Origin of the sequence: Mesorhizobium sp. M0998 (genome assembly GCF_040318885.1) — a bacterium.
Classification (GTDB): domain Bacteria; phylum Pseudomonadota; class Alphaproteobacteria; order Rhizobiales; family Rhizobiaceae; genus Mesorhizobium.
This window is the reverse complement of sequence record NZ_JAMYND010000023.1, coordinates 56,078-108,898: the sequence shown is the minus strand read 5'-3', so window position 1 is coordinate 108,898 and position 52,821 is coordinate 56,078. Positions and strand designations below refer to the sequence as shown.

54 protein-coding genes and 1 tRNA gene (1 of these 55 running past the window's edge) are annotated in these 52,821 nt (G+C 62.7%); 32 read left to right on the top strand and 23 right to left on the bottom strand.

Going from position 1 to position 52,821, the window contains the following annotated elements; genetic code table 11:
• The coding region (locus NKH59_RS21605; RefSeq protein ID WP_352683431.1) for a transposase at nucleotides 1-383 on the top strand (383 nt) is incomplete at its 5' end.
• A gap of 14 nt (nucleotides 384-397) precedes the next feature.
• Here NKH59_RS21605 and ligD read toward each other — a convergent pair.
• From ligD to NKH59_RS21590, 3 genes are all read right to left on the bottom strand, one after another.
• Entirely contained in the window at nucleotides 398-2,899 is a 2,502-nt protein-coding gene (gene ligD, locus NKH59_RS21600; RefSeq protein ID WP_353022988.1) for a DNA ligase D, read from the bottom strand.
• A 9-nt stretch (nucleotides 2,900-2,908) separates the two neighbouring features.
• Nucleotides 2,909-3,760 carry a non-homologous end joining protein Ku gene (gene ku, locus NKH59_RS21595; protein ID WP_352971660.1) on the bottom strand — a complete coding sequence of 284 codons (852 nt, stop codon included), beginning with the start codon at nucleotides 3,758-3,760 and terminating at the stop codon, nucleotides 2,909-2,911.
• 119 nt (nucleotides 3,761-3,879) lie between these two features.
• Nucleotides 3,880-4,386 carry a YciE/YciF ferroxidase family protein gene (locus tag NKH59_RS21590; protein WP_352473615.1) on the bottom strand — a complete coding sequence of 169 codons (507 nt, stop codon included), beginning with the start codon at nucleotides 4,384-4,386 and terminating at the stop codon, nucleotides 3,880-3,882.
• A 407-nt stretch (nucleotides 4,387-4,793) separates the two neighbouring features.
• Between NKH59_RS21590 and NKH59_RS21585 the strand changes: the two genes are divergently transcribed.
• The 3 genes from NKH59_RS21585 (at nucleotide 4,794) to NKH59_RS21575 (ending at nucleotide 7,391) form a co-directional block, all read left to right on the top strand.
• Nucleotides 4,794-4,940, top strand: a complete 147-nt coding sequence (locus NKH59_RS21585; RefSeq protein ID WP_023718851.1) for a hypothetical protein — start codon at nucleotides 4,794-4,796, stop codon at nucleotides 4,938-4,940.
• A 194-nt stretch (nucleotides 4,941-5,134) separates the two neighbouring features.
• Nucleotides 5,135-5,578, top strand: a complete 444-nt coding sequence (locus NKH59_RS21580; RefSeq protein WP_352473583.1) for a thiol-disulfide oxidoreductase DCC family protein — start codon at nucleotides 5,135-5,137, stop codon at nucleotides 5,576-5,578.
• A 61-nt stretch (nucleotides 5,579-5,639) separates the two neighbouring features.
• On the top strand, nucleotides 5,640-7,391 hold the full coding sequence (locus NKH59_RS21575; RefSeq protein ID WP_352684010.1) for a saccharopine dehydrogenase family protein: 1,752 nt from the start codon (nucleotides 5,640-5,642) through the stop codon (nucleotides 7,389-7,391).
• Here the strand turns inward: NKH59_RS21575 and NKH59_RS21570 are convergent.
• The 3 genes from NKH59_RS21570 to NKH59_RS21560 form a co-directional block, all read right to left on the bottom strand.
• The gene (locus NKH59_RS21570) at nucleotides 7,280-7,663 is read right to left on the bottom strand and encodes a DUF1850 domain-containing protein (protein WP_352451865.1); all 384 of its coding nucleotides are present in this window, start codon (nucleotides 7,661-7,663) and stop codon (nucleotides 7,280-7,282) included. The genes NKH59_RS21575 and NKH59_RS21570 overlap by 112 nt on opposite strands.
• On the bottom strand, nucleotides 7,660-9,756 hold the full coding sequence (locus NKH59_RS21565) for a TRAP transporter permease (protein ID WP_353022986.1): 2,097 nt from the start codon (nucleotides 9,754-9,756) through the stop codon (nucleotides 7,660-7,662). Before NKH59_RS21565 ends, NKH59_RS21570 begins: the two co-directional genes overlap by 4 nt.
• A gap of 158 nt (nucleotides 9,757-9,914) precedes the next feature.
• Nucleotides 9,915-10,874, bottom strand: coding sequence for a TAXI family TRAP transporter solute-binding subunit (locus tag NKH59_RS21560; protein WP_352473580.1), 960 nt, complete (start codon nucleotides 10,872-10,874; stop codon nucleotides 9,915-9,917).
• Nucleotides 10,875-11,127: 253 nt separating this feature from the next.
• Between NKH59_RS21560 and NKH59_RS21555 the strand changes: the two genes are divergently transcribed.
• Both NKH59_RS21555 and NKH59_RS21550 read left to right on the top strand, forming a co-directional pair.
• Complete coding sequence (locus NKH59_RS21555; RefSeq protein WP_023718846.1) at nucleotides 11,128-11,481, top strand: YciI family protein; 354 nt, start codon at nucleotides 11,128-11,130, stop codon at nucleotides 11,479-11,481.
• The gene (locus tag NKH59_RS21550) at nucleotides 11,481-12,737 is read left to right on the top strand and encodes an RNA polymerase sigma factor (protein ID WP_353022984.1); all 1,257 of its coding nucleotides are present in this window, start codon (nucleotides 11,481-11,483) and stop codon (nucleotides 12,735-12,737) included. The genes NKH59_RS21555 and NKH59_RS21550 overlap by 1 nt, the downstream gene beginning before the upstream one ends.
• 14 nt (nucleotides 12,738-12,751) lie before the next feature.
• Here NKH59_RS21550 and NKH59_RS21545 read toward each other — a convergent pair whose 3' ends face one another.
• The 7 genes from NKH59_RS21545 to hrcA all read right to left on the bottom strand — a co-directional run bounded on the left by NKH59_RS21545 (nucleotide 12,752) and on the right by hrcA (nucleotide 18,201).
• Nucleotides 12,752-13,231: a glutathione S-transferase family protein gene (locus tag NKH59_RS21545; RefSeq protein WP_353022994.1), complete on the bottom strand. Its 480-nt coding sequence runs from the start codon at nucleotides 13,229-13,231 to the stop codon at nucleotides 12,752-12,754.
• A 20-nt stretch (nucleotides 13,232-13,251) separates the two neighbouring features.
• Entirely contained in the window at nucleotides 13,252-13,374 is a 123-nt protein-coding gene (locus NKH59_RS21540) for a thioredoxin domain-containing protein (protein ID WP_353022982.1), read from the bottom strand.
• 173 nt (nucleotides 13,375-13,547) lie between these two features.
• Complete coding sequence (gene cysK / locus NKH59_RS21535) at nucleotides 13,548-14,528, bottom strand: cysteine synthase A (RefSeq protein WP_023718844.1); 981 nt, start codon at nucleotides 14,526-14,528, stop codon at nucleotides 13,548-13,550.
• Nucleotides 14,529-14,693: 165 nt separating this feature from the next.
• Nucleotides 14,694-15,311: a LysE family translocator gene (locus tag NKH59_RS21530; RefSeq protein WP_353022980.1), complete on the bottom strand. Its 618-nt coding sequence runs from the start codon at nucleotides 15,309-15,311 to the stop codon at nucleotides 14,694-14,696.
• 87 nt (nucleotides 15,312-15,398) lie between these two features.
• Nucleotides 15,399-16,754 carry a PQQ-dependent sugar dehydrogenase gene (locus NKH59_RS21525; RefSeq protein WP_353022978.1) on the bottom strand — a complete coding sequence of 452 codons (1,356 nt, stop codon included), beginning with the start codon at nucleotides 16,752-16,754 and terminating at the stop codon, nucleotides 15,399-15,401.
• 100 nt (nucleotides 16,755-16,854) lie between these two features.
• A complete protein-coding gene (locus tag NKH59_RS21520; protein ID WP_023678983.1) occupies nucleotides 16,855-17,052 on the bottom strand; it encodes a hypothetical protein in 198 nt (65 codons plus the stop codon).
• A 36-nt stretch (nucleotides 17,053-17,088) separates the two neighbouring features.
• Entirely contained in the window at nucleotides 17,089-18,201 is a 1,113-nt protein-coding gene (gene hrcA / locus NKH59_RS21515) for a heat-inducible transcriptional repressor HrcA (protein WP_502893799.1), read from the bottom strand.
• A 146-nt stretch (nucleotides 18,202-18,347) separates the two neighbouring features.
• Here hrcA and rph point away from each other — a divergent pair, with 146 nt between their 5' ends.
• The 5 genes from rph to NKH59_RS21490 are packed head-to-tail and all read left to right on the top strand — an operon-like array spanning nucleotide 18,348 to nucleotide 21,658.
• Nucleotides 18,348-19,064 carry a ribonuclease PH gene (rph, locus tag NKH59_RS21510; RefSeq protein WP_352473573.1) on the top strand — a complete coding sequence of 239 codons (717 nt, stop codon included), beginning with the start codon at nucleotides 18,348-18,350 and terminating at the stop codon, nucleotides 19,062-19,064.
• A 33-nt stretch (nucleotides 19,065-19,097) separates the two neighbouring features.
• Nucleotides 19,098-19,508, top strand: a complete 411-nt coding sequence (locus NKH59_RS21505) for a VOC family protein (RefSeq protein ID WP_352473571.1) — start codon at nucleotides 19,098-19,100, stop codon at nucleotides 19,506-19,508.
• A 14-nt stretch (nucleotides 19,509-19,522) separates the two neighbouring features.
• The gene (gene rdgB / locus NKH59_RS21500; protein WP_352614790.1) at nucleotides 19,523-20,170 is read left to right on the top strand and encodes an RdgB/HAM1 family non-canonical purine NTP pyrophosphatase; all 648 of its coding nucleotides are present in this window, start codon (nucleotides 19,523-19,525) and stop codon (nucleotides 20,168-20,170) included.
• Nucleotides 20,167-21,330, top strand: coding sequence for a radical SAM family heme chaperone HemW (hemW, locus tag NKH59_RS21495; RefSeq protein WP_352770195.1), 1,164 nt, complete (start codon nucleotides 20,167-20,169; stop codon nucleotides 21,328-21,330). The genes rdgB and hemW overlap by 4 nt, the downstream gene beginning before the upstream one ends.
• Nucleotides 21,331-21,334: 4 nt before the next feature.
• Nucleotides 21,335-21,658 carry a low molecular weight protein tyrosine phosphatase family protein gene (locus NKH59_RS21490; RefSeq protein ID WP_023678977.1) on the top strand — a complete coding sequence of 108 codons (324 nt, stop codon included), beginning with the start codon at nucleotides 21,335-21,337 and terminating at the stop codon, nucleotides 21,656-21,658.
• 263 nt (nucleotides 21,659-21,921) lie between these two features.
• On the opposite strand, the gene NKH59_RS21485 is transcribed toward NKH59_RS21490, so the two are convergent.
• Nucleotides 21,922-22,107 (bottom strand): hypothetical protein, encoded by a 186-nt coding sequence (locus tag NKH59_RS21485; RefSeq protein ID WP_352539786.1) that lies wholly within the window; start codon nucleotides 22,105-22,107, stop codon nucleotides 21,922-21,924.
• A 176-nt stretch (nucleotides 22,108-22,283) separates the two neighbouring features.
• On the opposite strand from NKH59_RS21485, the gene rsmI reads away from it, so the two are divergent.
• The 5 genes from rsmI to NKH59_RS21460 all read left to right on the top strand — a co-directional run bounded on the left by rsmI (nucleotide 22,284) and on the right by NKH59_RS21460 (nucleotide 25,328).
• Nucleotides 22,284-23,210, top strand: a complete 927-nt coding sequence (rsmI, locus tag NKH59_RS21480) for a 16S rRNA (cytidine(1402)-2'-O)-methyltransferase (protein ID WP_353022977.1) — start codon at nucleotides 22,284-22,286, stop codon at nucleotides 23,208-23,210.
• Entirely contained in the window at nucleotides 23,203-23,580 is a 378-nt protein-coding gene (locus tag NKH59_RS21475) for a YraN family protein (protein WP_352971673.1), read from the top strand. Before rsmI ends, NKH59_RS21475 begins: the two co-directional genes overlap by 8 nt.
• Nucleotides 23,581-23,771: 191 nt before the next feature.
• On the top strand, nucleotides 23,772-24,743 hold the full coding sequence (locus NKH59_RS21470) for a complex I NDUFA9 subunit family protein (RefSeq protein ID WP_353022976.1): 972 nt from the start codon (nucleotides 23,772-23,774) through the stop codon (nucleotides 24,741-24,743).
• Nucleotides 24,744-24,825: 82 nt separating this feature from the next.
• Nucleotides 24,826-25,062 carry a metallothionein gene (locus NKH59_RS21465; protein ID WP_352926009.1) on the top strand — a complete coding sequence of 79 codons (237 nt, stop codon included), beginning with the start codon at nucleotides 24,826-24,828 and terminating at the stop codon, nucleotides 25,060-25,062.
• Between the two features lie 140 nt (nucleotides 25,063-25,202).
• On the top strand, nucleotides 25,203-25,328 hold the full coding sequence (locus NKH59_RS21460; protein WP_353022995.1) for a PDDEXK family nuclease: 126 nt from the start codon (nucleotides 25,203-25,205) through the stop codon (nucleotides 25,326-25,328).
• Between the two features lie 56 nt (nucleotides 25,329-25,384).
• Here NKH59_RS21460 and NKH59_RS21455 read toward each other — a convergent pair whose 3' ends face one another.
• Entirely contained in the window at nucleotides 25,385-26,635 is a 1,251-nt protein-coding gene (locus NKH59_RS21455; RefSeq protein ID WP_353022992.1) for a flavin-containing monooxygenase, read from the bottom strand.
• A gap of 225 nt (nucleotides 26,636-26,860) precedes the next feature.
• Between NKH59_RS21455 and NKH59_RS21450 the strand changes: the two genes are divergently transcribed.
• Entirely contained in the window at nucleotides 26,861-27,574 is a 714-nt protein-coding gene (locus NKH59_RS21450; RefSeq protein WP_353022974.1) for a DNA helicase, read from the top strand.
• Nucleotides 27,575-27,670: 96 nt separating this feature from the next.
• On the opposite strand, the gene NKH59_RS21445 is transcribed toward NKH59_RS21450, so the two are convergent.
• Nucleotides 27,671-28,477, bottom strand: a complete 807-nt coding sequence (locus NKH59_RS21445) for an undecaprenyl-diphosphate phosphatase (RefSeq protein ID WP_353022972.1) — start codon at nucleotides 28,475-28,477, stop codon at nucleotides 27,671-27,673.
• A gap of 161 nt (nucleotides 28,478-28,638) precedes the next feature.
• Between NKH59_RS21445 and NKH59_RS21440 the strand changes: the two genes are divergently transcribed.
• The 14 genes from NKH59_RS21440 (at nucleotide 28,639) to NKH59_RS21375 (ending at nucleotide 46,524) form a co-directional block, all read left to right on the top strand.
• Nucleotides 28,639-29,331 (top strand): glutathione S-transferase family protein, encoded by a 693-nt coding sequence (locus tag NKH59_RS21440; RefSeq protein ID WP_023678968.1) that lies wholly within the window; start codon nucleotides 28,639-28,641, stop codon nucleotides 29,329-29,331.
• Nucleotides 29,312-30,472: a tRNA epoxyqueuosine(34) reductase QueG gene (gene queG / locus NKH59_RS21435; RefSeq protein ID WP_353022970.1), complete on the top strand. Its 1,161-nt coding sequence runs from the start codon at nucleotides 29,312-29,314 to the stop codon at nucleotides 30,470-30,472. Before NKH59_RS21440 ends, queG begins: the two co-directional genes overlap by 20 nt.
• Nucleotides 30,469-31,377, top strand: a complete 909-nt coding sequence (locus NKH59_RS21430) for an SDR family oxidoreductase (protein WP_352822460.1) — start codon at nucleotides 30,469-30,471, stop codon at nucleotides 31,375-31,377. Before queG ends, NKH59_RS21430 begins: the two co-directional genes overlap by 4 nt.
• Nucleotides 31,378-31,433: 56 nt before the next feature.
• The gene (mepA, locus tag NKH59_RS21425) at nucleotides 31,434-32,528 is read left to right on the top strand and encodes a penicillin-insensitive murein endopeptidase (RefSeq protein WP_502895684.1); all 1,095 of its coding nucleotides are present in this window, start codon (nucleotides 31,434-31,436) and stop codon (nucleotides 32,526-32,528) included.
• Between the two features lie 121 nt (nucleotides 32,529-32,649).
• The gene (locus NKH59_RS21420) at nucleotides 32,650-33,675 is read left to right on the top strand and encodes a glucokinase (RefSeq protein WP_352473558.1); all 1,026 of its coding nucleotides are present in this window, start codon (nucleotides 32,650-32,652) and stop codon (nucleotides 33,673-33,675) included.
• A gap of 118 nt (nucleotides 33,676-33,793) precedes the next feature.
• The gene (locus NKH59_RS21415; protein ID WP_353022969.1) at nucleotides 33,794-35,653 is read left to right on the top strand and encodes an ABC transporter ATP-binding protein; all 1,860 of its coding nucleotides are present in this window, start codon (nucleotides 33,794-33,796) and stop codon (nucleotides 35,651-35,653) included.
• Nucleotides 35,650-36,483, top strand: coding sequence for a 4-hydroxy-tetrahydrodipicolinate reductase (gene dapB, locus NKH59_RS21410; protein ID WP_352817860.1), 834 nt, complete (start codon nucleotides 35,650-35,652; stop codon nucleotides 36,481-36,483). Before NKH59_RS21415 ends, dapB begins: the two co-directional genes overlap by 4 nt.
• Nucleotides 36,484-36,542: 59 nt before the next feature.
• On the top strand, nucleotides 36,543-37,163 hold the full coding sequence (locus NKH59_RS21405; RefSeq protein ID WP_352473555.1) for a 2,3-bisphosphoglycerate-dependent phosphoglycerate mutase: 621 nt from the start codon (nucleotides 36,543-36,545) through the stop codon (nucleotides 37,161-37,163).
• Nucleotides 37,164-37,236: 73 nt separating this feature from the next.
• Nucleotides 37,237-37,321 (top strand) — tRNA-Leu (locus tag NKH59_RS21400).
• 98 nt (nucleotides 37,322-37,419) lie between these two features.
• Nucleotides 37,420-39,186: a site-specific integrase gene (locus tag NKH59_RS21395; RefSeq protein WP_353022967.1), complete on the top strand. Its 1,767-nt coding sequence runs from the start codon at nucleotides 37,420-37,422 to the stop codon at nucleotides 39,184-39,186.
• Between the two features lie 113 nt (nucleotides 39,187-39,299).
• A complete protein-coding gene (gene hsdR, locus NKH59_RS21390; protein WP_353022965.1) occupies nucleotides 39,300-42,797 on the top strand; it encodes a type I restriction-modification system endonuclease in 3,498 nt (1,165 codons plus the stop codon).
• A complete protein-coding gene (locus NKH59_RS21385; RefSeq protein WP_353022963.1) occupies nucleotides 42,797-44,263 on the top strand; it encodes a class I SAM-dependent DNA methyltransferase in 1,467 nt (488 codons plus the stop codon). The genes hsdR and NKH59_RS21385 overlap by 1 nt, the downstream gene beginning before the upstream one ends.
• Complete coding sequence (locus NKH59_RS21380; RefSeq protein WP_353022961.1) at nucleotides 44,260-45,594, top strand: restriction endonuclease subunit S; 1,335 nt, start codon at nucleotides 44,260-44,262, stop codon at nucleotides 45,592-45,594. Before NKH59_RS21385 ends, NKH59_RS21380 begins: the two co-directional genes overlap by 4 nt.
• Before the next feature lie 9 nt (nucleotides 45,595-45,603).
• A complete protein-coding gene (locus NKH59_RS21375; protein WP_353022960.1) occupies nucleotides 45,604-46,524 on the top strand; it encodes a restriction endonuclease in 921 nt (306 codons plus the stop codon).
• 160 nt (nucleotides 46,525-46,684) lie between these two features.
• On the opposite strand, the gene NKH59_RS21370 is transcribed toward NKH59_RS21375, so the two are convergent.
• Nucleotides 46,685-48,082: a ParB/RepB/Spo0J family partition protein gene (locus tag NKH59_RS21370; protein WP_353022959.1), complete on the bottom strand. Its 1,398-nt coding sequence runs from the start codon at nucleotides 48,080-48,082 to the stop codon at nucleotides 46,685-46,687.
• Nucleotides 48,083-48,324: 242 nt separating this feature from the next.
• Nucleotides 48,325-48,963: a recombinase family protein gene (locus NKH59_RS21365; protein WP_353022957.1), complete on the bottom strand. Its 639-nt coding sequence runs from the start codon at nucleotides 48,961-48,963 to the stop codon at nucleotides 48,325-48,327.
• 194 nt (nucleotides 48,964-49,157) lie between these two features.
• Here NKH59_RS21365 and NKH59_RS21360 point away from each other — a divergent pair, with 194 nt between their 5' ends.
• Nucleotides 49,158-49,901 (top strand): hypothetical protein, encoded by a 744-nt coding sequence (locus NKH59_RS21360; RefSeq protein ID WP_353022955.1) that lies wholly within the window; start codon nucleotides 49,158-49,160, stop codon nucleotides 49,899-49,901.
• A 140-nt stretch (nucleotides 49,902-50,041) separates the two neighbouring features.
• Here the strand turns inward: NKH59_RS21360 and NKH59_RS21355 are convergent, their stop codons facing one another.
• The 5 genes from NKH59_RS21355 to NKH59_RS21335 form a co-directional block, all read right to left on the bottom strand.
• Nucleotides 50,042-50,830 (bottom strand): DUF4145 domain-containing protein, encoded by a 789-nt coding sequence (locus NKH59_RS21355; RefSeq protein ID WP_353022954.1) that lies wholly within the window; start codon nucleotides 50,828-50,830, stop codon nucleotides 50,042-50,044.
• 344 nt (nucleotides 50,831-51,174) lie between these two features.
• Entirely contained in the window at nucleotides 51,175-51,546 is a 372-nt protein-coding gene (locus tag NKH59_RS21350; protein ID WP_352473554.1) for a DUF4087 domain-containing protein, read from the bottom strand.
• 78 nt (nucleotides 51,547-51,624) lie between these two features.
• Nucleotides 51,625-52,125: a hypothetical protein gene (locus tag NKH59_RS21345; RefSeq protein WP_352614725.1), complete on the bottom strand. Its 501-nt coding sequence runs from the start codon at nucleotides 52,123-52,125 to the stop codon at nucleotides 51,625-51,627.
• A gap of 115 nt (nucleotides 52,126-52,240) precedes the next feature.
• Nucleotides 52,241-52,648 (bottom strand): lysozyme inhibitor LprI family protein, encoded by a 408-nt coding sequence (locus tag NKH59_RS21340; RefSeq protein ID WP_352473552.1) that lies wholly within the window; start codon nucleotides 52,646-52,648, stop codon nucleotides 52,241-52,243.
• A 100-nt stretch (nucleotides 52,649-52,748) separates the two neighbouring features.
• Nucleotides 52,749-52,821: the 3' end of a lysozyme inhibitor LprI family protein gene (locus NKH59_RS21335; protein ID WP_353022953.1), read on the bottom strand. The gene runs 2,222 nt beyond the window's last position; the window shows 73 of its 2,295 coding nt (coding positions 2,223-2,295); the start codon falls outside the window, past its right edge; it ends in the stop codon at nucleotides 52,749-52,751.

Sequence of the window (52,821 nt, the reverse complement as noted above, 5' to 3'; positions counted from 1 at the left end):
CCCGTCGCTTCGCTATCCTCGTCTCGATCCCGGGCGTCTCGGCAATCACCGCCTTCGCGCTTCTCATCGAAATGCCCGAACTCGGCACGCTCGGTCAGGGTCAGGCTGCTTCCCTCGCAGGCCTCGCTCCCGTCGCACGACAGTCCGGCAACTGGATCGGCCGCGCCTTCATCCGCGGCGGGCGAGCCAATGTCCGACAGGCACTCTACATGCCCGCCCTCGTCGCCATGCGCTTCAATCCCGATCTAAAGGCAAAATACCACCAGCTCACGGCCGACGGCAAAGCCTCAAAACTCGCCATCACAGCCATCATGCGAAAGCTCATCATCCTCGCAAACGCACTACTCAGGGACAATCGGACCTGGACACCATCTCTCCCTTGACCAACACGGATACTCTAGCCGCGCTTGAGCGGCTTGGCCTGCTTGAAAAAATCCTCCCAGGGATCGGCTTGCCCAAGCCGCTTCAGCGTCGTCTTGTCGCCGATCGGAAAGGCGTTCGGCGGCAATCCGGCCTCGATTTCCGCCCAGGTCACCGGCATTGATACCGTGGCGCCTTTTTTGGCGCGGGACGAATAGGGCGCGACCGTGGTCGCGCCACGGCCATTGCGCAGATAATCGACGAATATCCTGCCGGTGCGCGCCTTCTTAGACAGCGTCGCCGTGTAGCGGTCGGGTGCGGCTTGCTCGAGCGCTCGGGCGAACTCATGGGCGAAGCCTTTGACCTCGTCCCAGTCCGCCGACGGCTTCAGCGGGACGAGGACATGATAGCCCTTGCCGCCCGAGGTCTTGACGAAATTAGGCAGGGACAGTTCGTCGAGCCGGCTGCGGATATCGAGCGCCGCGGCACGCACCGCCTTCACGTCGACACCCTCGTCGGGATCGAGATCGAAGATGATCTGGTCTGGTTTTTCCAGCTCGTCCGTGGTCGAGCCCCAGATGTGGATCTCGACGACGCCGAGTTGAACGAGGGCCACGACACCGTCGAAATCGCGGATGAACAATATCTCCTCGCCGTCGGTGGGGTCCTTCATCACGGCGATCTTGTCGTGCATGCCGGCCGAGGCATGCTTCTGGAAGAACCGTTGGCCGCCAACACCGTCCGGCGCCCGCACGAGGCTGAGCGGCCGGTTGATGACGAATTGCTTCATGCGCGGCCAGACCAGCGCGTAGTGATCGACCAGATCCTGCTTCGATACGTTCTCCTGCGGCCACAGAAGCTTGTCGGGGCGGGACAGCGTAACCGAGGTTTTCGCCGTGGCCGCGGGTTTGGCGGGCTTTGGCGTCGACTCTGCCGGAGCTGAGCGTGCTTTCGGTTTCTCCTGCACGACTTCCTCCGCCGGCTTGTCCTCGCGCAATCCCTGGAACGACGCGTGGCGTATTATACGGTCCGACGTCCAACTGCGAAACTCCACTTCGCCAACAAGTTCGGGCTTGACCCAGACCAGCCCCTTGCCCCTTGGCACCGCCCTGTCGAAGGGCGAGGTTGTCGTCTTCAGCGCATCAAGCCTCCTCTTCAGCTCGTTGGTGCTTTTGGCCGTGAAGCCGGTGCCGACGCGGCCGGCATAGCGCAGCTTGCCGCCCTCGTGATAGCCGACCAGCAGCGAGCGCAGGCCCCGCCCGGTCTTGTCCGACGGCATGTAGCCGCCGATGACGAATTCCTGGCGCGCCGTACATTTCGACTTCACCCAGGACGGGACACGGCCGCTGCGATAGGGCGCATCGGCGCGCTTGGAGACGACGCCTTCGAGCCCCAGCCGGCAAGCATGCTCCAGCATGATCTTGCCGGGCTCGGCAAAGTGGTCGCTGAAGCGCACGGCCTGATCCTCGGCCTGTCCGGCGAGCAAAGTGCGCAGCCTTTCCTTGCGCTCGACCAGCGGCTCTGAACGGATATCCTCACCGTTGAGACGCAACAGGTCGAAAACGTAGTAGATGAAACGATCCGTACGGCCCGCCGACAGATCTTGCTGCAGCAGCGAGAATGACGACACGCCATTATGCGCCAGCACGACGATTTCGCCGTCGATGATAGCATCGGTGCATTTCAGGCCGCCAAGTGCCGCGACAATTGCGCCACCGAATTTGTCGGTCCAGTCGAGGCCGGCGCGTGTCAAAAGCCGCACCTCGGTGCCGGCAAGCTGCGCCTGCATGCGATAGCCGTCGAACTTCACCTCATGTAGCCAGTCCTTGCCGGGCGGGGCGTCCCGCTCCAGCGTTGCGAGCGCCGGTTCGATGAATTCCAGCCGCCTTGCCGCGACGGCCTTCGCTTTGCTGGCGGCCGGCCGGTCGGACTGCCAGACGCTTGGCTTCTTGCCGTCGGCGGTCTTGCCTTCGCCGACCTCTTCGATGGTCAGGCCGGATTTCACCGATTGCGGCGCCTCCTGCAAAATGTCCTCGCCCGGACGCGCGGCGGCATCGTCGGATTTGATCAGCAACCAGTTGTCACGCTTTTCGCCCGGACGCGGCTTCAGCCGCACCAGATGCCAGGCGCCATGCAATTTGTGGCCATACAGTTCGAAACTGATATGGCCTTTCTTCATCGCCCTTGCCGGGTCGCCATCGGGGACCCAAGTTCCCTCGTCCCAGACAATGACCGAGCCGCCGCCATATTGGTCCTTCGGGATGGTGCCTTCAAACGGCGCATAGTCGATCGGGTGGTCCTCGACGTGCACGGCGAGCCGCTTTTCGTGCGGGTCGAGGCTCGGGCCTCGCGTCACGGCCCAGCTCCACAGCACGCCACCATGCTCGAGACGAAGGTCGTAGTGGAGCCTGGTGGCGGCATGCTTGTGGATGACGAAGATGCCACCCGCCACGGCTTTCTTGCCGCGCGAAACCTTGCCGGCTGGTTCGGCCGTCTTCTTGAAATTGCGCTTGGCGTGATACTGCTCGAGGCTGGCCATGGGCGGATCCTAAGCAGATTTGCGCCGGGCGGCTTTGGACTTGGCGCCTTTTCCCGGGCGTCCGGTCCTTGCCGGCGCACCGGCTTCCGACGAAAGGCTCTTCTTCAGCGCATCGAAGAGGTTGACGACGTTGGAGGGCCGTGGTTCCGCCTTGGCCTTCGGTGCCTTCTTGCCGGCCTTCTTGGCGCGGACCAGCTCGATCAGGGCATTTTCGTATTTGTCCTCGAATTCGGAAGGATCGAACGCCGCCTGTTTCTCATCGACGATGTGTTCGGCCAGCCTGATCATCTCGGCGTCGGTCTTCACCGTCTTGATGTCGCCGAACACTATCTCGGGCCTGCGAACCGTATCGCCATAGCGCAAGGTCGTCAGCAGCAGACCCTTGCCCAACGGCTCGATGACCACCGGACGTTCGCGGCGATAGAGCACAATGCGGGCTAGCCCCGCCGTCTTCTTGGCGGCCATGGCGTCGCGGATGACGGCGAAGGCCTCTTCCGAGACCTCGTCCGCAGGCGTCACATAATAGGGCGCGTCGAGATAGATCTGTTGGATCGAGGATTTTTCGATGAAACCATCGAGGCTCATCGTGTGCGAGGATTCGATCTGCACGGCTTCGATCTCCTCCTCCTCGATTTGGACGAAGTCGCCGTCGCCGATTTCGTAGCCCTTGATCTCGTCGCCTTCATCGAGCGGCTTGCCGCTTGCCGAATCGACATAGACGCGCTTGACGGTATTGCCGGTCTTGCGGTTGAGCACGCGGAATGAGACTTTCTCCGCCTGGGTGACGACATTGGTCAGTTCGACGGCGCAAGTGACCAGCGAAAGCTTGAGATACCCTCTCCAGGCCGGGCGCGGCGCCATGACAAACTCCCTGCACGACAATGTTCAACCGAGAACGGGCAAAGTCCGTTCCGGTTCCGGCGGCGCAAAAGGCAAGTCCGGGCTTTCAACCCAGCCTTGCCTTGTTCTCGCTCACTGCGCTACTCGGCGGCTTGCAGGTTGACCTTGCTTTCCGCTATCTCGGTAAGCTTGCGGTCGGTTGCCTGCTCCTCCTTGAGGTTGTTGGCCAACACATTGGCGCAGTCGCTGCGGCCCAGTTGCTTGGCCCAAGCAATCAGGGTGCCGTAACGGGTCATCTCATAATGCTCGACCGCCTGGGCGGAGGCGATCAGCGCAGCGTCGAGGACCTCCTTGTCGGCGATGTCGCCGCTGACGTCGTCGGCTTCTTCGAGAATGCCGTCGATGGCTGGGCAGTCGACCTGCTTGGCCTTCACGCCGTGCAGTTCGAACACCTGCTCGACACGCTGGATATGACCCTTGGTCTGAGCGAGATGTTTCTCAAAGCCGGCTTTCAGCTGCGGATCACTCGCCTTGTCGATCATCTTCGGCAGCGATTTCTCGATCTGTTTTTCAGCGTAATAGATGTCGCGCAGCGTGTGCACGAAGAGGTCGTCGAGGGTTTTGATATCCTTCGAAAAGAAACCCATGGCCTTTGCCTTTCCATTGCTCTTGCGGTTTCGGATTTTTTGGCTGCGGCCCACCCGAGCACCACAGCCTGCGGAGCCGGTTCGTCCCGGCACTGGGAAATCAACGTGCGGCTGACGGGCCGGTTCCTGGTTTTCCGGCCGCGTGCACGGAAATTTCGCGGTCCGGCAAAACCTGAAACAAAACCGCGCCTCTGCGACATTCAGGCGAAACATATGTGATGCAAAAGTCACACTGGACGAAATGCCGACGAACTGCATGGAAACACCGCGAATCAGCCGCATTCCAGCCATGAACAAAGGCATTTTCGACCAGAGATTAACATCGCGTTCACCGACTATTCACGCCTGGACGCTATGATCCCCGCAATTCGGAAGGGACATCCGAAGCGGGACAGGGACCGAGTAAAATGAGCTTCTGGAATCAAATCGCCGGCTATGCCGCCGCCATCCGCGAATTCGTCGCTCCGACCTATCGGCCTGAGCGCTATTATATGCGCGGCCCAGGCCCCGCCTGCGCGCGCCGTGGCAACACGCTTGGGATCAGCGTGCACTGATGATGACCACGGAAAGCCGTCACGACAGCCGGATCTGCCGGCCCGACGCCGACAACCGGTCAACGACCTATCGCGCCGAGCGCCCTGCGCTGACCGACAGACGGCGTGCGACAACGCCAAGGCCCTGACATTCCGGGCTTTGATCCAGCCGCCGGCAGGCCTAGTTTCATCTGACACCAGCTGTCAGGCGCCACGTGACCGTCAAGCCGAACCATTCTCCTGAACCGCCGGAATTCGATGCAAGTCGCCCGTTGATCGTGTTCGACGGCGTCTGCGTGTTGTGCTCGGGCTTTGTGCGCATGGTGGTGAAGCTCGACCGCAAGGGCCACTTCCATTTCGTAACGGCGCAGTCACCGTTCGGCGAGGTGCTGTTCAAGAAATACGGGCTGCGGACGGATCGCTACGAGACCAATCTCGTCATCGTCGATGGCGCGGCTTTCACCCGCCTGGACAGTTTCGTTGCCGTCATGGCCGAACTCGGCTGGCCGTGTCGGTCGGCGCGGATCCTGCTGCTGTTGCCGCGCCCGCTTCGCGACTGGCTCTACGGCCGCATCGCAAAGAACCGCTACGCCCTGTTCGGCAAGAAAGACAATTGCGAAATCCCTTCCGCCGAGGTGAGGGCAAGATTGATCGGCTAGATTCGTTGCCGTGGCCGGGAGCGGGCGGGGCATTTTGGGGGAACTGTTGGGGGAACTGCGGATGAAGGTTCTTGTCGTCGGCGGCTATGGCACCTTTGGCGGTCGCACTGTCGAGCTTTTGGAGGGCGAGCCGCATCTGATCCTCTTTGTCGCCGGGCGCTCGCTCGCCAAGGCTGACGCGTATTGCAAGAAGCGCGCCCCGACAGCAGCCCAGCTGGTGCCGGCACTGTTCGACCGTGACGGCGATCTCGCCGCGCAACTCGCTGCATTAGAGCCTGATATTGTAGTCGACGCGAGCGGTCCGTTCCAGGCCTATGGCGAGGGACGCTATCGCCTGATCGAGGGCTGCATCGCCCGGCGCATCAACTATCTCGATCTAGCCGACGGCTCGGATTTCGTCGCCGGTGTCTCTGCGTTCGACGAGGCGGCGCGAAACGCCGGCGTCTTCGTGCTGTCCGGCGTGTCGAGCTTTCCGGTGCTGACGGCGGCAGTGGTGCGTCGCCTGTCTTCGGACCTGACGCGGGTCGACGGCATTCGCGGCGGCATCGCGCCGTCGCCCTTTGCCGGAGTCGGCGAGAACGTCATTCGGGCTATCGCCGGTTACGCCGGTCAGCCGGTGCGGCTTGTTCGTAATGGCCGTCCCGAACAAGGCCATCCGTTCACAGAGCAATTGCGCTACTCCGTCGCGCCGCCGGGCCGGCTGCCGCTTCGAAACACGCTGTTCTCGCTGGTCGACGTTCCGGACCTGCGCGCTCTGGCCAAGCTTTGGCCGGAGGCGAAGACCATCTGGATGGGCGCCGGGCCGGTTCCCGAGACGCTGCACCGCGCCCTGATCGGCCTCGCCTGGCTTGTACGCGCCGGATTGATCGGTTCGCTTTCGCCACTGGCGCCGCTGATGCATCAGGCAACGAACCGGCTGCGCTGGGGCGAGCATCGCGGCGGCATGTTCGTCGAGGTGGAGGGATCGGACCGGGCGGGCGCCATCGTCAAGCGCTCGTGGCATCTCGTGGCCGAGGGCAATGATGGGCCGCTGATCCCGTCGATGGCGGTCGAAGCGCTGGTCCGCAAAGCGCTGGCCGGACATCAGCCCGCGCCGGGCGCACGGGCGGCGATGCGCGATTTGGAGCTCCGGGATTATGAAGCCCTGTTCGCCGGGCGGACAATCTACACCGGCTTCAGGAACGGGGCGGCGGACGAGGACAAGCCGCTTTATGCCGAGCTGCTCGGTGCCGCCTGGCAAGGCCTTCCCGAGGCAATTCGGTCAATGCATGACCGTACGATCACGGCCGCAGGCCGCGCGCGCGTCGAACGCGGGCGCAATGTTCTTGGCCGGCTAATGGCCTGGACGGTCGGCTTCCCCGGGGCAAGCGAGGACATCCCGGTTCATGTCCGCTTCGACACCGACAAGGACGGCGAGACCTGGACCCGGACATTCGGCAAGCACAGTTTTTCGAGCCTACAGTCCGCAGGCCGGGGTCGATCGCAGCGCTTGCTGTGCGAACGCTTCGGCCCGCTGACCTTCGCGATGGCGCTGGTTGCAGCAGACGGCCGGCTGGCGCTGGTCTTGCGCCGCTGGAGTTTTTTTGGCCTGCCGCTTCCGATGTGGCTCGGTCCACGCTCGACTTCCTACGAAACGGTGAAGGATGGCCGCTTCCGCTTCCATGTTGAGATCTCGCATCCGCTTGCCGGCATGATCGTCCGCTACCGCGGCTGGCTGGAGCCCTCCGGCCCGCACGGCTCCAGCGAGATCGTGCCGCCTGCCAGCTTGGCCAATTCGCGACAGTCCTGCGCCGTGCACAGCGTCCAGCCCTGACCCGTTGCGCCCGAGGCGGCGAGCGCGAGGCGCCGCTGTGGCCCGACCTTGGGCGCATAGACCCACCAGCCGTTTCTCAGCACCGAGCCTTGCGGCGGCTCCATCCCGGCGCCCGATCCCTTGATGCGGGCCTCGACCAATTGCAGGCCGGACGGCAGCACCTTCCAGTCTTCCTGCCACTGGGTCTTCTCCACCGAATGCACCCAGGAGAGCGTGAAGGCAGCGACCGCGAGCGTCACCGTCTTGCCGGCCGCGACGATGCAGAGGCTCATGCTGAATTAGCCAGCGAAGCCTGCCGCGCGCGCCAGCAGTGCCAGCCGATCCAGGCAAGGGATAGCGCCCAGCCCGCCTCGTCGGTGAGCGGCAGCGCCGCAACCAGCAGCACGCCGGCGGCGAAGGCGACGAGGCGTTCCCACCAGGCCATGCGCCGGGCGAGAAATCCGACGGCCGCGGCGCCCCACAGGACGATACCCATGCAGGCTTTGATGACGATATAGGCGACCTCGACGGGATAGCCGAACTGGGCGGCGATCGGGCCGGGGTCCTGCAGCATCAGCGCCGGGGTATAGACCGCCATGAACGGCACAACGAAGCCGGCAATGGCAAGCTTGGTGGCCTGGACGCCGATCTTGAGGCCGCTTTCCTTGGCCATGGGTGCGGCGGCGAAGGCGGCCAGCGCCACAGGCGGGGTGAGATCGGCCATGATGCCGAAATAGAAGACGAACATATGGCTGACCACCAACGGCACGCCGAGCGACAGCAGCGCTGGCCCGGCCAGCGACGAAGTGATGATGTAGTTGGGAATGGTCGGTATGCCCATGCCGAGCACCAGGCAGGTGAGCATGGTCAAAAGCAGCGACAGGAACAGATTGTTCTCGCCGATCGAGATGATCCAGCCGATGAAGGTCGAGGCGATGCCGGTAAGCGTCAACGTACCGATGACGATGCCGACAATGGCGCAGGCAATGCCGACCGGCAGCGCGTTCTTTGCTCCTTCGGCAAGGGAATCCACGCATATGCGCAGCGTCTCGCGCCCGCCCTTGAAGGTGAGGCAGGCGGCGACCAGCACTGCGATGACCAGGCTGAGGATGTTGACGCCGAATTTCATGAAGGAAGCCGCGGCAAGTCCGAGCGCCAGCCAGAAGACGATGCGGAAGGCGATAGGCCCGATCGATGCTGCCAGCGGCGTGCCGAGGATAAGCACAATGGTCAACGCCAGACCCATGGTGCCGGCGAACACCGGTGTGTAGCCGGCAAACAGCAGGTAGATCAGTGCTGCGAGAGGCAGTACCAGCGGCCAATGTTGTCTCACCGCATCCCACGGATTGGGCAGGTCGGCATTGGCCATGCCGTGCAGGCCGGCCTTGCCGGCTTCCAGGTGCACCTGCCAGAAACAGGCGCCGAAATAGAGCAGCGCCGGAATGATCGCCGCCTTGACCACAGCGGCATAGGGGATGTTCAGGGTCTCGGCCATGATAAAGGCAACCGCTCCCATCACCGGCGGCATGATCTGACCGCCCATCGACGAGGTCGCCTCGACGGCGCCGGCGAAAGCCGAGCGGAAACCGAAGCGCTTCATCAGCGGGATGGTGAACTGGCCGCTGGCCACCACATTGGCGACGCCGGAGCCGGAAATGGTGCCCATCAGCGCCGAGGACAGCACGCAGACTTGCGCCGGGCCGCCGCGCCATGAGCCGACCAGGCCAAGCGCAAAATCGTTGAACAGCGCGATCATGCCGGCGCGCTCAAGAAAGGCGGCGAAAACGACGAAGATGAAGATGTAGGCGGCCGAGACATAGATCGGCGTGCCGTAGATGCCTTCGGTACCGTAGGCGAAGGTGTCAACGAGCTGGGCGAAATCATAGCCGCGATGGATGAACGGCGGTGGCAGATGATTGCCGGCGAATGCGTAGGCGAGAAAGATGAAGGCAATGACGGCAAGCGGCAGCCCCATCAACCGCCGCGCCGCCTCGAAGACCAGCACGACCAGCACCGCGCCGACGATCAGGTCAGGCGTGGTGAGAAAGCCGGAGCGGCGGATGAGGTCGGCATAGAACACCCAATTGTACAGACCGGTGGCGAAACCAAGCAGGCCGAGCGTCCAGAACACTGCTTTCGCCGGGACGCTTTTGGCGCGCAGATTGGCGATTAGGGCAAAGCCGAGCAGCAGCAGGAAGCCGACATGCATGGCGCGTATGACCTGGCTCGGTAGGCTGCCGTAGGCGGCGATGTAGATTTGGAAGATGGAGAAGGCGATGGCGATAAAAAAAGCCGCCTTGCCAGCGATGCCTTCGCCGAAGCCAGGCGGCAATCCTTCGACAGGAGCTTCCGCTGTGGGGGAAAGAACGGTCGGGGTTGCGGTCATTAGCGGGGTTCCTGGCGGGGCGCTCCCCTCCCCGAGGGAGGTGCGAGCGAAGCTAGGCGGGTGGGGTCGGTGCGGCAGTGTACGGCCTCAACCGACCCTACCGGTCCATTCGCCTTCGGCAGCTGTTCACCTTTTCCTCAAGGGGGAGGGATGGCTCCTTACTTCACCAATCCCTTTTCCTTGTAATACCTCTCGGCGCCTGGATGCAGCGGCACTGGCATGCCGTCGAGCGCCTTGGCCGGGTCGATCGCCTTGGCGGCGGCGTGGGCAGCGGTGAGCTGGTCGAGATGCTCGAACAGCAGTTTTGTCATCTGGTAGGCGGTCTCGTCGGAGACATCGGCGCTGGTGATCAGGAAATTGCCGACGGCGGCGGTCGCAACATCCTCGGTCTGGCCCTCGTAGGTGCCCTTGGGGATGACCACGGAAAGATAGGGCAAGCCGATCTTGGCGACGTCCTCCGCCGGCACGGCAACGATGTTTACCGGCAATGAGGTGGCGAGGTCACGGATCGACGCGACCCCAAGGCCAGCCGACTGAAGCGTGGCGTCGAGCTGTCGGTTCTTGATCAGCTCCACCGATTCGGCGAAGGGCAGATATTCGATCCGCCCGAGGTCTTCGTATTTCAGCCCGGCAGCGGCAAATATCGTGCGGGCGTTGAGCTCGGTGCCTGAGGCCGGCGCGCCGACCGAAAGGCTCTTGCCCTTGAGATCGGCGAGCGTCTTGATGCCGGATTCCTTGCTGGCGACGATCTGGATGTAGTTGGGATAGATGGCGGCAATGCCGCGCAGCTTGTCGAGCTTGCCTGGGAAGCCTGCTTCAGTATTGCCTTCGGCGGCCAGCTTGACGGAATCGCCGAGCGCAAAGGCGATCTCGCCCTTGCCCTGCTGAAGCAGGTTGAGGTTTTCGACCGACGCTTTCGTCGCCTGCACCTGAGTACGCGCGCCTTCGATGCCCTTGCCGTAGATTTCCGACAGCGCGACGCCGAGCGGATAGTAGACGCCGGACGTGCCGCCGGTCAGCACGTTGATGAATTCCTGTGCCTTGACCGATACCGCGCCAAGGCCAAGCGACAGCGCCAGCACGCCGGCTGCAACAAATTTCGTTCTGAAATTGAGCATGCGATTTCCTCCCTGAAAATTCGCCGCCGTGCCCTCCTCGGCGGCACGAAGCGAGTTTAGACAGCGGGCGGGAAATGCCAACCCGCAATAGCAGCGATTAGACGAACGGCTAAGCAGTGCCGCAACACGTTGGCGCTTGCGCGAGGTCGCATCGCGGCAGAAAGATTTTTCCAGCGCTTGTCGAAATCCGGCAGGGCCGCGCGACATAAGTCCGGCTCGCAACGATGCGGCCTTCGAGAAACGGGAGAAGACCATGCGATACATGCTTTTGATCTATGGAAACGAAGCCGGGATGGCAGCCGCGCCAGCAGATGCGGTGACACAGATGTCGAGCGCGTACGTCGCCTACACCGAAGCGCTGAAGAAATCCGGCGCCTGGCTCGCCGGCGACCGGCTGAAGCCGACGCAATCCGCTACCTCGGTGCGGATGGCCAATGGCAAGACCAACGTGCTCGACGGCCCCTATGCCGACACCAAGGAGCAGCTTGCCGGCTTCTATATGATCGAAGCGGAGGACGTCGACGCCGCCATCGCCTGGGCGGCGCGCTGCCCGGGCGCCAGCACCGGCACGGTAGAGGTGCGGCCGATCTGGGAACTCACCATGTGATGCCGGAATTGCCCGATACTGCGCGGGCGGCGGCGGAAGCGGCCGCCCGGCAAAGCTACGGCAAGCTGGTCGCTTATCTCGCCGCACGCACGCGCGACGTGGCCGCTGCCGAGGACGCATTGGCCGATGCCTTTGCAGCGGCGCTCGAGCGTTGGCCACAGGCGGGCGTGCCCGACAAGCCGGAAGCCTGGCTGCTGGCGGTGGCACGCAAGCGCCGCGTCGACGCGATCAGACGGCGGCTGACACGCGAGGCGGGCCGCGACCACCTCAGACTGATCGCCGAGGAGATGGAGGCGCGCATGGCCGAGGAAGACCTGCCGGACGAGCGGCTCAGGCTCATGTTTGCCTGCGCCCATCCCGCGATTGAGGCCGGCGTGCGAGCACCGCTGATCCTGCAGACGGTCCTGGGCTTCGACGCAGCGACCATCGCCTCGGCTTTTCTTGTCTCGCCAGCCACGATGAGCCAGCGCCTGGTGCGCGCCAAGACGCGAATTCGCGAGACAGGCATTCCGTTCCGCGTGCCGGAGCGGGCCGAGCTCGGCGAGCGGCTGGGCACCGTTCTGGAAGCGATCTACGCGGCGTTTGCCGAAGGTTGGTCCGACCCGGCCGGCACCGAAACGCGGCGCCGCAATCTCGCGACCGAAGGCATCTGGCTCGGCCGTTTGATCGCCTCGCTGATGCCGGATGAGCCGGAAGCACTCGGCCTGCTGGCGCTGATGCTGTTCGCCGAGGCGCGGCGTGCAGCCCGGCGCAATGCGGCGGGTGACTATGTGCCGCTGGCCGAGCAGGATCTTGCATTGTGGGACGATACCCTGATCGATGAAGCGGAGGCGCTGCTCGGGCGCGCGGCCGCCGAGGGTGTTGTCGGCCGCTACCAGCTCGAGGCCGCCGTGCAATCCGCCCATACGACACGGCGGCTGACCGGTTGTACCGACTGGGTCGCGATCAAGGAGCTCTACGACGCGCTGTCGGTGATTGCCGGCTCGCCGGTGGTGTCGATCAACCGTGCGGTGGCGATTGCCGAGGCCGAAGGTGCTTCGGCAGGATTGGGCGCGCTTGACCAACTCAGCGGCGACAAGCGGCTGTATGACTATCAACCTTACTGGGCCGCCCGCGCGGGCCTGCTGGCCAGACTCGGTAAAGTTCCGCAAGCGAGCGAGGCCTATGACCGGGCTATCGGCCTCGAACGCGATCCGGCCGTGCGCCGGTTCCTGCAGGAACGACGGGCAGGGCTCGGCCATGCGGAAAGACACTGAGACAGGCGGAGTGCTTAGGCCGGCCACATGTCGTGGGAAGCATTCAGCCTCTTCATTACCCGATGTTCCCGCAAATTGGCCCACAGGCGTTCGACGTTCGGCCAAGCGGTTGGAACCGTCGCGACCTCCGGATGCCAGGCCACCAACATGACGAGATAGATGTCAGCCAGCGAGAGCCGGTCGCCGGCCAGCCAGTCACGGCCCCCGAGGGCGGCATCGAGAATGGCGAAGCTGCGATCCAATTCCGAGACCGCCGCCTGTTTGACGGCGTCCACGCCGCCAGCGTCGGCCGTGTAGCGATCAGCGTAGAAGAACCGCAGGTTGGCTGGATAAATGACGGAGGACATGAAAAACATCCACCGCAGGAAGTCGGCACGGTCAGGTGTGTTCGCGGCCGGCGCTAGAGCTGCGTCCGGGTGGCGTTCGGCCAACAGGACGCAGATCGCCGCCGATTCGGTCATCGAGCGTCCGTCCGGCAAGACCAGCACCGGCACCTGGTTCAAGGGGCTGATGTCTAAAAGGCCTGGTCGAGTCGGCCCTTCGGAACGTCGATCCGGTCGAAAGGCACACCCGCCAAAGCGAGCGCCGCCTCGACGACAAAGCCGCCGGCATTGGCACGCGTATAGAGCTTGTACATGAAGTCCTCCTCCAGGCAGCGACGATTTGATACGGAAGTGACCCGCCGCTCAAAGCGAACGACGCCCGCCACAGGTGGTTTTTCAGCGGTCCACGCCGGAGCGTTGATACAGAACGTTTGATGCCGGAGGGAATCGCGAAGGATCGCTACGAACCGGTCAAAAACGCTCGTGTCTAAGCGCCCAATCCCTCGAACAGGATCGTCGAGAGATAGCGCTCGGCGAAGGAGGGGATGACGACGACGAGGTTCTTGCCCTTGTTCTCGGGCCGCGAGCCGACGACGATCGCCGCTTGCAGGGCGGCACCCGACGAGATGCCGACCGGCACACCTTCGAGCCGAGCGACGAGCCGTGCATTGGCAACCGAATCCTCGTTCGAGACCTTGACGATCTCGTCATAGATCGTCGTGTCGAGGATTTTTGGCGCGAAGCCGGCGCCAATGCCCTGGATCTTGTGCGGGCCTGGCTGGCCGCCCGACAGCACCGGCGAGGCTTCCGGTTCGACGGCGACGACATGCACCGAGGGCTTGCGCTTCTTCAGCACCTGGCCGACGCCGGTGATGGTGCCGCCGGTCCCGATGCCGGCAACGAAGATATCGACTTCGCCATGGGTGTCGTTCCAGATTTCCTCGGCCGTGGTGCGGCGATGGATTTCCGGATTGGCCGGGTTTTCGAATTGCTGCGGAATGACAGCGTCGGGCAGCGTTGCCGCCAGCTCGTCGGCCTTGGCGATGGCGCCCTTCATGCCTTTCGGCCCTTCGGTCAGCACCAGTTCGGCACCGAGCAGCGCCAGCATCTTGCGGCGTTCGACGGACATGGTTTCCGGCATGGTCAGGATCAGCTTGTAGCCCTTGGCAGCGGCGGCAAAGGCGAGCGCGATGCCGGTATTGCCCGAGGTCGGCTCGATCAGGGTGGTCTTGCCGGGCGTAATCCTGCCGGAAGCCTCCAATGCCTCGATCATCGACACGCCGATGCGGTCCTTGACCGAGGCGATCGGGTTGAAGAATTCGAGCTTGGCCAGCAGATTGGCGACGACACCCTTCTCCCTGGCGAATTTATCAAGCCGCACCAGCGGCGTGTCACCGATCGTCTCGGTGATCGAATTGTAGATGCGGCCGCGGCCGGGCACGTGTGTGGGGGTGGCGGGCTTGTTCATTGATTTCCTCCCAGAGGTAAAGCGGCAAGAGTCGCGCGGGCATAGGATAGAGCCATCCACCGCGCAAGATAGGCTGTCGATCGAAAAATATCCGAGTGAAGTTCGTGCTGAGTACCCCCGCCTTTGCAAGGCGTGGCAATCGTTGGGCGGATTGGCGAAAGAGATCTATTGGCGGGCGGCAATTGCCGCCGCCGCGCCGACCATAAAGCCGGCGGCGGTGCGGTTGAGTGCCCTCAGCGCCCGCGGCGACTTCAGGAACCAGCGCGCCTTGGCCGCCAGCGCCAGATAGGGCACCAGCACGACGAGCAGGACGACGATGGTGAGCGCGACGAGGATGCCGTAATCGGCCAGCGTGATCGTCTTCAGATCGACGATGGTCGGGGTGATGGCAAGATAGAAGATCATCGTCTTCGGATTGCCGAGCGTGACGGCAAGGCCGGCTACAAAGCTGGATGCCAAGCCGCCCTTGCCTTTCTTCGCCTCCACCGTTTCGGGCGTGATGCCGCTCGTCCAGAAACGCCAGCCAAGAAAGGCGAGGTAGGCGACGCCCAGCCATTTGATGGCCAGGAAGACCATGCCGAAAGTCTGTGCGACGAAAGCCAGGCCGAGCACCACGGCAGTGAGATAGGTCAGGTCGCCGAGCATCAGCCCGAACGACATGGCCAGCGACGAGCGGAAGCCGGAACCCAGAGCACGCGCAACAAGCGCGGTGACGCCTGGGCCGGGGATGGCCGCGGCGATGCCGAGGGCAGCACTATAGGCGAGGAACCGGGTGAGTGTCATGATTGGCGCTTGTCGCACAATGTTGAAGTTGGGTGAATTCCCTCGGGCCGGATTCGATTGCGCCAGCGCAGCAGGCGACACCGCCGTTCAGGAGCGGCCGTCTTCGTAGGTAACGCGCCAGATGGTGCCGTTACCGTCCTCGGTGACGATCAGGGAGCCGTCCTTGGCCATCGCGACACCGACCGGGCGGCCCCAGACGGCGTCGTTCGAGATGACGAAGCCGGTCATGAAGTCCTCATATTCGCCTGTCGGCTTGCCATCCCTGAATTTGAGCCTCACCACCTTGTAACCGGTCCTGGCGCCACGGTTCCACGAACCATGCATGGCGACGAAGGCGTCACCCTGATAATCCGCCGGGAAGTTCTTGCCGTCGTAGAAGGCTATATTCATCGGCGCCGAATGCGCCTGCATCAATACATCGGGGACAGTGGCCTTGCCGGCGAGGTCTGGCCGCTCGCCCTGATGGCGCGGATCCTCGTTATTGCCGATGTAGTACCAAGGCCAACCATAGAATCCGCCGTCCTTGACCGCCGTTGCAAATTCGAACGGCACATTGTCGCCGAGTTCGTCGCGCTCATTGACGACGCACCACAATGCGCCGGTGGCGGGCTGCACGGTCATGCCCGTACAGTTGCGCAGGCCGGTGGCGACAGTTCGCGGATTTTTCCCATCCGGGTCAAAGGCGAGCACATCGGCACGGCCGTCCTCGGAGCCCCAGGCCGCCCCGAGCGGCTTTGATTTGGCCCAGGCGTCGAGGCCGCTATCCGGCTCCTTGCCTATATCCTCGGCGACGTTCGAGGCGGAGCCAACCGACAAATAAAGCGTTTTGCTGTCCTGCGAGAAGGCGATGTCGCGGGTCGTGTGACCACCCGACGGGATTTTGGCGACAATGGTTTCTGGTTTGCCGGATGTCTTCAGGTCGCCATCGCGATAGGGGAAGCGGACGATGCTGTCGCTGTTCGCGACATAAACCCATTGCGGTTTGTCTCCTGGCGGATAGAAGGCGATGCCGTAGGGATAATTGAGCCCCTTGGCGAAGATCGCTTTCTCGATGGGCCTGGCGCTGCCCTCGGCGAGACGATAGACGCGTATTTGGTCGGCATGGCTGTTGGCAACAAACAGGTCGCCATTCGGAGCGACGCGCACGACACGTGGATTGACGATGCCGGATGCGATCATTTCAGCCGAAAAGCCCGACGGCAATTCTGGCTTGGCGCTTTCGGGCCGTTCCGCCACGCCGGCGCCGTTCGAAGCGGATTGGGCGGGGTCGGCTGCCGGCATGTCTCGCGGCCCAATCAGGCGTCGGACGCCAGGCCTGTCGGCGTGCCAATCGCCAAACGCGGCTTCGCCTTTGAGCACATTCTGGTCCGCCTGCTGGGCGGCTGCCGGTGTCGCAACAAGGAGGGCAGCGGCCAAGGCCGCAAAGCCGCCAGATCGGATCATCAACGTCCTCCGGGATTCGCCTCGAACAGGGGCAAACGGCATCAGGTATTGATCGTTCCAAGCGGCCGTCCAGCACACGAGGATTTGAAGCCGAACCCGTTCAGTTGCCAGAGGCGTAAAAGTCGTCGTCGAGGCGCTTTTCCAGCGCGACCAGATCGGCCGGCAGCGGTAAACCCATCGCCCGCATCTCTTGCAGCTTCTCGCGCAACTGCTCTTGTACCTCGTGCTGATCCTCTGGCTGGTTGATCATTTCTTCGAGCAGCAGACTGATCTGGGCCTTGAACGATTCCAGCGCCATTCTTTTCTCCTCCTTGCGGCAGGCCCGCGGCGGCTCCTAGCTCAGCATGCGCGAAATCAGCTGCGCCGTATAGTCGACCATCGGTACTATGCGCGCATAATTCAGCCGCGTCGGCCCGATGACGCCGAGCGCACCGACGACACGCGCGTCCTTGTCGCGATAGGGTGCCACCACCAGCGAGGAGCCAGACAGCGAAAACAGCTTGTTTTCCGAACCGATGAATATGCGCACGCCTGGGCCTGCCTCGGCGAGGTCGAGAAGCTGGATCAGCCCATCCTGCGTCTCCAGATCCTCAAACAGATGCCGCAGCAATTCTATGTCGGCCTGGGCAGTGACGTTTTCCAGGAGATTGGCGCGACCGCGCACGATAAGCCGCCCAGGCACGCCGCTTTCAGCGCCTGCCCAGACCGCCAGGCCCTTCTCGACCAGATCCTGCGACAGCGTGTCGAGGGCCGCCCTGGTCTCTTCCTTGATGCGGGCGATCTCGACCCGCGCCTCGGCCAGGGTGCGACCGCGGATATGGGCGTTGAGGAAGTTAGAGGCTTCGTGCAATTGCGAGATGGTGATGCCGGCGGGCAGATCGATGACGCGATTTTCGACGTCGCCGTTCTGCGAGACCAGCACGGCCAGCGCCTTGGTCGGCTCGAGCTGGATGAATTCGATGTGCTTAAGCGCCGCCTCATTCTTGGCGGCGAGCACGAGGCCGGCGCCGCGCGACATGCCGGACAGCATCTGGCTGGCCTCGGTCAGCATATGCTCCAGAGTTGCGCCCGAGCCGGAGGCGCGCACCTGGGCCTCGATGGTGCGGCGCTCCTCGTCGGAGAGGTCACCAAGTTCCATGAAAGCATCGACGAAGAAGCGCAGGCCTGCCTGGGTCGGCAGCCGGCCAGCCGAAATGTGCGGCGCATAGATCAGGCCGAGATGCTCAAGGTCGCTCATCACGTTGCGGATGGTGGCCGGCGACAGCGACGACGGCAGGATGCGCGACAAGCTGCGCGAACCGACCGGCTCGCCATCCCTCAAATAGGAATCGACGATGCGCCGGAAGATGTCGCGCGAACGCATGTCGAGCGATTGAAGCGCGGGCGATTGCAGCGCGTGCGACGGGAGCACGTGCGACTGCAAACCGGGATCGACTGCCTTTGTCATTTCGAGCCAAAAACCTCCGCCCCGAAGATATAGACTTCCGCGGTGTCGGCGCAACCGGTCCATTTTCCTTTGCGCCTCACGCCCCGTGCGGCTACAAGCCGGCCAAGATTCCCCGGCCAAGATTCCGAAGAAAGAAAGAAGCCTGAATGCGCCCTTCCAAACGCCAATTCGACGAAATGCGCCCCATCTCCTTCGAGCGCGGCGTCTCCAAGCATGCGGAAGGCTCGTGCCTGGTGAAGTTCGGCGACACGCATGTGCTGTGTACGGCCAGCCTGGAGGAAAAGGTGCCGGGCTGGATGCGCAACTCCGGCAAGGGCTGGGTGACGGCGGAATACGGCATGCTGCCGCGTTCGACCGGCGAGCGCATGCGCCGCGAGGCTTCGTCCGGCAAACAAGGCGGCCGCACGCTGGAAATCCAGCGGCTGATCGGCCGCTCCCTGCGCGCCGTGGTCAATCTGCAGGCGCTCGGCGAGCAGCAGATCACCGTCGACTGCGACGTGATCCAGGCCGACGGCGGCACGCGCACCGCTTCGATCACCGGCGGCTGGGTGGCGCTCTACGATTGCCTGCGCTGGATGGAAGCCCGCCAGATGGCGAGCCTGAGCAAGGTGCTGAAGGATCACGTTGCGGCAATCTCCTGCGGAATCCATGATGGCCAGCCGGTCATCGACCTCGACTACATCGAGGATTCCTCGGCCGGCACCGACGCCAATTTCGTCATGACCGGCAAGGGCGGCATCGTCGAGATCCAAGGCACGGCCGAGGGCGAGCCGTTCTCGGAAGAGCAGTTCGCGGCGCTGATGGGGCTCGCCAAGAAAGGCATTCAGCGCCTGGTCAGCTTGCAGCAAATGGCGGTGGCTTAGCTGCGGTCCAATATTGATGAGATTGGCGATCCTGTGACTCCTTCCGCAATCCTGGAATCAGCACTCTACGTGACCGACCTTGCTGCCGCGGAACGGTTCTATTCGGGCGTGCTCGGGCTCGATCTGCTCGGTAAGGTCGATGGCAGGCATCTCTTCTTCCGCTGCGGCGACGGCGTGCTGCTTATCTTCAATGCCGAGGCCACCAAAGTGCCGCCGCGGGCCGACGCCAAGCTGCCCGTGCCGCCGCATGGCGCGGTCGGCCAGGGCCATCTTTGCTTCGCCGCAAGCGCGGATGAAATCCCACGCTGGAAAGCGCATCTTGAGGCGAAGAAAATCGCCATCGAAAGCGAGTTCGAGTGGCCGCAAGGCGGCCGCTCGATCTATATTCGCGATCCCTCCGGCAATTCGATCGAATTCGCCGAGCCACGAATTTGGGGCATCTGATGCATTCGCCAACTATTCATTCGCTTGATGGGCATAAGATCATCGTCGCAAGCCACAACGCCGGCAAATTGCGAGAATTCGCCGATCTGATGGCGCCATTCGGCATTGAAGCGAAGTCCGCAAAGGAATACGGCCTGCCGGAACCGGACGAGACCGGCACCACTTTCGAGGAGAACGCCCTCATAAAAGCCTTGGCCGCCGCCAAGGCCACTGGATTGCCGGCGCTGTCGGACGATTCCGGCCTGTGTGTCGATGCGCTCGACGGCGCACCCGGCGTCTACACCGCCAACTGGGCTGAGACGCCGGACGGCTCCCGCGACTTCGGCATGGCCATGCAGCGCACGGAAGTGGCCTTGCAAGAAGTTGGCGCGATCACGCCTGCCCAGCGCAAGGGCCGCTTTGTCGCGGTCATCTGCCTGGCCTTCCCCGATGGCCAGGCGGAATATTTTCGCGGTGAGGTCGAGGGCACGCTGGTATGGCCGCCGCGCGGCGAGCTCGGCTTCGGCTACGATCCGGTGTTCTTGCCCGATGGGTTCGAGAAGACCTTCGGCGAGATGAGCGCGAAGGACAAGCATGGCTGGAAGCCCGGCCAGCCAACCGCATTGTCGCACCGTGCCCGCGCCTTCCAGAAATTCGCGCAAGCCCGATTGGCCGCCGTATGACCATGCTGCTCGACCGCAGGCCTGGTTTCGGCGTCTACGTCCACTGGCCGTTCTGCGCGGCCAAATGCCCGTATTGCGACTTCAACAGCCATGTCCGCCACCAGCCGGTCGACCAGGAGCGTTTTGCCCGCGCCTTCGAGACCGAGCTGGCGACGATGCGCGGCCGCACCGGGCCGCGCGAGGTGACCAGTATCTTTCTTGGCGGCGGCACGCCATCGCTGATGAAACCGCAGACCGTGGCGGCGGTGCTGGATGCAGTGGCGAAGAACTGGACGGTGCCTGATGGCATCGAGGTGACACTGGAGGCCAATCCCTCCTCCGTCGAGGCCGAGCGCTTTCGCGGCTATCGCGCGGCCGGCGTCAACCGGGTATCGCTTGGCGTGCAGGCGCTGCACGACAAGGATCTGCGCTTCCTCGGCCGTTTGCACAATGTCGATGAGGCCCTGCATGCGATCGGCCTGGCGCGCGAGATATTCCCACGGCTGTCGTTCGACCTGATCTACGCGCGGCCCGGTCAGACGCCGGAAGCGTGGCAGGCGGAGCTCGAGCAGGCGATCGGCCACGCCGCAGACCATCTGTCGCTCTATCAGCTGACCATCGAGGAAGGCACGCCGTTCCATGCGCTGCATGCGGCAAGGAAGTTCATCATTCCAGACAATGAGCTTGCCGCCGATCTCTACGCGTTGACACAGGAGATCACCGCCGCGCGCGGACTGCCGGCCTACGAGATTTCCAACCATGCCAGGCCCGGCGCCGAAAGCCGGCACAATCTCACCTACTGGCGTTATGGCGAATATGTCGGCGTCGGTCCCGGCGCGCATGGCCGGTTCGTCGAAAATGGCCGGCGCGTGGTGACGATCGCCGAGAAAATGCCGGAGACTTGGGCCAATCTGGTCGAGGCCAAGGGCCATGGCGTTACCGGCGGCGAGATCCTGACGCGGTCGGAAGAGGCCGACGAGTTCCTGCTGATGGGGCTGAGGCTGGCGGAAGGCATCGACCTTTCCCGCTACGAGGCATTTTCAGGGCGCGGCCTGTCGACGGCACGGCTGTCGGTACTGCAGGACGAAGGCCTGGTGGCGCCGATCGGCAATGCGCGCCTGCGCGCCACGCCGGCCGGCATGATCGTGCTCGATGCGGTCGTGGCGGATTTGGCCAGATAGCACGTTGAAGAACGTTCTCTTCATCTGCAGCCAGAATCGCTTGCGCAGCCCGACGGCGGAGCAGGTGTTTTCCAAGCGGCGGGACATCGAGGTCGCTTCGGCCGGCACTAATCACGATGCCGACATTCCGTTGACGCATGAACTCGTCGCCTGGGCCGACATCATCTTCGTGATGGAAAAAACGCACCGCGCCAAACTGCAGCAGAAATTCAAGACAAGCCTGAAAAAGGCTCGGGTAATCTGCCTCGATATTCCCGACGACTATGCATTCATGGACCCGGCTCTGGTGGGCCTGCTGGAGGCGCGTGTCTCGAAGTATCTGGGTTGAACGATACATCGCGGAGCATGCGCAACCGCGCTTCGAGAACTGTCTCGACCGATCGCTAAGGTTTGCGGGGTCAAGCCTCGTGCTTGTGGCGGTGTTTGGCGCGATCTTTTTCGCTGGTCTCTCCGGAACGGACCGGCTTGATCTCGCTTTTGTCGCGTGAGGCATGGTGCTGGTCGTCTGTGGAATGTGACGCTGCGCCATCGCGGGCGCTTTTTGTTTCGAGGCGGGTGATGAAAATGTCGAAGCGATTGGGCATCGTCCGGTCAGTGCTCCATCGTGCGGTCGGTTTCGTTTGCGGGCTTGCTCTCTGCCGATCGCTGGCGTGCAAGCGGCTTCTTGGCTCTGCCATCTGCGGCTTCGGCAGGCCGGCTCTTGTCGCATGGTGCGGCGAAGCGTTTGCGGCCGGCATAGTAGGGTTCGAAAACGTCCTGTATCGTCAGGCTGTCCATCCTGCTCCTCCCGAGATCAGGGGTAAAATTCGCCGGCAACGGTTTCGTTCCCTACTGTGGCGAAGGCATGGCGGCTGGTTCACGTCGGCATCCCTTTTGGAACCAGGGCCTTTGCAACCCAGGCTTTTGCAACCAAGCGTGAGCCGTGCCAAACAGGGTCGAACGGAGTTGTGCAGGTGACCGGCGAATCGGCCAAACGCAGTTACGTGGTCGGGCAGACCGAAATCGCCGCCCGGCCGCTCGAGCCGGCGCTCTACCTGGTGGCGACGCCTATCGGCAATCTCGCCGACATCACGCTGCGCGCGCTGGAAACGCTCGCCGCCGCCGATATCGTCGCTTGCGAGGACACACGTGTCAGCCGCGTGCTGCTCGACCGCTACGGCATCCGCCGCCGCACCACCGCCTACCACGAGCACAATGCCGGCGAGGCCGGACCGAAGCTGATCGCGGCGCTCGAGGCCGGCCAAAGCGGAGCGCTGAACTCGGATGCCGGCACGCCGCTCATCTCCGACCCCGGCTACCGGCTGGTCGGTGAGGCGCTGGAACGTGGCATTCGTGTCGTGCCGATCCCCGGCCCATCAGCAGCACTTGCCGCCTTGACGGCATCCGGCCTGCCCTCGGACGCGTTTCTGTTTGCCGGCTTCCTGCCGGTGAAGTCCGGGCAGCGGCTGACGCGGCTGGAAGCGCTGAAGGCGGCGCCAGCAACGTTGATCTTATTCGAATCGCCGCGCCGGCTGGCCGAGACGCTCAGTGCCATGGTCGAGGTGCTGGGCGGTGCCCGCAAAGCGGCGATCGGCCGCGAGCTGACCAAGACTTTCGAGGAGATGCGGACCGGCACCCTGCAATCGCTCGCCAGCCATTATGCGGGAGCCGATACGCCCAAGGGTGAAATCGTCATCTGCGTCGGCCCGGCCGATGCGGTCGCTGATGAGCCAGAAGACATCGACCGGCTGCTGCTTTCGCTCGCCGCCGAGATGCCGGCCTCCAAGGCAGCGGCGGAAGCCGCCAAGATGACGGGTGGCCAGAAGCAGGCGCTCTATCGTCGGCTGCTCGACCTCAAGAATGCCGGAAGAGACGGGACCGGCGGAGGCGGCGATGGCTGAACGGCCGAGCGCCAGCCGGCAAAAGGCCTACCGGCGCGGCCATCACGGCGAATGGCTGGCGGCGGCGGCGCTGATGCTGAAAGGCTACCGAATTCTTGCACGCCGCCACCGCACCAGGTTCGGCGAGATCGACCTGATCGCACGGCGTGGCGATCTGGTGCTGATTGTCGAGGTCAAGGCGCGCCGCACTCTGATGGAGGCAATGGAAGCCGTCGGTCGCGAATCGGAGCACCGCATCGAAGGCGCCGCCGATTTCTGGCTGTCGCGCCAATCCGACTACGGAAAATTATCGGTGCGCTTCGACATGGTGGCGGTGCTGCCGTGGCGCTGGCCGGTGCATGTCAAGAATGTGTTTTACGGGCGAAACTAGGCCATTCTCGAAGTGGGGCCGTTTTGCTGCGCCTGCGGTTCAGATCATGGTTGCCGATCTGTCAAGCATCCGCCCAGCGCTGACTGGAACAAAAGCGTTCCTGCGTTGTTCCCCAATCGTCCTGATGTTCGACGGGCTGGTTCAAATGCCGGCCTGGGCAGTCCTCGTGGCAGCTATGCGAGGACAAAGGGATGGCGAGGCAAATGGATCCTGACGATCTCAACCCGGTACGGATCGTCACCGTGTTCGGCGGAACTGGCTTTCTCGGGCGCAGGATCGTGAAGCGGCTCCTGGAAAGAGGTTTCACGGTGCGCGCTGCATCTCGCCATCCGGCTCGCGTGGCCCTGGTCTTTTCCTCGATTACAAGGATGCCCGAGGCAGTCGAGGCGGATATATTGGATGCGTCCTCGATCAGGTCGGCCATTACCGGATCACAGGCGGTCGTGAATGCTGTCAGTCTTTACGTCGAGCACGGCGTCCAGACCTTTGAACGCGTGCATGTGAAAGCCGCGGCCGATCTCGCTGCCGCGTCGCGCGACCGCGCGATCGACCAGTTCGTCCTGATTTCAGGGATCGGCTCCGACCCTCAATCGGATTCGAATTACATAAGGGCGCGTGGGCGCGGAGAGGGTGCCGTGGAAAGCGCATTTCCCGGCGCTTTCATTGTGCGTCCCGCCGTCATGACAGGACCTGACGACGCTTTCCTCACGACCATTGTGAGGATGATACGCCTCCTGCCGGTCTATCCGCTGTTCGGCGATGGTGGCACACGGCTTCAGCCGGTCTATGTGGCGGACGTCGCCGAAGCAGTGAGCCGGCTGATCGACGGGCGAACCCACACGGGTTCATCCATATTCGAATTCGGTGGCCCGCGCATCTATACCTATAAGGAACTGCTTCGGGAGATCGCCCGACAGCTCGATACGCACGTCAAGCTGATGCCGGTGCCGTTTGCGGTATGGAACGCCTTGGCTGGCGTCGCGGAACTCCTCCCGGCTGCCCCCATAACGCGCAACCAGATCGATCTTATGCGTCAGGACAATGTGGCAGCAATCGACGCGCCTGGCCTGAAGGAACTCGACATCGAGCCGCGGGATATCGACGAGGTGATCCGTGCGATCGAACAGCGCCGTGGCGTAGGCTCGCGCTCGTCTCCGCCTTAGGACGGCCCCCTGATCCTGGCGGGAACCTATCGCCGCGCGACAGGTTGGTCGAGCTTGAAGCCGTGAAAGAAGGAAACGAACTATGGCCAGATGCGATCAATGCGGGAATGACTACGACAAGGCTTTCAAAGTGACGATGGCCGAGGAGACCTACACGTTCGACAGCTTCGAATGCGCGGTCCAGAAACTTGCTCCGATATGTCCGCATTGCGGATGCCGGATCATCGGACATGGCGTCGAACAGGATGACATCATCTACTGCTGCGCACATTGCGCCGCGGAGGAAGGTGCGAACGCGCTGACCGATCGCGCGCCTTGATGCACCTTCTTTGGCGTCTCCAGGGCGACCATTCCGAACGACTGCGCCGGGTCATCCCATATAGCCAGTGCTGTCAGCACGACGACGACCAGCCGAGGTCAAGACGCCGAGGTCAAGGCCGCCGCACGTTGACGGAGGCAATGGATGCAGTCGGCCGCGAATTGGAGCACCGTATCGAAGGTGCCGGCGATTTCTGGCTGTCGCACCAATCGGACTACGGAAAATTGTCGGTGCGCTTCGACAAAAGGCAGCGTGCGTCGTCTTGATCGCGCCAGAGCTGTCATGTTCTTGCACGTTCAAGAACCCGCGTTCGACGGCTCGTTTAGACGTCGTTCCGTGGCAAGTCGGCTCCCGCTTGGACGAGTCGCTCCACGACGGCGGCCGCCTCCTCTGGAATGGCCGGTATGGTGCCCGACTTCCGCGTCGATCCGAAATCGAGGCCGGCGAAAAAGAGACCTGGAACAACGCCGACGCCATCCTCGTGGACGGGCTGGCCGGCTGCATCGAGCGCGCCGGGAAGCCGAACCCATGAGAAATCGCCGGTGAAGCCGGTGCACCAGATCACTGATCTGATGCCGCTCGCCGTCCAGTCGAGGGAGCGGATCGGAGGATCGGGCAAGCGCGGTTCAATCGTCTCGGCTGGATCATCCTCGGCCAGTGGCGCTTCGAGGCCGGCGCGCTCGATGTACTCGTCAACCAGGCGCTTGGCATTCGCGGAGACCTCGTCGGCAAATCGCATATGGTCGTCGAGCTCGTCGCCGAAGACGAGGTTGCCGTTCTCCACACCCCTGAAGCGGCCGAGCAGCACCACGCCCTGTGCACTCAGCGATTGCAGGCTGATCGTATGGGTCGCGCCGACCAGCGCGCGGGCCTGCAACTTGCCGGAGGGGAGGACGAGTTCCTTGCGCGGAACGTCGAGAAAACCGGACAGCGTCAGCCATTTAAGTATGTTGCCCCCGCGATAGCGCCGCACCCAACGGCCGTTGCGGCTGGTCGCCAAAAAGACCGCACGTCCGGCCAGCGCCAGATCCTCGGCGATCTGGCCGCCCGACTGACCGCTGCCGACCACCAGCACCGCGCCACTCTCGAACTCGGCCGGGTTGCGATAAGCCGAGGAATCGACTTGGCGAATTGCGGTTGGCAAATCCGCCGACCCTGCTGGCCGGACCTGCCGATTCTGGTCGCCGGTGGCGATCACCACGTTGCGCGCCAGAAATGCCCCGTCCGTCGTGATGATGCGAAAGATCCCGTCGTCTCTCGTCAGCTCTTGCACCGGAGTTTGGGTGCTTACCGGCAGGCGGTGCCGCTCGGCATAGCCTTCGAGATACGCGACAAATTCGTGGTGGGTTATCGCGCCCCACGGCTCGGGCCCCTCGTAGGAATCACCGGGTAAGATGGAGCGAATGGTCGGCGAATTGAGTCGAAACGAGTTCCAGCGCTGCGTTCGCCACGTCTCGCCGATCCGGCCTCGATCGAGCACACGGTGGTCGCGGCCCTGCCGTTTCAAGAAGTAGCTGACGCCGAGTCCCGCCGGACCGGCGCCAATAACGAGGGCGTCAAGAACTTCGCTCATGCATTCCCCTGCCAACCATACGTCCACAAGATCGTGTGGCTCGGCTTCGGGCAAGAATAGAGTTCCCGCTGGGATTGCGCTATCTTCCGATTCGGGTGCGGCCCACGCCTCCTCCCTCCGCTCGGGAAAGTATAATTCATACGGGGCTACCTAGTCATCAAACCGACTGTTCGAGCACCAAGCATAAGGAGGGATTGCCAAAACTGCTCGCAATAGGAGGTTGGAATGAAGCTGTCGGCGCCAATTTACCATCTGAAGCGCAGGGCCAGGCTCTTATCCCGCGAAGAAAAAATCCCACTTCATGAAGCGCTTAACCGCATAGCCCTTCAGGAAGGCTACAATGATTGGAGCCTCCTTGCCGCGAAACTGTCCGCTGCAAGGCCGGCCGGCAAGCTGATTGCGCGATTGAAGCCCGGTGACCTGGTGCTACTCGGCGCGCGGCCGGGGCAAGGCAAAACCCTAATGAGCCTCGAACTCGCCGTGGAGGCCATGAAATCCGGCAATCGAGCCATGTTCTTCACGCTGGAATACACCAAAAAAGACGTTGTTGAGCGCTTCGAAGCAATCGGGGCGGAGTACGCGCAGTTCGATAGGCTGTTCGAATTCGACTGCTCCGACGCCATAAGTGCCGATTACATCGTCAACACGTCCGCGTCAGCGCCTCGCGGCACCCTGATGGTCGTAGACTATCTGCAATTGCTCGACCAGAAGCGCAAAAATCCCGAATTGGCCGTGCAGGTCCGCGCGCTGAGGGTATTTGCGCGGGATCGAGGGCTGATCATCGTCTTTATTTCTCAGATCGATCGATCATATGATCCATTGAAGAAGCCGTGCCCGGATATTCGAGATGTCCGGTTACCGAACCCTCTGGATTTGCAGCTGTTTGACAAGACTTGCTTCTTGAACAAGGGGGAAATCCAGTTCCAGCCAGCGAACTAGGCAGGCCCCAATCCGGGGCTCCTGTCGTGCCGCATCGATTGCGTTCCGACAGGGGCTTAGAATCACCGCCAATCTCAGTCTTATAGCTGCACCGGCTCATCTCCAGATGGCCAGCCCCGCCAGGCCGACGATGCCGACGACCAGCCGCCACCAGCCGAACAGCGCGTAGCCATGGCGCGAGACGTAGTCGAGCAGGAAGCGCACGACGATTAGCGCGGTGACGAAGGCGGCGACGAAACCGACGGCGATGATGGGCAGGTCGGCGCTGCTCAGCACATTGCGGTTCTTGAACAGGTCGAAGGCGAAGGCGCCGACCATCGTCGGGATGGCAAGGAAGAAGGAGAATTCCGCCGCCGCCCGTTTGTCGACGCCGAGCAGCAGCGCGCCGACGATGGTCGAACCCGAGCGCGACGTGCCGGGGATCAGCGACAGGCACTGAAACAGCCCGATCTGCAGATAAAGCCTGGTCGGAAACCGCTCGACATCGTGGTAATAGGGCTTCGGCTTCATGCGATCGACCAGCAGCAGGATGACACCGCCGATGATCAGCATGATGCAGATCAGCCGCGGCGATTCGAACAGCACCGTCTTGATGAAATCGTGCGTCAGCGCGCCGATAATGGCCGCCGGCAGGAATGCGATGAGGATGCCAAGGACGAAATGCCGCGTCAGCCGATCGTAGGGCAGCTCGAGCAGCATCTTCCAGAGACGGCGGAAATAGACGCTGAGAATCGCCAATATGGCGCCGAGCTGGATCAGGATCTCGAAGGCCTTGCCGGTCGAATGAAAGCCGAGGAAATGGCCGGCAAGCAGGATATGACCGGTTGAAGACACCGGAATAAACTCGGTCAGGCCCTCGAGCATGCCGAGCAGCAGCGCTTCGACGACGGTCTGGCTTTCCATGGCAACCTCGGCGTTGGAGTGAGGGCGTGAGAAAAGGGCTTGCTTGTCACGGCGCGGAACTCCCCCTATAGGTCGCAGCACCCTGACAGCCCCTGAATCGGGCGGCCAAGACTTACCGGCGCAGCCGGCGATTTGCCAGTGCGCTCTATTATCGCGGGACCATGCTGACGCTTTTCCACCATCCGATGTTCGCCAGCTGCCGCTTCGTCCGCCTCGCCTTTGGCGAGTATGGCGAGGAACTGGCGCTGATCGAAGAGAAGCCGTGGACGCGGCGCAAGGAGTTCCTGGCGCTGAACCCGGCCGGCACGCTGCCGATCCTGCTCGCCGAAGGCGACGTGCCGATCGTTGGCGCAGTGGTCATTGCCGAATATCTCGACGAGACGCGCGGGGTACTCAAGCGCGACAAGCGGCTGTTCGCCGAGGATCCGATGGAGCGCGCCGAAATCCGACGGCTGACCGATTGGTACCTCAACAAGGCGGAAAGCGAGGTTACCCGGCACCTGGTGCGCGAGCGCGTCCTGAAGCCGGTCATGCCGGAAACGGCAGGCGGCGGCTCGCCCGATTCGGCGGCGATCCGCGCCGCCCGCGCCAATATCCGCCAGCACATGAAATACACCAACTGGCTGGCCGGCACCCGTCATTGGCTGGCCGGCAACAAGGTCACCTATGCCGATCTCGCGGCGGCGGCGGCACTGTCGGTGCTCGACTATCTCGGCGAGATCGACTGGCGCGAACACAGCGCCGCGCGCGAATGGTATACAAGGGTGAAATCACGGCCTTCGTTCCGGCCGCTTCTGTCCGACCGGGTGCGCGGCCTGTCGCCGGTGTCACATTATGCGGACCTCGATTTCTGATACGGCAAAGCTGCGCGCGCTGATCGACTGCGAGGCGCGGAATGCCGGCTTCGACGCCATTGCCGTCACCACGCCCGATGCGATTCCGCAGGCGCCGGAACGGCTGGCCGAATTCGTTGCCGACGGCTTTCACGGCTCGATGGGCTGGATTGCCGAAACGCTCGAGCGGCGAGGCAAACCGACGACGCTTTGGCCAGAGGTCCGCTCGATCATCGTGCTGGCGATGAATTACGGCCCCGACCACGACCCACGCGACATCCTGGCAAAGCGCGACCGCGGCGCGATCTCGGCCTATGCGCAGAACCGCGACTATCATGACGTGATGAAAGGCCGGCTGAAGGAGATCGCCGGCAAGATCGTGGCGCGCGCCGGCGGGGACGTGAAAGTGTTTGTCGACACCGCGCCGGTGATGGAAAAGCCGCTGGCCGAGGCGGCCGGCCTCGGCTGGCAAGGCAAGCACACCAACCTGGTCAGCCGCGCGCATGGCTCCTGGCTGTTCCTCGGCACCATCTTCACGACGGCCGAGCTGGTGCCGGACGCGCCTGAGAACGATCATTGCGGCTCCTGCCGGGCCTGCCTCGACGCCTGCCCGACGGACGCCTTTCCGGCGCCTTACCGGCTCGATGCGCGGCGCTGCATTTCATACCTCACCATCGAGAACAAAGGACCGATCCCGCATGAGTTCCGGGAAAAGATCGGCAATCGCATCTATGGCTGCGACGACTGCCTGGCCGCCTGCCCGTGGAACAAGTTCGCCCAAGCCGCTTCGGAGGCAAAGCTTGCCGCCCGCGCGGACTTGCGCGAACCGCCGCTCGCCGAGCTGCTGCGTCTCGACGACACTGCCTTCCGCACGCTTTTTTTGGGCTCGCCGATCAAGCGCATCGGCCGCGACCGTTTTATCCGAAACGTGCTGATAGCGGCCGGCAATTCCCAGGACTTGTCGCTGGCCGGCGCCGTTCGCGCGCTGCTCGACGACGCCTCGCCCCTGGTTCGCGGAGCTGCGGTATGGGCGCTGTCGCGGCTGGTGCCGGGTCGGGAGTTCGCCGAACGTGCCGCAGCCGCTTTGCAAGCAGAACATGACGAGGCGGTGAGAGGCGAATGGCTTCTGGCCCTGCCAAAGCCGATCGAGGCGCATACATGACAAAAAAGCAGATTTTCATCTTCGGCGCCGGTTATTCGGGCCGGGCCTTCGCCCGCGCCAACAGGGATGCCGACACAACGATCTTCGGTACAACACGGTCGCTGGAAAAATTCGCGGCGCTGCGGCAAGCCGGTATCGTGCCGCTGCGTTTCGATGGCACGCTGACCTCCGAAATCGGCGATGCCCTTGGGAAGACAACCCATCTCGTCGTCTCGGTCGCGCCGGACAAGGCCGGCGATCCGATGCTGGGCGCGGCACGCGAGGAGATCGCGGCCAACATGCCGGAGCTCGAATGGATCGCCTATCTCTCCACCGTCGGCGTCTATGGCGACCGTGGCGGCAATTGGGTGGACGAGGCCGCCGAATGCCGGCCGTTGTCGAAGCGGTCGGTGATGCGTGTTGCAGCCGAGCAGGATTGGCTACAATTGGGCCATGACATCCACCGGCCGGTGGCGATCCTGCGGCTTTCCGGCATTTACGGGCCGGGCCGCAACGCCCTGGTCAACCTGGAAAACGGCACTGCGCGGCGGCTGGTCAAGCCGGGCCAGGTGTTCAACCGCATCCATTGCGACGATATTGCCGGTGCGCTCTGGCATCTCGCCGAGGGCAATCGCGGCGGCATCTTCAACGTCACCGACGACCTGCCGGCGCCGCCGCAGGACGTCGTCGCCTATGCCGCCCAATTGATGGGCATCGAGCCGCCGCCCGAAATTCCGTTCGAGACCGCCCAACTTTCGCCCATGGCGCGGTCTTTCTACAGCGAGAACAAGCGTGTCGCCAACGCGGCAATCAAGGCGGCCGGTTATGGCTTTCGCTTTCCCGACTATCGCTCGGCGCTCGATGCCATGTGGGCGAGCGGCGACTGGCGCGACGGCGAGGCGCGCAGCCCGATGAAACGGTCATGATCGATACGTTGCGCGGGCTATGGTATGATGCGGTTCAAATCGCGGAGGGGTCCAGCTTGGGGAAGACGTTAGCGCGAGCCTTGCCGGGCAAAACGCTGCTGCTGACGGCAGTACTGGCCATCGCCGGCTTGGCGGCGCTTGCAACGCAGCCAGGGAGCGCCGAGCAACGGGCAAAGGACCTGTTCGGCGCCAAAAAGCTGCCGGCACTCGCAGCAGCGCAATCGATCGGCTTTTATTCCAAAGGCTGTTTTTCCGGCGGCGTCGCCCTACCCATGGACGGCCGGCACTGGGAGGTGATGCGACCGTCGCGCAATCGTCGCTGGGGCCATCCGGCAATGATCGCGCTGATCGAGAAACTGTCGCGCGATGCCGCTGCCGACGGCTGGCCGGGCTTGCTGATCGGCGACATCTCGCAACCGCGCGGCGGTCCGATGCTGACCGGCCATGCCTCGCACCAGATCGGCCTCGACGCCGACATCTGGCTGACGCCGATGCCCGACCGTAAGCTCTCGGCCGAAGAGCGCGAAAACATCAGCGCTACCTTGATGGTCGATGAAAAGACCCATTTGGTGAAGGACGGGCTGTGGACGCCGATGCACACGCGGTTGTTGAAGCGCGCCGCGAGCTATCCCGAAGTCGAGCGCATCCTGGTCAATCCCGGGATCAAGAAGAAGCTCTGCGACACGGTCAAAGGCGACCGTAGCTGGTTGCGCAAGGTCAGGCCGTTCTGGGGCCACGACTACCACTTCCACATTCGCATCGGCTGCCAGGCTGGATCACCCGACTGCAAGGCACAGGAAGCGACGGCGCCAGGCGATGGCTGCGACCAGGCGCTGGCCTGGTGGTTCACCGAGGAGCCGTGGCGCCCCAACAAGAACCCGGACAAGCCGAAGGCACGCGACCTGATGACCATGGCGAACCTGCCCAGGCAATGCCAGTTCGTGCTCGACGCGCCAGCTCCGCCGTCGGCGGAAGCAGTCACCTACTATGGCGACGGCGTGCCGATCGCGGCCGTACCTGCTCCCGCGGCAGAGTCTTCGCCGCCGCCGACGGTCGCAGCCGGCGCGGCAGCGCTTCCGGCCTCGGCGAACGCCTTTGTGGCAACGCCCGAGATCGGCATTCCGCTGCCGCGGCCACGACCGGGGCACTGATGCGGGCAGCGTGTTCGCTGTCTGCATCCGTGCATCTCCACTTCGAAAACCGATTTCCCTTTTTGCGGTCATGCGCTAGTCAACGAGAGAACGGCGATACGCGTCGGGAACGGACGAGAGCATGCCAGGCGTAAGCGACGACGACACTCTGTTGCGATTTCCGATCCTGATCGGCGATATAGGCGGCACCAATGCGCGCTTCTCGATCGTACTAGACGCGAATTCCGAGGCCGGCGAGCCGACCATCGTCCAGACCGCCAACTTCAATACGATTGACGAGGCGATCCAGTCGGCCGTGCTCGACCGCTCGTCGGTCCGGCCGAATTCAGCTGTGCTGGCGGTAGCCGGTCCTGTCGAAAGCGACGAGATCCCGCTTACCAATTGCCCATGGATCGTCAAGCCGAGACAGATGTTCGCCAGTCTCGGTCTCAGCGACGTCGTGGTGCTCAACGATTTCGAGGCACAGGCGCTGGCTGTCGTCGCGCTCGGCGAAGAGCATATGGAAAAGATCGGCGGCGACGAGCCGGAACCGAATTCCGGGCGGGTGGTGCTCGGCCCGGGAACCGGGCTCGGTGTCGCCGGGCTGGTTTATGCGCTGCATCACTGGATACCGGTGCCCGGCGAGGGCGGCCATATGGATATCGGCCCGCGCTCACCGCGCGATTTCCAGGTGTTTCCGCATATCGAGAAGCTCGAGGGCCGCATCTCCGGCGAACAGATCCTGTCCGGACGCGGCCTGGTCAATGCCTACCGGGCGGTGGCCAAGGCGGACGGCAAGCCGTCGCCCTTTACAACGCCTGCCGAGGTCACCGCCGCGGCGCTGGCAAAGAACGATCCGGTGGCCGAAGAGGCGCTGTCGATCTTCGTCACTTGCCTAGGGCGCACCGCCGGCGATCTCGCTCTGGTGTTCATGAGCCGCGGCGGCGTGTTTCTCACCGGCGGCATCGCGCAAAAAATCCTGCCGGCGCTGCGCACCGGCAATTTCCGCGCCGCCTTCGAGGACAAGGCGCCGCACAGCGCCCTGATGCGCGGCATGCCGGTCTACGTCATCACCCATCCGCTTGCGGCGCTTTTAGGGCTGGCCGCCTATGCCAGAAATCCGTCGCTGTTCGGCGTGCAGACGGCGGGGCGGCGCTGGCGGGTTTAGGACACAAGCTGCGCCGCGACGAAGTTTCCCGTCCCCGGCCATAGGCAAGCCGCCATCGGGGCGTTAAGAGGTTGCCGAATTGCAGTCCGGCCGAACCGAAACCACAAAGCGCTCCAACGTGACAATTCCAGCACCAACCAAAGGGAAAGTCCGTCCCAGCGAGATCGTGGCGGTGATCCGCCGCATCATCGCCGAGAACAGCCGCGATTATCGCTGGTACTATGCTCTTGCCGTGCTGTGCCTGGTGACGATCGCGGCGACGACCGCCTTCACAGCCTGGATCATGAAGGATGTCATCGATCAGATCTTCTACCAACGGCGCGGCGATCTTATCGCGCTGATCAGCGTGTCGATCCTGGCCGCCTTTATGCTGCGCGGCCTGGCCAGCTACGGCCAGGCAGTGACGCTGGCCAAAATCGGCAACAATCTGGTGGCGCGCTATCAACGCCGCATCTTCGACCATCTGATGAAGCTCGGCGTCGGCTTCTTCAATGACACCCGCTCGGGCCGGCTCGCCGCGCAGATCAACGAGAACGTCAACGGCATCCGCGATCTCCTGTCGATGACGCTGACATCGCTGGCGCGCGATGCGGTATCGCTTGTCGCGCTAGTCGGCGTCATGATCTGGCAGGACCCGATGCTCTCGGCGATGTCGCTGCTGATCGGCCCGCCCTTGATCTACAGTGTCACCTATCTGATGCGCCGGGTGCGTCGCATCACCCGTGAATCGGTGCAGATCAACTCGCGGCTGATCGGCGCCATGCAGGAAGCGACGCAAGGCATCGCCATCGTCAAGGCCTTCACCCTGGAAGACGAGCTGTCGCGCCGCATCGGCGGCCTCGTCGCGGGCGCCGAGCAGCGGGCAAACAAGATCGCCCGCGTCTCGGAACGGCTGACGCCTATCTCCGAAATGCTGGCCGGCTTCGCCGTCGCCGGCGTCATCGCCTATTCCGGCTACCGGGCGACCGTCGGCGGCCAGCCGCCGGGCGCGGTGTTTGCCTTCATCACCGCCCTGCTGCTTGCCTATGATCCGGCCAGGCGGCTGGCGCGTATGCAGGTTGGCATGGAAAAGTCGCTGGTCAATGCGCGCATGATCTACGAGCTTCTCGACCTCGAGCCGCAGCAAGGTGACGTGCCGGCAGCCGCCGAGGCGAAATTCACCTCTGGCGAAGTGCGCTTCAACAACGTGTCCTTCCGCTATGTCGAAGAGGCGCCGGTCCTGCAGGATCTGACCTTTGTCGCCGCCGCCGGCAAGGTGACCGCCATCGTCGGAGCCTCGGGCGCCGGCAAGACGACGCTGGTTGCGCTGCTGCAGCGCTTCTACGATGTCGAGTCGGGCAGGATCGAAATCGACGGCCAGGACATTTCAAAGGTCACCAAGCATTCGCTGCGCGGCTCGATCGCCTATGTATCGCAGCAGCCCTATCTGTTAGAAGGCACCATCCGCGACAACATCCGCTACGGCAGGCTGAGCGCCACCGACGCAGAGATTGAACGCGCCGCCCAACAGGCCGCGGCACACGATTTCATTCGCCAGCAGCCGCAAGGCTACGACACGCCGGTCGGCGAGAATGGCGTGACGCTGTCGGGCGGCCAGCGCCAGCGCCTATCGATTGCACGCGCCATCGTTCGGCAGGCGCCGATCCTGCTGCTCGACGAAGCGACCTCGGCGCTCGACAACGAGGCCGAGGCCCGCGTCCAGGAAGCGCTGACCCATGTCATGGAAGGGCGCACCACCATTGTCATCGCGCACCGGCTGTCGACGGTGGTCAATGCCGACCATATCATCGTGCTGGAGCAGGGCCGGCTGGTCGAACAGGGCACGCATGCCTCGCTGATGGCCGACCCGCACAGCGTCTATGCGCGGTTCCATCGGGTGCAAGGCAGGAAAGGGCTGGGGCTTGTCGATGACGCCAAGCCAATCCAGACTGCGGCGCAAAATGATCACGCGAAAAAGGCGGTCGGGAGACATTCATGAGCGACACGCCGACCGTGAGTGAAATGGGCCTGGTGGTGGTGGGCGCGGCTGGCCGCATGGGCCAGGCGCTGATCCGCGCCATCCACACGATACCGGGCGCGCGTGTCGCCGGCGCCATCGCGCCGGCCGGTTCGCCACATCTCGGCAAGGATGCCGGCGAGCTGGCCGGCGTCGGCAGGCTCGGCGTGGCGATCGGCGACGATCCGCTGCCGGCCTTCGCCAAGGCCGACGGCGTGCTCGATTTCACCACGCCGGCAGCGACCGTCGAATTCGCCGGCTATGCGGCGCAGGCGCGCATCGTCCATATCATCGGCACCACCGGCTGCTCGGCTGAAGACAATGCCAGGATCGCGGCGGCGGCGCGGCACGCGACGGTGGTCAAGTCAGGCAATATGAGCCTCGGCGTCAATCTGCTGGCGGTGCTGGTTGAGCAGGCGGCGCGCGCGCTCGATGCCGACGATTTCGACATCGAGATCCTGGAAATGCACCACCGGCACAAGGTCGATGCTCCGTCGGGCACGGCGCTGCTGCTCGGCGAGGCCGCCGCTGCCGGGCGCGGCGTAGCACTTGCCGGCAACGATGTTCGCGTGCGCGACGGCCATACCGGCGTGCGCAAGGCAGGCTCGATCGGTTTCGCCAGCTTGCGCGGCGGCTCGGTGGTCGGCGACCACAGTGTGGTGCTGGCCGGTACCGGCGAGCGCATCACGCTTGCCCATCATGCCGAGGACCGGGCGATCTTTGCCCGCGGCGCGGTCAAGGCAGCCCTGTGGGCGCGCCGCCGCAAGCCGGGCCTCTATTCGATGCGGGACGTGCTCGGCCTGACAAGCTGATCCACAGATTTGGCTGATCCACAAGATTTGGCTGATCCACAAGATTTGAAGGAGCAAATATGTCGAGAACTCTCGTGCTCGTGCGCCACGGCCAGAGCGAATGGAACCTGAAGAACCTATTTACCGGCTGGCGCGACGTCGACCTGACCGAACTGGGCCATGCCGAGGCCAAGTCGGCCGGCGCCAAGCTCAGGGCGCGCGGCATGAAGTTCGACATCGCCTTCACGTCGTCGCTGATCCGGGCGCAGAAGACCTGCCAGCATATTCTCGACGCCGTTGGCCAGAGCGACCTCGAGACCATTCGCGACCAGGCGCTGAACGAGCGCGACTATGGCGATCTCTCAGGCCTCAACAAGGATGATGCGCGCAAGAAATGGGGCGAGGAGCAGGTGCATGTCTGGCGCCGCTCCTATGACGTGCCGCCGCCCGGCGGTGAAAGCCTGAAGGACACCGGCGCGCGCGTCTGGCCCTATTACCTGCACGATCTGCAACCGCATGTGCTGCGCGGCGGCACCGTGCTGGTGGCGGCGCACGGCAATTCGCTGCGCGCGCTGATCATGGCGCTGGACGGCAAATCGGGCGAGGAGATCGTCAAGCTCGAGCTCGGCACCGGTGTGCCGATCATCTACACGCTCAACGCCGATTCCACGGTGGCGTCGAAGGAAGTGCTGGAGCATTGAGCCGGAGAAGGAACGCGGCTTTCAAAAAAGCGCGTTGACACTCATCCCTCGCCCGCTTAATGAGCGCGCACCAGCCCAGATGGCGGAATTGGTAGACGCGCACGGTTCAGGTCCGTGTTCCGCAAGGAGTGGAGGTTCGAGTCCTCTTCTGGGCACCATTCTCAAGGCAAGTCCTTGTCAGGACAAGCCTTTATGAAAAATCAAAAGCTTAAGCGCTGCGCTTGGTACAGGATGCTGGTACAAAGGCGGCGTTGCTATGGGCGTTATCGTGCGCAATCTTTATTTCGTTGACGGACGGGCGAAGTTCCGGAAGGTCATCCCTGAACGGCTGCGGCCGCACATCGACGGCAACATTACCGAGTTCGTCCGCTGGCTTGGGCGTGGCGGCAAAGCCGACCCAGCTATCCTGAGCAAGTGTGCTGAAGCTGCCGAGGAATGCGGCAGGCTTATCGCGATTGCAAAGAAGCGCCTTGAGGGCCGTTTTGATGACCTGAGCGCTGAGATGATCGCCCATATCATTTCCTGTGAGCGCAGCAACATGCTGCAGCAAGACGAGGAAGATAGGTTCGATGGTGAGGCCGAAGCCGTCTTCGAAGCTGTCCGCGAACAGCTAAAGCAGGTACCCGGCACCGTCATTAACATCGATCCGGACAGGCGATGGAACAATCGACAGGAGGCCCTGGAGGCCTTCTTGGCCGATTGCCGGCATCATTACGCGCGGGGCAACATACCCACGAGCCTGCATTGGGAGATCGAGCAGCTCTGCGCTGCGCATGGCCTGCATGTCGAAGTTGGCGGTCTCAGCTTCCGCCGGCTAGGCAAGGCGTACCTCGCTATGCTGATCGAGGTCAGCGAGGCGCAACTCAAGCGGCAGAACGGCGAAATAGTGCCAACACCGGACCCGTCGGCTCCGCCAATCGATACTGCTGAGGCGGACCGAGGGCTCACACTCAGGGAAATGGCCGAGAAGAAACTCGCCATGAAGAAGAAGGGCTATTCGACCACCGAGGCGACCGAGACTGCCTTGCGGCTGTTTGAGAGCGTCTACGATGAGCACCGGGCGATGACCTCGGTTACGCGACGGGAAGTTGCCGAGTGGATATTCCTGCTCCAGCAGAGGCCAAAGCAGCCTGAGAAGCAGCACCGCGCGCTTGGATTGCGGGAAATGGTCGAGGTCTACAAAGATCGGCCCGATGTCCAGCGGATAACCGGCAAGAGCGTGAATGGACACGTCAGCCACCTGAACTCGATTTGGACGTGGGCGCGGCAACGGGGCTATGTGGAACGAAGCCTCGACAACCCGTTCGGCGAACAACGGGTTGAAGAGGTCGCCCCAGAGGCGGACGAAGGGTTCACGCCTGCACAGTTGCAGGCAATCTTCCGGCTGCCAGTCTTTACTGCTGGGGAACGCCCCAAGGGCGGGCGGGGTGAGGCAGCGTTTTGGCTACCGCTGCTGCTGCTGTTCTACGGGACACGTCCGGAGGAGATGTGTCAGCTTCTGGTCAGCGACGTGTTCCAGGATGAAGACGAAGGCATCTGGTGCCTACGGATCACCGACGAAGGTGACCACCCAGTCAAAGGTTCCCGTAGCATCAAGGCCGATGGCAATCCTCTTGTTCGGCGCACTCTGCCGGTGGCCCGTATTCTCCTTGATCTCGGGTTCACGGACTATGTCGAGCATCTTCGGCGTTCGGGTGAACAGGCTCTGTTCCCGAAGCTCACCGTCAAAGGCAAACGTGGCTATTTGCACGCGAGCTTCGCGACTTGGTGGGGCGGCTATGCACGAAGCCATGGGGCTATTCCTGAACACGGAAATAAGCCCCTGCGTGGCTTCCGTGACACGTGGACTACGGCGGCATCGCGCTCGGGATTGACCGAGGAAGAGCGCGAATGGATACAGGGTCACTATGTCGGCAAAGGAAAGACGAGCAACCGGCGGTACGGCATACGTGACTTCGGTCGCAAGATCGACGAGGTGACCTTCAAAGGTCTTGACCTGTCGGGCTTGCTGGCACCGAGCTAGCCGGGTAAGGGCGAAACCGCCATCTGTTGAGCTTCGTGCGGCGCTCGGCCGTTCAATACAACTTCGGCCATGACCTGTTAGGGAAACTGTGCAAACATTGCTCTGGGGGAGTAATGAGCGGCACGTCCAATTTCCTGTTTCTGACGGTTCACGACCAGCGTCTTGCCACGCTCGGGGCGTTAGCCGAACGCTATTTCCAGGACGACCCCTCCACCGCGATCTTCAAGTTGCGGCAGTTCGCCGAGCTGATGGCCAAGCTGATAGCCGCGAGCCATGCGGCCTATCGCGACGAGCGCGAGAGTTTCAACGATCTGCTTCGGCGGTTGTCCTATGAGCGTATCATACCGAGGGAAGTCGCCGACCTCTTCCACGCGCTGAAGAACGTCGGAAACGACGCGGCCCATGAGATCAAGGGCTCTCGCAGCAAGGCCCTGACCGCCCTGAAAAATGCCCGGTCGCTGGGTGTCTGGTTCCACCGTACCTACGGCGGGCAGCCCGGCTTCAATCCCGGCCCCTTCGTTCCTCTTCCCGAGCCGGTCGATGCCACTGCACCGTTGCTTGAAGAGATCGAGGCGCTGCGCCGCAAAATCGCGGAGAGCGAAGAGACTATCACCACCGCCCGCCGCGACGTCGAGCAAATCCGCGTTCGCGAGACCGTTGAGGAGCGGTTCAAGCGCGAGGCCGAGGAACGGGTGGTGTGGGAGCAGCTTGCCCACGAGAGTGAGGCCGAGAAGTCGGCCCTTGTCGCTCGGCTTGTAAGCCTCCAGGCGGGGCTGGTGGTCCCGTCTCTCCAGGGGTTCAACGAGGCGTCCACTCCCTTCCTCGCCTTCGAGCATCCGGAGAGCGAAACCGAGAAAGTAGCACTCGCCGCCAAGCTCGCAAGCATCCAGGCCGAGGCCGCAGCCGCACCACGCTCCGAAGTAGCCGAACTGATTGAACGCGGCGAGGAAGCCGCCACGAAGATCGACCTCGACGAGAGCCAGACCCGCGCCCTTATCGACCAGCAGCTTCGGGATCGCGGCTGGGAAGCCGACACCAAGGCACTTCGCTACAGCGTCGGCGTCCGCCCAGCCAAGGGCCGCAAGATGGCTATTGCCGAGTGGCCGACCGCCAGTGGTCCGGCCGACTACGCTCTCTTCATCGGCACCATGCTCGTCGGGGTCGTGGAAGCCAAACGCCAGCGCAAGAATGTGTCGGCAGCAATCGACCAAGCCGAACGCTATTCGGCCGGGATCAGCGACAGCGGCGACTTCGTCTTGGCGGGCGGGCCGTGGGGCGCGCATCGCGTGCCGTTCGTCTTCGCTGCGAACGGGCGCTCGTATCTAAAGCAGATCGAAACCGCAAGCGGCATCTGGTTCCGGGACACGCGGCGTAGCGCCAATCACCGCCGCGCGCTGGTGGACTGGCTGACGCCGGAGGGCTTGGCCGGGCTTCTGGAGGTCGATCAGGACGCCGCCACCGGCGCCTTGGAGATCGAGCCGTTCGAGTTCGGCTTCCCGTTCCGGTCCTATCAGGAAGCGGCCATTCGGGCCGTAGAGACTGCCTTGGCAGCCGAGCAGCGCTCGATGCTGGTGGCGATGGCGACCGGCACCGGCAAGACCAAGCTGGCCATTGCACTGCTCTATCGCCTGCTCTCAGCCAAGCGCTTCCGCCGCATCTGCTTTGTCGTCGACCGCAGCGCGCTCGGACACCAGACCGAGGGCGAGTTCTCCACCACCAAGGTTGTATCCGGCAAGACCTTTGCCGAAATCTTCGGCCTGAAGGGATTGGATGACGTGGTGCCCGAGCTGGAAACGAAGGTCCACATCTGCACCATTCAGGGGCTGGTCAAGCGCGTCCTGTTCGCCGACACCTCCGAAGCCCCGCCGGTCGACCAGTACGATCTGATGGTCATCGACGAGTGCCATCGAGGCTACCTTCTCGACCGGGAGATGTCGGACGCCGAACTCAGCTTCCGGGGCCAGGACGACTACATCTCGAAGTACCGGCGCGTGTTGGAGTACTTCGACGCGGTCAAGATCGGACTGACCGCCACGCCCGCGCTGCACACCACCGACATCTTCGGCGACCCGATCTTCCGTTACTCCTACCGCGACGCTGTCGTCGACGGCTACCTGATCGACCACGAGCCGCCGATACGCATCGAGACGGCGCTGGCGCGGGCAGGGATCAAGTTCGAGAAGGACGAGCAGCTCGACCTCCTGAACACCCTGACCGGCGAAGTCGACCTTGCCCACGCCCCTGACGAAATCCGCTTCGAGGTGGACCAGTTCAACAAGCAGGTGATCACGCCGGAGTTCAACCGCGTCGTCGCCGAGGAACTGGCGAAGCACATCGACCCGGCCTTGCCCGGCAAGACGCTGATCTTCGCCGCCACCGATGCCCATGCTGACGTCGTGGTGAGCGCAATCAAGAAGGCGTTTGCCAAAGCCTATGGCGAGATCGACGACGCAGCGGTGAAGAAGATCACCGGCAGCGTGGATAAGGTGCAGAACCTGATCCGCTCGTTCCGCAACGACGCCAATCCGCAGATCGTGGTGACGGTCGATCTGCTCACCACGGGCATCGACGTGCCGAAGATCGCCAATCTCGTCTTCCTCCGCCGGGTCAACAGTCGCATCCTGTATGAGCAGATGATCGGGCGGGCGACGCGTCAGTGCCCAGAGATCGGCAAGGACGTGTTCCGCATCTTCGATGCCGTGGACCTCTACCCGCATCTCCAGGACCTCACCGACATGAAGCCGGTCGTGGTCAATCCCTCGATCACTTTCGAACAGCTCGTGCGCGAACTGGTCGAGGCGACCGAGGATGCCCATCGCAACACGATCCGCGAGCAGCTTGCCGTGAAGCTGCGCCGTCGCCTGAAGAAGCTGCCCGAGGAGGCCCGACAGCGGTTCGAGGCGGTTGCGGGCGAGAGGCCCGAGGCAATGCTGAGGCGCCTATTGGCCGACGATGCTCCGGCCCTAGCGGAATGGCTGAAGGATCGTTCCGCCGTTGGCCCGATCCTGGACTGGCAGGGCGATGGCGACAACCCGCGCTTCGTCCCGATCTCGCACCATGCCGATGAGGTCGTGGCCGTCAGCCGTGGCTATGGTGAGGCGACGAAGCCACAAGACTTCCTCGACGGTTTCTCCGCCTTCGTTCGTGGCAACGTCAACACCATCGCCGCGCTGAAGCTGGTCGTGACGCGCCCACGGGATCTGACCCGCGCCGATCTGAAGGAGCTTCGTCTTGCGCTCGACCGCAACGGCTACTCCGAAGCCAATCTGCGCCGGGCATGGGCGGACGCGAAGAACCAGGAGATCGCGGCGTCGATCATCGGTTTCGTCCGACAGGCCGCCATCGGTGATCCGCTCATGCCTTATGAGGATCGTGTAAGGGATGCCATGCGCCGTATCATGGCCAGCCAACCGTGGACCGAGCCGCAGAGGCAGTGGCTGAAGCGCATCGGCGAACAGATCGAGAAAGAAGTGCTGGTTGATCGGGAGGCTATCGACAAGGAGCCGTTCATCAAGGATGGAGGGTTCAACCGGCTCAACAAGGTGTTCGGTGGCGGCCTCCAAACCCTGCTCGCCGAGATCAACGAAGAAATGTGGAAGAAGACCGCCTAATGACCAGCACCACCGACATCGTCGCCAAGCTCTGGGGCCTTTGCAACGTTCTTCGTGACGATGGTGTCACCTACAACGTGTATGTAACCGAACTGACCTTCCTGCTCTTCCTGAAGATGCTGGAGGAGACTGGACGTGAGAACCGCCTGCCGGACAACTATCGCTGGAGCCTGCTCGCCAAGCGCGAGGGCATGGAGCAACTCGACTACTACAAGTCCATGCTCCTCGACCTTGGGAAGGCCAAGGATGGGCTGGTTCGCGCCATTTTCATCGACGCGCAGACATGTCTCCGCAAGCCGACCAATCTCAAGGCGCTGACCTCCAACATCGACCAGTTGGATTGGTTCTCGGCCCGCGAGGAAGGGCTGGGCAACCTTTACGAGGGCCTTCTGGAGAAGAACGCCTCCGACAAGAAGTCCGGTGCCGGGCAGTACTTCACGCCGCGCCCACTGATCGACGCCATCATGCGCCTCATGCAGCCACAGCCGGGCGAGACCGTGCAGGACCCGGCGGCCGGCACCGCTGGGTTCCTAGTCGCTGCCGACCGGTACATCAAGGATCACACCGACGACCTCTATAAGCTGCCACAGGCACAGGCCTTCTTCCAACGGCATAACGCATTCGTCGGTGCGGAACTCGTGCCCGACACGCATCGGCTTTGCATGATGAACCTGCTACTGCACGGCATCGAAGGCGGCGTGGACAACATCGACACGCTCTCCCCGGATGGCGAGGCGCTGCCCAAGGCAAACCTGATCCTGACCAATCCGCCGTTTGGCACCAAGAAGGGCGGCGGTCGCCCGACCCGGTCCGACTTCTCGGTGACGGCTGACACCTCGAACAAGCAGCTCGCCTTTGTCGAACACATCGTCCGCGCCCTGAAGCCGGGTGGCCGCGCTGCCGTGGTCGTGCCGGACAACGTGTTGTTCGAGGACAATACGGGCCGGCGCCTGCGCACGTGGCTGATGGACCTGTGCAACCTGCACACCATCCTGCGCCTGCCGACCGGCATCTTCTACGCCCAAGGCGTCAAGACTAACGTGCTGTTCTTCCAGCGCGGCAAGACCGACAAGGCCAACACCGCCGCCGTCTGGGTCTATGACATGCGAGCCAACATGCCGGCGTTCGGCAAGACGCGCCCGCTCACCGCCGCCGACTTCGCCGACTTCGAGACCGCGTATGGTTCCGAACCGAACGGCGGTGCCGAGCGCAAAGAACAGGGTGAGGACGGGCGCTGGCGCAAGTTCGGCCGCGAGGCGATCACCGCCCGCAACGATAATCTCGACATCGCATGGCTGCGCGACACCGAGACCGAGGCCGAGGAGGCGCTGACTGAGCCGGAGGACATCGCCGCCGCGATCATTGGCCACCTCCAGGCCGCGCTGCGAGAGATCGAGGCGCTGTCGGAAGAAATCGAGCCGGACAGCGTCGAGGAGGCCGCTGCCATCGCCGAGGCTGCGGAATGAGCAAATTGCCTGTGGGATGGGTTGAAAGCTCTCTAAATGCCGTCGCTTCGCTCAATATGGGCCAATCACCGCTAGGGGAGTTCACCAACAAAGAAGGACGCGGACTTCCGTTAATTGGAGGTGCAGCGGATTACGAAGACGATGCCCTCTCGCCCTCTCGACATACGAGCACACCAACAAAGGTTTGCCGCGCCGGAGACATCGTTCTATGCATCCGAGCAACCATAGGGAAGGCCGCATTTGCCGATCGCGAATACTGCCTCGGGCGAGGAGTAGCGGGGGTTCGCGCGCACGTCGAGCCGGCCTGGCTGCGGTGGAAACTTGTGGAGAGTGCCGATGCGCTTGATGCTGCTGGCGTGGGCACGACTTTCCGGCAAATCGACAAGCAGACACTGGAGAAGTGGCCTATCCGCTTGCCTCCCCTCCTCGAACAGCGGCGGATCGTGGCGAAGATTGAGAGCCTGACCGACAAATCCATACGCGCCCGCGATCAGCTCGACCACATTCCGCGCCTCGTCGAGAAGTACAAGCAGGCTGTGCTGGAGGCGGCGTTCCGTGGGGATTTGACGCGAGAGTGGAGGGAAGCGAGCAAAGCCAGCGATACTTGGAGCCTTGTGAGTTTGGATGAACTCGTCGACGAGGGGCCAACAAACGGTTGGTCGCCTAAGAGCGGACCAGATGCCACGGGTGCGCTTACCCTCAAATTGACGGCGACCACCTCGGGCATGATGCGACTGGACGCCGATGCCGTAAAGCGCATCTTCGAGAGCCCGGCTCGCACATCGAGTTACTGGCTAAGACCCGGTGATTTGCTCGTGCAGCGGGCCAACAGTCTTGAATACGTGGGCGCCTCAGCGATCTTTGACGGGCCTCCTAACACATACATTTATCCGGACTTGATGATGCGATTGCGCATCTATGATCACGACAAGCGGCGATATGTCTGGAGGTTCTTGAACTCGCCAAAGGCGCGTGAGTATCTCCAAAGGCACGCAACCGGCACCGCCGGCAATATGCCTAAGATCAGTGGTGCAACGCTTCGAGCACTGATTGTGCCGGTTCCGAGCCTTGATGCCGAATATGCGGAGGTCGTCCGACGCGTAGAAACCGCCTTCGCGTGGATCGACCGCCTTACCTCCGAAACGATCAGCGCCCACAGGCTGATCGACCACCTCGACCAAGCGATCCTTGCCAAAGCCTTTCGAGGCGAACTCGTGCCGCAAGACCCTACCGACGAACCTGCATCCGTATTGCTGGAGCGGATCGGGGCCGAGCGCGGCACCGCACCGAAGGTGAGGCGAGGACGAGGACGGCCGAGGCTTTCCTCGTAGGGCCGTAACATGACCATTCCCGATTATCAGTCGTTGATGCTTCCAGTCCTACGCCTTGCCGCCGAGGGCGAGAAGAGGGTTGTCGACGTAGTTGACCGTATTGCCGATGAGTTTGAACTGACGCAGGAAGAGCGGGAGGAAATGCTCCCCAGCGGTCGCCAGCGCGTCCTGCACAACCGCATTCACTGGGCGAAGTTCTACATGTCGAAGGCGGGCCTGATCACCTCTCCTCGTCGCGGACGGTTCATCGCCACCAGCGCGGGGCGCGAGCTGCTGGCCGGAAATCCGCAGCGGATCGACGTGACGATGTTAATGTCCAATACATCGTTCAGGGAGTTCTACAAACCAGAACGCGCTGATGACGAACCTGCGTCCTACCCCTCGCCAAATGCCGAGCCCGATGCCGCTACACCCGAAGAGCAGATCGAGGCAGCATTCCGCTCCGTTCAGCTCGCGTTGCGAGCCGAGCTGCTGGAACGCATTGCGCAAAACAGTCCAGCGTTCTTTGAGCAACTGATCGTCGACCTTCTCGTAGCCATGGGATATGGCGGGTCTCATAAGAATGCTGCCGAGCAGCTTGGCCGCTCCGGCGATGGCGGGATCGACGGTGTCGTGAACGAGGACCGGCTTGGGCTGGACAGGGTGTATGTGCAGGCCAAACGGTACGCCTCCACCAACACGGTCGGTCGCCCCGATGTGCAGGGGTTTGTCGGCAGTCTTGTCGGTCTGGGTGCAACCAAGGGCGTGTTTGTCACGACCTCTAGCTTCAGCCCTCAGGCGCGTGACTTCGTGAAGCATCTGTCGCAACGGGTAATCCTGATCGACGGCCAGACGCTCGCTGATCTTATGATCGAACACGGCGTGGGCGTTCGCTTGAGCCGCGCCATCGAGTTCAACCGGCTCGACGAGGACTTCTTCTCGGAAGAATAGCGGCCGTGCGGTGGAACTTATTCCCAGCGCGCCATGCGGGTAGCTTAGCTTCGTTGGCCGTCTTGTCGTGCCGGATTATGGGGTTCCAGCCGATGGATCGACAGCCCGTAATTTGCCTATCCAAAATGGACACGTAAGGACTGGATAGGGCGTAGGCTAGCTAGAACTCACTCTGCTCGTCGTCCTCCGGCAGGAAGTCCCGCAATTCAGCGACAACCTCAGGCAACTTGCGACCGAAATACGTCGCCAACGCCATCGCGGCGACCTCCGGATGCTTGGCCATGCTGGTTGAGAACTCCTTGGCGAGACGGTCCGCGAACCGCTGGGCCAGTTCCTCTTTCCATTGCTCGCGGTCACGGTCGCTCATCTCCTCAGCGGGCCCCTCTGCTGCCTCACGAGCCCGCCACCACGAAGGATAGTTGAACGCATCTTGCCTGAGCCTCTTACGAACGGCCCGCATGTTGCCGACTTGCGCTACTGACACACCGGCCGCTTTGGCGATCTCGGCCTTGCTGTGCTGATCGAGTTGAACGAGCCGCCAAGCGTAGTCCTGGCGCTCACGCGAAGCCATCGGCAGCTTCACCTGAGAGTTTGCCCTTCCGGCCTCCAGCACGGCTTCCTGCGGCGTCCCTTGGAAGTACTGCACAGGGATGCCGGCAACGGTTCCTACCCGCCGGTACGCTTCAATTCGATGATGACCGTCAACGAGAACCGCCCTCGGTCCGACCGGCAGGACGGTCACGGGTTCAACCTTGCCAAAATTCTGAATGGTTCGAGCAAGGTCACCTATGTGCTTCTCGCTGATCTCGCGAGGCTGGAACAGTTCCGGCATGAGCGTTATTTCGTCGAGTGCCAGTTCAGCCGGTCGAACGCGTTGTTGCTCAACTTCAGTCGCCGACACCAACTCGGCCAGGAGCCGCGCGGGTTCAAATGAGCTATCGTTGGTCGCGGTTTCGTTCATAGCCGCCGTCGCATTTCCATCCATCACTTTGAACCTATGCTCGTCGCGGGGAGGGCTTTGCGCCGATGCTCGACAAGAAGCTCGCAAGCCTTCTCCAGCGCCTCCCCAATGTGCCTCAGCCCTTCCACGAGGCCTCGGGTACACGTGCAGTTCCTTCGCGGTCGGCCCCTCGCCCCATCGCTTGTGCGTGCCAGAGGCCATCCTGTGGACGAGCTTGGCGGCTTGCACCTGCTTGAACTCAGCTTTGTGGTCCGCCTGTGGGTCGTCCCTTATGATCATCTCGACGGCGAGCCATGCAGCAACGACCCGGCGCGGATCAACGTTGGCCTTCCGCAGCCTCGCCCAAGCCGCTTTGGCGCGATCTTGAGGAGACAGCCCGCGCAGCCGAAAGGCCTCCATGTGAGGCCCTGCGGTCCGCAGAAGCGTTGCCACGCGGTCGACCGCATTGGCCACGTAGGTGTCGCTCTGGCTCGCCTCAAGCCATGCCTGGGCGGCGCTTCGGTACGGGTTGATCTCCCGCGCGCCGTAGGACGCTTTGTAGGGGCTCCCGTGACGCGCGTAGTGATCCGCATGGGAACGGCAGAACCGCGTGTCCAAGCCGTCTCCTGTGCCTGCACGGGCCGGCCTGCTGCATCCGACCACCCGGCATCGGGTAAACATCGCGCTGGGCTCATTCGCCCGGCCCTTCACTTCGGCCTTCCGCTCGCGCTTGGCCGCCCAGTTCGTCGACATCACGTTCCTTCAAAATCGCCACCCCGCATCAGCGGCCGGGCATGCGTCTACAGCAGGGCACACCACCGGGACAACGGAGAATGCGTCCCGGCCTCGATTACTCAACGTCAGGGATTGGTCGAAAGTTCAGGCGTAGGTGCAAGGCGCTTCGCCAACCTCGCCAGCGTCGACCGAGAACAGTTGGTGGCCCGAACGATGGTGTTCCAGCTCTGCCCCTTCCGCAGCATTTCCAAGATGGCCTCATTGCGCTCTGCATCCTCGGGTCGGCCCTTCATGCGGCCCTCGGCCTTCGCCTTTGCGATGCCCTGAGCCTGCCTGCGGCGACGGTCGTCATAGTCCTTGCGGGCGATGGCGGCGAGCATGTCGAGCAACATCCCGTTGATGGCGTCGAACATCCGCCCGGTGAAGGCATCTTCGGTTTTGAGCATCATGTGCGAGGTCGGCAAGTCCAGCGCCACGACCTTGACCTCTCGGTCCGTGATCTCGCGCTTGAGCTGGTCCCAGTCCTTGTCCGTCAGGCGGCTCAGGCGGTCGACCTGTTCGGTGAGCAGGATGTCGCCGGGCTTGCTGTCCCTGAGCAGCCGGAACAGCTCTGGCCTGTGCAGCGAAGCCCCGCTCTCGTTCTCCTCGTAGGTGGCGGCGATGGTCAGCCCTCGCTCCCGGCAGAACGCTTCAAGGTCCTCCCGCGCACGCCCTGCGTCCTGCTCCTTGGTCGAGGCTCTGAGGTAGGCTCGAATGAATGACATAGCGCGCGCTCCGGTTCGGTTTGACTGGTTCGCTAATAGATGGTTCGCTTAGGGTCGTCAAGTGGCATTTATCGAACCAGCCTCAACCCGGTTCGGCAGCAGCACACCCAAAGGAGACTTGATGAACGCGGCTGTTCAAATCACTGCCACGGCAGGGGCATAATCGGAGGACTGCGCCTGAGGAGGATGATGCGATGAGAGAAGACGAACGCATTTCGGACGTTAAGGAGCTCCTCTTTGCCTATGTGAAGAGCCCATCCCTGCGCCACATCCGCGACCCCTATTCGCTGATCAGGTTGGCGCAGGAGATCGTTAGGCGCATTGACCGGGGCAATTCGATCTGGAGGAAGTGGGACGGGCAACGCGAGGTCCTTCTCAAGTCCGCCCTGGGCTGTTGGATACCAGTCGAGGCTCTGCGCGATTTCATCAACGAGATGCCGGGGCCACAGGTTACGACGACAGACGTTAGCCAGCGGCTGAGAGCGTTCGAGGACGAGGAATACTTCTCGTACCCAAAAGAGGAGCTGCGCCCTGGGTGTCTCGCGCTCTACGAAAGGGAAAGTGCCGAGGGTACCGAGCTTCCTGCTATCATCGGCCTACTCAGAGACCACGTAGAACGGGAAGAGGAGCGGCTTCGGGTAGAGCAGGAGGAACGGTACAGGAGATTGCGTGAAGAGGACCGAATGGCTCGCGAACAGCGGCTCCTGTCAGGCGCAGACTGCAAGTGGACGCAGCTCCAGAAATCTCCTCACTGGTTTTGCCGCGTCAATGGCAGGACATACCGCCTCTCACCGACGAAGGACAAAATGTGGAACCTCTGCCGCGTAAATTCGGTCTCGGAGGAGGACGAGAAGGGCTTGATAGGCAAGTACCGACGGCGCGGAGACGCAACGAAGGTGATCGCTCAAATGGCTTATCAGCCGGAGCCAAGATGGTAGCTGCCCGGAGCAGTACCCAAAAGGCCAGCGGATTAGGCGACGCTCTCTGGATTTCTTGGCGGCTGCGGGTCGTGGAACCGTTGGGGGGTGGGGGGTGTTCGCGCGTTCTGGCTATCCGATGAGGGCCGGACAGATTTTTCTCAGAAATTCCGACCCTCGGGCCTGCCCTCAAAGGCTACTTCGGAGGTCTTCAGTGCGGCTTTTGCGGCGACCTTTTGACGACGCTCCTTGATGTGTTCCAGCTTCTCGGGCGGAATTTTGTCGATGAGGTCTTTGAGTGCCGCCTTCTCGGTGATAGCCCAATTGACGATCAGGCTGGCCAAGCGAAACAGTATCGCAACGGTCTTGCCGTCGTCAGAACCGTAGAGCTTTCCGGCATGAAGAGCCTCGTTGCCAGTCAATCTGACGACGTCCATGGCTATGATGATCTCGTCAGGAATACCCTGCTGCTCAAGCACCTCCATGGCGCTCTCGAACTTGTCCTTACCGGTGATGGTCTTGCAGAGGCCCTCGACGCACATTCGAAGCAGCGCTGCGGATGCTCTGGGGCTTGCAGCGGCGATGGATGCTGCCTCCTCGAAATCCCGCTGCAATTCCGGCGGCAAGTCGGCTGGAACCTGATACGCGCTTACCTGAGCCGGAAAGACCAGTTGGCTTTCGAACCACAGACACTTAGCGTTGCATGCCTCGCACGTGGAAATGCCAAGATCGCTAAGGGCCTCCTCCGTCTTCACGTAGCTTGTCGCGGTCTTTCTCAACCCCTTTCGATACACGGTCGCCCAAGATTGCGCGGCGACCACGTCGCACCGGGGGCATTTGAACTTCGTCCTTCGAAACTCGGGTTGGTACTCAATTCGAACCCCAGGCTCGCGAAGACCGGTTGCGACCACTTCTTCTTGAACTGCGGGCGACGACGGAAATACAGCCATTTGATAGTCCCCAATTTCGAACGACTAACTCTGCCTCCGGTCGGCGCTGCAAGCAATCATCCAACGGGCAAACCCACTTCACCAACCCCAGGCGGATAAAGCCAGGCTTGTTTGTGATACAAAACCTCGCTACAAAGCGACCAACGGCGCTGGCTTAAGCGCTTGATTTTTCTATCCTAAGAGGACTGAACAAGCCGGTCCTCTTCTGGGCACCAAATTCCCGTTTCGAACCGATTGATGCGGTTTCAGAGACCCAAGAAAAAGCCCGGTTTGCCGGGCTTTTTCTTGATCCAATGCTCTAAGCTGCCTACCGTCAGCCATGGTATCCACAAGATATCCAACAATTATCCGTCCGGGTTAGGCAGCGATCTGTCGTTGCGACAGCGCAGCAGCGGAAGGATTTGGCCCGAGATCACTCTGGTGATCTTCTGTTGCTTGGCGTTGGTTACGACGTTCATGCACGCACATCCGTAGCCGTGACCCGAACCAGGCACATTGGTCTCGACGAATTGCCGCTCGTCAAAGGCCGGCACATTGTCGATGCCCTTGGGATCCGGGCGTCCCTGCATCTGGATCCACCAATCCCCGTCACTGTCGGTCAGGACGAGGTTGCCGGGGGTCGGGCTGGAGTACCAGCCACAACGGCGCTCGGCATGGGCGGCTGCAGACAAGGACATGATAGCCAGGCAGACACAGATAGCGAACAGTGGGCGCATGAATATCTCCTCCCTGAAGTAGGTCAGGTCGTGCCGCCGATCCGTTGGCGCCGGGGACGCGCATGACTTTTGCGAGCCTTATGGCTTCAACTTCGTGTCCACATGTTCTTCGATCAATCCGCAATGAAGCGTCACGGGCGCCCTTTGGACGTTGCTGAGTGGACCGTCGATGAAATCGCAGCCGAGCAGATTGACCGAGCTGCTCTTGCGCGCCGACGCAACGTTGACGTTGACATCGGGAGGGCCGGCAAGCCAGTCGAGACGCTTTGCGTCGACCTTGGCGCCGCTGATGCGGGCGTGGCCGCCTGTGCCCGGTATCTCCACCTCTTCGTCGTGCGGTGTGAGATCGATCAGGCCGACTTCGTTGGCGTGCTTCGCGGCGCTCGGCTTTGGGTCGCCGTAATAGGAGGCGAAGACGACGATTCCCTCCTTTTCAGCCGCGAGCTTGGCGGCTGCTTTCTTGGACAGCGTGACGTTGACGTCGAAGCCCATGTCATCCTGGGCTGTTGCCGGCACGGCAGATGCCAGCAGCACAGATGCCGCAATCGCCATTGCGAGCGATGATCCGCAGCGTTTCACAATCCACCTCCTTCAAGTCCCCACGCAGTGATGATGTCCCTCGCATTGTTCATATCTGGCAGCGACGTCATGCTCGCCGCCGGCTTCATCATGATCAAATAAGTTGCAGCACGTGTCAGTTCGCGGCCGGAACGGGGCAACTCAGATCGCCTTCCTTGCAATTCAGGTAACCCTCGAAGGCTTTGACACGGGATTGCGTCAGGCCGTCCATGCATTGCGCGATGAGCATCGGTATTACGCTTCCTCCGGCCGATCCAGCAGTCTGAAAACTGCACTCCGCGTCGCGAAACTTGCCCCAATCCCGCTGTGCCTGAACAAGAAGCTTCTTGGTATCCGCATCGTCCTTCAGGCGGGCTTCGATCTGCTTGTAAAGCTCATTGAGCTTCTTGTCGGATTTCTGGAACTCGGCACCGAAGCACTGATTCATGGTGGCCTGATCCTTGGCATCGGCGCACTTGTCCTTGGCAAGGGCGAATGTCGGCGCAGCCAGAACCACGGCAGCAGTCAATATCGCTATTTTCATCGATTTCCCTTTCCGATTGCAGTCAAGCTCTTAAGTTGCTCAGCCCTGCCCTATGTTCTCGTCAGCTGTCCGTTATTGCCACGATCGGCCCATGGCCCGATTATCTGGTTTTCATTGGATCAGCTTTGCCACCTTCGGCGACCGTGACGTTGCCGACCTTTCCTGAGCCGGTC

What these genes read in the sequence shown, in the direction of transcription:
- NKH59_RS21465 (WP_352926009.1), top strand. Translation starts at nt 24,826, where the DNA reads ATGGCCAGATGCGATCAATGCGGGAATGACTACGACAAGGCTTTCAAA.
- NKH59_RS21430 (WP_352822460.1), top strand. Translation starts at nt 30,469, where the DNA reads ATGACAAAAAAGCAGATTTTCATCTTCGGCGCCGGTTATTCGGGCCGG.
- hemW (WP_352770195.1), top strand. Translation starts at nt 20,167, where the DNA reads ATGACCATGCTGCTCGACCGCAGGCCTGGTTTCGGCGTCTACGTCCAC.
- NKH59_RS21550 (WP_353022984.1), top strand. Translation starts at nt 11,481, where the DNA reads ATGCCGGAATTGCCCGATACTGCGCGGGCGGCGGCGGAAGCGGCCGCC.
- hsdR (WP_353022965.1), top strand. Translation starts at nt 39,300, where the DNA reads ATGAGCGGCACGTCCAATTTCCTGTTTCTGACGGTTCACGACCAGCGT.
- NKH59_RS21590 (WP_352473615.1), bottom strand. Translation starts at nt 4,386, where the DNA reads ATGGGTTTCTTTTCGAAGGATATCAAAACCCTCGACGACCTCTTCGTG.
- NKH59_RS21380 (WP_353022961.1), top strand. Translation starts at nt 44,260, where the DNA reads ATGAGCAAATTGCCTGTGGGATGGGTTGAAAGCTCTCTAAATGCCGTC.
- rph (WP_352473573.1), top strand. Translation starts at nt 18,348, where the DNA reads ATGCGCCCTTCCAAACGCCAATTCGACGAAATGCGCCCCATCTCCTTC.
- NKH59_RS21365 (WP_353022957.1), bottom strand. Translation starts at nt 48,963, where the DNA reads ATGTCATTCATTCGAGCCTACCTCAGAGCCTCGACCAAGGAGCAGGAC.
- dapB (WP_352817860.1), top strand. Translation starts at nt 35,650, where the DNA reads ATGAGCGACACGCCGACCGTGAGTGAAATGGGCCTGGTGGTGGTGGGC.
- NKH59_RS21485 (WP_352539786.1), bottom strand. Translation starts at nt 22,107, where the DNA reads ATGGACAGCCTGACGATACAGGACGTTTTCGAACCCTACTATGCCGGC.
- NKH59_RS21540 (WP_353022982.1), bottom strand. Translation starts at nt 13,374, where the DNA reads ATGTACAAGCTCTATACGCGTGCCAATGCCGGCGGCTTTGTCGTCGAG.
- NKH59_RS21585 (WP_023718851.1), top strand. Translation starts at nt 4,794, where the DNA reads ATGAGCTTCTGGAATCAAATCGCCGGCTATGCCGCCGCCATCCGCGAA.
- NKH59_RS21450 (WP_353022974.1), top strand. Translation starts at nt 26,861, where the DNA reads ATGAAGCTGTCGGCGCCAATTTACCATCTGAAGCGCAGGGCCAGGCTC.
- NKH59_RS21555 (WP_023718846.1), top strand. Translation starts at nt 11,128, where the DNA reads ATGCGATACATGCTTTTGATCTATGGAAACGAAGCCGGGATGGCAGCC.
- NKH59_RS21460 (WP_353022995.1), top strand. Translation starts at nt 25,203, where the DNA reads ATGGATGCAGTCGGCCGCGAATTGGAGCACCGTATCGAAGGTGCCGGC.
- NKH59_RS21455 (WP_353022992.1), bottom strand. Translation starts at nt 26,635, where the DNA reads ATGAGCGAAGTTCTTGACGCCCTCGTTATTGGCGCCGGTCCGGCGGGA.
- ligD (WP_353022988.1), bottom strand. Translation starts at nt 2,899, where the DNA reads ATGGCCAGCCTCGAGCAGTATCACGCCAAGCGCAATTTCAAGAAGACG.
- NKH59_RS21350 (WP_352473554.1), bottom strand. Translation starts at nt 51,546, where the DNA reads ATGCGCCCACTGTTCGCTATCTGTGTCTGCCTGGCTATCATGTCCTTG.
- NKH59_RS21570 (WP_352451865.1), bottom strand. Translation starts at nt 7,663, where the DNA reads ATGAGCCTCTGCATCGTCGCGGCCGGCAAGACGGTGACGCTCGCGGTC.
- NKH59_RS21440 (WP_023678968.1), top strand. Translation starts at nt 28,639, where the DNA reads ATGCTGACGCTTTTCCACCATCCGATGTTCGCCAGCTGCCGCTTCGTC.
- NKH59_RS21470 (WP_353022976.1), top strand. Translation starts at nt 23,772, where the DNA reads ATGGCGAGGCAAATGGATCCTGACGATCTCAACCCGGTACGGATCGTC.
- NKH59_RS21405 (WP_352473555.1), top strand. Translation starts at nt 36,543, where the DNA reads ATGTCGAGAACTCTCGTGCTCGTGCGCCACGGCCAGAGCGAATGGAAC.
- NKH59_RS21530 (WP_353022980.1), bottom strand. Translation starts at nt 15,311, where the DNA reads ATGACACTCACCCGGTTCCTCGCCTATAGTGCTGCCCTCGGCATCGCC.
- NKH59_RS21340 (WP_352473552.1), bottom strand. Translation starts at nt 52,648, where the DNA reads ATGAAAATAGCGATATTGACTGCTGCCGTGGTTCTGGCTGCGCCGACA.
- NKH59_RS21395 (WP_353022967.1), top strand. Translation starts at nt 37,420, where the DNA reads ATGGGCGTTATCGTGCGCAATCTTTATTTCGTTGACGGACGGGCGAAG.
- hrcA (WP_502893799.1), bottom strand. Translation starts at nt 18,201, where the DNA reads ATGACAAAGGCAGTCGATCCCGGTTTGCAGTCGCACGTGCTCCCGTCG.
- NKH59_RS21575 (WP_352684010.1), top strand. Translation starts at nt 5,640, where the DNA reads ATGAAGGTTCTTGTCGTCGGCGGCTATGGCACCTTTGGCGGTCGCACT.
- NKH59_RS21475 (WP_352971673.1), top strand. Translation starts at nt 23,203, where the DNA reads ATGGCTGAACGGCCGAGCGCCAGCCGGCAAAAGGCCTACCGGCGCGGC.
- NKH59_RS21360 (WP_353022955.1), top strand. Translation starts at nt 49,158, where the DNA reads ATGAGAGAAGACGAACGCATTTCGGACGTTAAGGAGCTCCTCTTTGCC.
- NKH59_RS21520 (WP_023678983.1), bottom strand. Translation starts at nt 17,052, where the DNA reads ATGGCGCTGGAATCGTTCAAGGCCCAGATCAGTCTGCTGCTCGAAGAA.
- ku (WP_352971660.1), bottom strand. Translation starts at nt 3,760, where the DNA reads ATGGCGCCGCGCCCGGCCTGGAGAGGGTATCTCAAGCTTTCGCTGGTC.
- queG (WP_353022970.1), top strand. Translation starts at nt 29,312, where the DNA reads ATGCGGACCTCGATTTCTGATACGGCAAAGCTGCGCGCGCTGATCGAC.
- NKH59_RS21445 (WP_353022972.1), bottom strand. Translation starts at nt 28,477, where the DNA reads ATGGAAAGCCAGACCGTCGTCGAAGCGCTGCTGCTCGGCATGCTCGAG.
- NKH59_RS21355 (WP_353022954.1), bottom strand. Translation starts at nt 50,830, where the DNA reads ATGGCTGTATTTCCGTCGTCGCCCGCAGTTCAAGAAGAAGTGGTCGCA.
- NKH59_RS21565 (WP_353022986.1), bottom strand. Translation starts at nt 9,756, where the DNA reads ATGACCGCAACCCCGACCGTTCTTTCCCCCACAGCGGAAGCTCCTGTC.
- cysK (WP_023718844.1), bottom strand. Translation starts at nt 14,528, where the DNA reads ATGAACAAGCCCGCCACCCCCACACACGTGCCCGGCCGCGGCCGCATC.
- NKH59_RS21525 (WP_353022978.1), bottom strand. Translation starts at nt 16,754, where the DNA reads ATGATCCGATCTGGCGGCTTTGCGGCCTTGGCCGCTGCCCTCCTTGTT.
- NKH59_RS21375 (WP_353022960.1), top strand. Translation starts at nt 45,604, where the DNA reads ATGACCATTCCCGATTATCAGTCGTTGATGCTTCCAGTCCTACGCCTT.
- NKH59_RS21420 (WP_352473558.1), top strand. Translation starts at nt 32,650, where the DNA reads ATGCCAGGCGTAAGCGACGACGACACTCTGTTGCGATTTCCGATCCTG.
- NKH59_RS21385 (WP_353022963.1), top strand. Translation starts at nt 42,797, where the DNA reads ATGACCAGCACCACCGACATCGTCGCCAAGCTCTGGGGCCTTTGCAAC.
- NKH59_RS21560 (WP_352473580.1), bottom strand. Translation starts at nt 10,874, where the DNA reads ATGCTCAATTTCAGAACGAAATTTGTTGCAGCCGGCGTGCTGGCGCTG.